Raw genomic sequence first — 54,017 nt, 5'->3', positions numbered from 1 at the left:
CCCCTCGACGAATTTGGTGCGCGCGCCGATCTCCGCGCCGCGCGACTTCACCAGCAGCGGGATGCGCGCGACGCCGGCGAAAAAGTCGTCGTCGCCCAGCGCCGTCGTCTCGTAGCGAATGACCGTTCCGCGCGCGTCGGTGGAATGGAAGCCCTCGCCATAATTGAAGAAAAGCTCGGTCTTGTAGAAAGGCCCGACGATGATCGACGCCTTGGGGCTCACGATGGAGGCGCCCTTCGTTCCCTGATTGAACGGCCCCGCCCAGACGAAAGCCGGCAGGCCGTTGCTGTCGAAGACCTTCGGCGCGTCGTAGAGCGACTGCACGTTCGAGACGTTGGCGTTGTAATAGTCGAAGCGGACGCCGCCCACCGTCTTCAGCCAGGGGGTCCAGGCGACGGTGGTGTCGGTCCAGACGCCGATGCTGCCCTCGCCGACGTAATTATTGTTGATGGTGCTGTACATCTGCCGGCGCACGCTTTCCTGCAGGCCGACGCGAATGTCGTCGTAGCGGCTCTGGAAGCCGACGCGGGTCGTGATCGGCAGGCCGAAGCTGTTCCAATTGATCCCGTGCTGGGCGTTGACGCCGAAATAGGTGCGATAGTCGAATTGCCGGAACTGATCGCCCAGATCCTGATGCGTCAGAAAATAAGTGAAGTTGTTGTAGAGTTCGAGCGTCTGCCGAACGGCGTAGCCCTCGACGCGCGAGAACTGATTGCCGTCCACCTGGCTCCATCGCCCGGAAAGCGAGAATCGCGAGGTGGCGCCGCCATCCGTAGCGTCCAGAGTTCCCCAGAGCGATTTCACGCCGCCATAGACGGCGCGCTCGGGAATCTGGTCCGTCGAATACCATTTATTGACGTAACCCATGAAGGTGACGGCCGCGCCGTCCTCTTCCGTGCCGCGCGACCAACGCAGCACGCTGTTGAACTTGCGCAGATTGTCGCCGCGCTCCCAGGGACCGTTATAGTAGTTGAGCTCGACCGCGCCATAGGCCGAGCCGCCGGCGAAATCCTTATAAGGCTGGATCGCGAAGGCGCGGCCATAGCCGAAGCTGCCGCCGGTCAGCCCGAAATAGCCCTTGTCGATCTTGTTGACATATTGAATGTAGACCGAGCCTGCGGAACCGAAGTCGCCGTCCTGCGCGTCATAGGGTCCCTTGCGGGCGAGGACGTATGAGAGCAGCTCCGGGATCAGCATATTGGTGTCCGCATAGCCCTGTCCGTGGCCATGCGTGCGCATGTTGAGCGGCATGCCGTCGAGATAGATCGCGAGATCGGTGCCGTGATCGAGATTGAAGCCGCGCAGGAAATACTGGTTCGCTTTGCCGTCGCCGGAATGCTGGGTGACGATCAGTCCGGGAACGATCTCAAGCGACTCGCTGGGGCGCGAATAGGGATAGGCGGTGACTTCCGCCCCCGTGAAGAATTTTTCGCTCGACGCGGTGATCGGCGGCGGCTTGGGTCCCGACGGCTGGACCGGTTGCGGCGCCGTCTGGAGGATGGGCGTGGATCGTGTCGGCGCGCGCGAAACGCGCGCGGGAGCGGATGCGGCGCGCGCCGGAGAAGGCGCGGCCGGCGCGGCCGTATGGCGTTGGGACTGTCCGCCCACGACGATCGTCGGCAGAGAGGTGAACTGCGCCAGCGCCTGCGAATTCCAGATGGCCACGCCGATCGCGCATAAGGATACGGTGGCGAGGTGACGACGGCTCATAGGGCGCTCCCGCAAGACTTGTGATGTTTTTTCAAATTTGTCTTACGCGTAAGCGGCGCTGTCAATCCGAGGTAAACGAATTGAGGTCGACGTAACTTTTTTGCAACAGAGCGTTAAAAGGCCGTTAACCGTGATGATGCGCGTGGCCGTGCAGGTCCTGGCCGAATTCCCTTCCCGCTTCCTCCGGCTCCGCCGGCACCACCACGAGCTGGCCATAGCGCACGCCGCGCTCGCCGATGAGGTGGCTCGCGAAATGCTCCACCTCCGATTTCGGGCCCTTGAGGAGCGAGACCTCGAGACAGGTCGCTTCGTCGAGATGCACATGCAGGGTCGCGATGGAGAGATCGGCGTGGCTGTGGTGATCGTGAACGAGCTTCTTGGAGAGCTGCCGCGTTTCGTGATCGTAGACATAGACGAGGGCGGCGACGCAATTGCGCGCGCCGTCGTCGGCCTTTGGCTGCTTGAGGAGCCCTGCGCGAACGAGGTCGCGCACGGCCTCGGACCGGTTCTGATGGCCGCCCGCCTCCATATAGCGGTCGAGCGCCGACATCAGCTCGTCGTCGATCGTCACCGTCACGCGCTGCAATGCTGTTGCTCCGGCTTCTGAACCCCAGAGCAACTAGCAGCGACGGCGTTATTTTACAATGCCCAGGCGAACCAGCAGCCAGTACGTCCCGAAGGCGGCGATGACGGCCGAGCAGGCATAGACGAGGCGCGGGCTGCGCTCGCCCTTGTTGAGCAGCCTGTCGGAGCCGATGAGCAAGGGCAGGACCACGAGAACCACGCCGATCTGGCCCGCTTCGACGCCGAGATTGAAGCTCGCGAGCGCCGGCGCGATGGCGCGCTGCGGAACGCCCAGTTCGATCAGACCGCTCGCAAAGCCGAATCCATGGATGAAGCCGAAGGCGAAAGTGTCGCGCCATCGGCCGTCCGTCTTGCGCGTGAAGAAATTCTCGACCGCGACATAGATGATCGACAGGGCTATGGCGATCTCGACTCAGAAGCTCGGCAGATTGACGAGCTGCAGGGCCGCGAGCGACAGCGTGATCGAATGCGAAATGGTGAAGGCGGTGACGATCTTCACGACGGGCCAGACGCGCGTCGCCCAAAGCACCACGGCGAGAAGGAAACACAGATGATCGTAGCCGGTCATGATGTGCTCGACGCCGGCGGCGAAGAATTTGGGCGCGAGCTCCCAGGGCGAGAGCAAGGGCTTGGACAGATCGACGGGATCGTCGCCGGGAAAAAGCATGACCTGACCCGGCGCGGGCTCGGCGCCGCGCTTTTGCGCCTCGGTAAGCTGCTCGTTCTCTTTCTTGTCGCCGACGCTGAAGAGATGCTTGCCGCGCGCGCCCTGCGCCTTCAGGAGCTTTTCGGGATGGTAGAAAATCCGCCCCGGCGCCTCCGCGCAGTCGAAATGCATGACGATCTTGGCGTCATATGGATTGGTCGGGTCTTCGCCGACGGACCCCACGCGGCTCTTGCAGGCGACGCCGGCTTCATTGCGCAGCTCGACGCGGCGCTGGATGAATTTCCCGATCTCCGCCTCCAGCGCGCCGGGCGGCGAGAGGTCGACGCCGTCGCGCTCGGATTGCGTCTCCTGAAACATGCGCTCGATATCCGTGCCGAGCACGCCGACGTCCACGCGATATCTGCCCTCGCCCTCGGGCGCGACGCGGGCGCTGGAAATGTCCGCGGTATGCGCGGCCGCCGGCGCCGAAAGGCTCAAAGCCGCGACGAGGCACGCTGAAAGAACCGCCAATCTCGAAAACATGAACGCGCGCTCCCTTAGACGCCGTGGGCCGGCGTTCGTGTGAAGCTTCGCGCAATACATCATACCCCCCGCAGCGACAAGCTCTCGCCAGAGAATCAGGCCTGCTTGATCTTGTCCGCCCTCCCGGCCTTTGGCATGGTGCGCGCCAACCAAAACAAAAGGAAACGCCGACGATGACCGGGTTGTGGAGGAGACTGGCCGCCTTTCTGACGTTCTGCGCGGGGCTCGCCCTCGCCGCGCCCGCACAGGCGCACACGCCCGACATTTCGACGGGCAAGATCGCGCCGCAGGCGAACCGAATCTATCTCGTGGACGTCGGCTTTCTGGCCACGGACCTCGAGCGCATGTTTCAGGAGACGATGGACGACCGCGCGGGCGTCGACCTCTCGCCCCCCGGCGTGCTGGAGGAAGAGATCGGCAAATTCGTCGCCAGGCGCGTCGCCATGCGCGACGAGACCGGCCGCGCCTGCATGGCCAAGGTCGAGAAGGCGGGCGAAGATCCGACGAACCAGGACAGCGCCCTGATCGTCATGCGCTTCGATTGCTCGGGCGCCGCCGGCAAGGTTTTCTACGACGCGACCAGGCTCCTCGCGGCGCAGGGCTCCAAGGGCAAGCATCTCGTCACCCTGCTCGGCGAGAACGCCGGCGAGACCATGCTCTATCCGCAAAACCCGCCGCTCGATCTCGCCCAGCCCATGGAGACGACGGCCCAGCTCATGGGGAAATTCTTCGAGGCGGGCGTCGAGCATATCGTCACGGGCTACGATCACCTCTGCTTCCTCTTCGCGCTCATCCTCTGGGCGACGCGCGTCTGGCCGGTGGTGAAGATCGTCACCGCCTTCACCATTTCGCATTCGATCACGCTGTCGCTCGCCGCGCTCAACATCTTCACCCTGCCCTCGACGCTGACCGAGGCGCTCATCGCGGCCTCAATCGTCTTCGTCGCGGTCGAGAACTATTTCTCCCGCAACGTCGACAATCGCTGGCGCAACACTTTCCTCTTCGGCTTCATCCACGGCTTCGGCTTCGCCTCGGCGTTGACCGAGATGGGCGTGCCGCAGGGCGGCGTCGTGCCGGCGCTCGCGGCCTTCAATATCGGCGTCGAAGCGGGCCAGATCGCCATCGTCTTCGCCGTGATGCCGATCCTCTTCGCGATCGACAGGGCGGCGGGCGGCGCGCGCAGCGAGAAGCTGGTCTATGTCCTCTCCGGGCTGATCGCGCTCGCCGGCTCATTCTGGTTCCTGCAGCGCATCGGAGTCATCCCCGGGGCGTGACGGGGCGCGCGCCGGCTCGCTCTCCCCGGGCCGCCGGGCGGGGGAGAGCCTATTCGCCCTTGAATTTCGGCGCGCGCTTTTCGAGGAACGCGGCCCGCCCCTCCAGATAGTCGGCGCTGTCGAAGCAGGCTTGGGCGAGCGCCTCGCATTCTTCCCGCGCCGGCGCGCCGGGGAGCTGCGCGGCGGCGCGGATCGCGGCCTTGGCGGCGCGCAGGGTGAGCGGCGCGTTGGCGGCGATGGTCTCGGCGAGGTCGTCGACGCCGCCCTCGAAGCTCTCCAGCTCGAAAATGCGGGAGAGGAAGCCGATCTCGAGCGCCTCCTTCGCGGTGACCCGGCGCGCCGTGTAGAACATCTCCATGGCCCGCTGCGCGCCGACCGCCGCCACGACGAAGCGCATGGCGGAAGGCGGGTAGCCGACGCCGAGCCGCGCGGCGGGTATGCCGAAGACCGCGCCCTCCTGCGCGACGCGCAGATCGCAGGCGGAAGCAATGCCCATTCCGCCGCCCATGCAGAAGCCGGAAATGGCCGCGATCGTCGGCTTGGAGCAGGCGGAGATGGCCTGGAAGGCCTCGACATTGGCCTCTTCATAAGCGCGTCCGCCCGCGCTCGTCGCGCGCACGGTGGAGAATTCCGAAATATCGGCGCCCGAACAGAAGGGCAGGCCCGGCGCGCCCGAGATGACGGCGACCCGGACCTCCGGGGCGGCGTCGATCGCCGCGAAAAGCGGCGGCAGCGCCCGCCACATGTCGAGATCGAAGGCGTTGCGCTTGGAGCCGTTGTCGATGAGGAGATTCGCGACGCCGAAACCGATTTCGACGCGGAGCTTCGCGGTGGGAGAGGCGATGACCATGCCGCCCTCTTAACATCTCGCGGGACGACGCGAAACGGGACGCGCCTGATTCGCTTGCGCTTCATGTGCATGCGCGGACGCCGCGCGCCCAAATTGCCGCGCGTCAGATTGACACGGCTTTTTCCGCCGCCCGCCGCCGTAACATGAGGCGTTTTCGTCCTATGGCGCCGCTGGTCCGGACCGCGCCGCGCCCTTGGCGAAAAACGGGTTCCACTTCTTTCGCCGCGCTCTCGCGCCGCGCCTCGGAGCAGAAATGGTCGCCGCCGACAAACTGGCCTCGCCGGGCGCGCTGAGAATGACTCTGGCCTTCGCGGTCTTCGCGCACCATACGACCATGTTCAATCTCGGCATGTCGGCCGTGCTAATCTTCTTCGTGCTCAGCGGCTACTGGGTCGCGACCATGTGGTCGAACACCTATTCGAAGACGACCGCCGCCTACGCCACCTTCCTGGTTTCGCGCTTCTGGCGCGTCGCGCCCGTCTTCGCGCTGTGCTCGGCGATCTCCTGGGCGTTGTTGTTCTGGCGCGGCGCCGCGCCCGAGGAGGTCGGCGGCCTGTTGCGCCAGCTTTTCTCGAACGTCATGATCCTGGGCTATAATTCCCTGCCCTTCCAGGCCAATGCGCCCGGCTGGTCGCTGGACATGGAGATGCAATTCTATCTTATCGCGCCGCTATTCGTCTTCCTCGTGTCGCGGAATGTTTACGTCCTGCTCGGCTGCGTGCTGATTTCGATCCTGTCTCAGGCGCTGGGCGGCGCGACGACGGTCGCGCCCTTTCTCCTCTTCTTCGGGCTGGGCGTCGCCGCCGCGAGCCATAAGCTCATTCCGAGCCGCCGCCTCGCCTATGGCTCGCTCTATGCGACATTGGCGCTGCTGTTTCTGTGGAGCCTTTTCTTCGTCAAGGACATGGCGCTGGGCGAGACGCAGGGGGCCCTGCTCGCCTTCGGCGCCAAGACCAATCTCCTGATCGCCATGCTGATGACGCCCTGGGCGATCTACACCACGCAACAGAGGACGGGCGCGACCGACCGCATGATCGGCGACATGTCCTACATCTTCTATTTGCTGCACTGGTCCGTCATCGGCGCGCTGCACACGGGCGACGGCGGCTATCTCGACCGCGTCCTTCTCTGCGCGGAAGCGCTCCTTCTGATCCTCGCCGCCTCTTACCTGATCTGGGTCCTGTTCGACCGGCCGATCGGGAGATTGCGCGCGGCCTGGGTTTCGAGCCGGCGCGTGGTCCGCGAGCCGTTCATGGAGCCGGCGATCGCCTGAGCGATCCCGAACGCCGCCGAGCCGCGGCATGGCCGCGGCGCCTCATTGCTGATAAGGAGACGGCCAGGCGCCGCCGCGGTGACGGCGCCAAAGAGGCAATCGGGCCGTCGCTTTGATTTCGCAAGGATTTGCAATCCTGCTGCCGCATATGCGGCGCGCCTTCTTCGTCCTCTTCGTGACGACGGGCCTGACGCTCCTTACCCTGAAACGCACGGACGAGCCCTCGATCGTCTGCTCGCAGATCAATAGCGGGCCGGACGATTTCCGGGTCCTCGTCATCGGCGAATCCTGGGCGTCCGACGGCAAGCTCTTTCCGGAATTGCCGAAGGCCGTGTCGGCGAGATTGGGGGGACGGGGCGTCCAAGCCTGCAGCATCGGCTTCAACGGCCGCAATTCGAGGCTGCTCTATACGGAGCTGCGCGAAAAATTCCCCAAATACAGGCTCTATTCCCTTTACGAGGGAAAGACGCCGAACAAGGTTCTCGTGATGAACGGCGTCAATGACGAGATCCAGCATGTCGGCGCTTCGGCCTATGTCGAATATACGAGGAAGCTCGTCGACTATTTCTCCGACGCCGACGATGTCGAGGTCGTCGCCATACCGCGCGTCAATGAGCGCTGGTTCAAGCCGCCCAATCTCTTCAGCCGCATGAAGCGCAACATCCTGCGGTGCTTCTATGACGGCTGCGATTTCCAGGTGAACGACGTCTATCGCGTCGCGCTGTGGCGCGACCATCCCGAGACGCACATCCTCGAATTCGACGATTTCATCGACAAGTTCGAGGGCCACGAGGAATATTACAGATTGGACGGCGTCCATTTGACGGACGAGCATCTGCACAAATACGGCGCCTTCGTCGGCGGCGCCCTTTCCCTCGCCTCGACCGCGAGCCGGCGCAAATAAGCTATAAGCGCCAGATGGACCTCCTTTCCCGCCTCCTCCATCGCGACGGGCTCATGCTCGTCATCGACAAGCCGGCGGGCGTTCCGGTGCATCGCGGCCCCAAGGGCGGCCCGAGCCTCGAGGACGCCTTCGACCAGCTCCGCTTCGGCCTGCCGCGCGCGCCGGCGCTGGCCCATCGGCTCGACAAGGACACCTCCGGCTGCCTCGTGCTCGGCCGTCACCGCAAGGCGCTGGAGCGGCTCGGCAAGCTCTTCAAGTCGGGGGACGTCTCCAAGACCTATTGGGCCGTGGTGGAAGGCGGCCCGGACGCCGAGGCGGGCGAGATCGACCTGGCGCTCGGCCGCCTCGACGCCGCGCGCGGCTGGTGGATGCGGCCCGATCCGATGGGTCTGCCCTCGCGCACGAGCTGGCGCGTGCTGGGCCGCTCGCCCGAGGCCGCGCTGAGCTTCATCGAATTCACGCCGCATACGGGCCGAACCCACCAGATTCGCGTCCATGCGCAAGCGATGGGATGGCCGATCCTGGGCGATCCCATTTACGGGAGCGGAAAGCGCGAGGATTCGCCGCCGCTGCATCTCCATGCGCGCGCAGTCGTCATTCCGATGCGGGAGAGCAAGGAGCCGGTGAAGGCCGAGGCCCCGGCGCCGGCCCATATGCTCGAGGCGCTGGCGGCCTGCGGATGGCGGGCGGAAAGCCTGGCCGCGACAACTTTGGCGCCCGATTTGCCAAACGGCTCCGAAGCGCTCAAATTGTCCGACGCGGCAAAATTAAGCGCGCCAATGGCGCCGCCCCTCTCCCCGCCTGCGGGGAGAGGGGGCGCTCGGCGGTCGATTCAGCTATTTCGCCGCTGACTCTAGGGAGAAGCTTCCGTGGCGCCTCATTTCGCGCCCCTTTTGGACTCGCCAGAACGCCTTGCCGCCGCCGCAACCGACGATCGCTTCGCGCTGGACCGCATCCTGCTCAACGACTTGGCCAGCCTTGCAATCGAGAAGGCGAAACGCGGCGGCGCGAGCTATGTCGACATTCGCCTCGGCGAGACGCTTCGAGAATATTCCTGCGCCAAGGATGAACGGCTCGAGCATTTCGATGAACGCTCGACGCGCGGCTTCGGCCTGCGCGTGCTGCTCGACGGCTCCTGGGGCTTCTACGGCGCGCGGCGCCTCGACGCGGCGAGCGTGCGCGCGGGCGTGGAGCGGGCGCTCGAAAACGCGCGCGCCGTTCGGCCGATCCAGGGGCGGCCCATCGCCCTGGAGCGGCTTCCCGCCCATGAGGCCGAATGGATCATGCCCATGGGCGTCGATCCTTTCGCGATTCCGGCGCGCGACAAGGCCGATCTTCTTCTCGCCATCGCGGCCGCCGCGCGCGACAACGGCGCGGATTTCTGCGCCGCCTCGCTGTCGCTTGCGCGGGAGGAGCGGCTTTTCGCGAATAGTTTCGGCGCCCGGATCCGGCAGACGCGCACGCGCGTGCATCCGAGCTTCACGGCGACGGCGATCGATCGCGCCGCCGGGCGCATGGCGTCGCGCGACAGCCTCACCCCCGCCCGCGGCGCCGGCTGGGAATATGTGACGGACGCCGGTCTTCTCGAGGAAGCCGCGCGCGCCGGACGGCAGGCGCGCGAAAAGCTCGCGGCGAAGCCCGTCGCCGCCGGCGATTACGACCTCGTCATCGATCCGACCAATCTCTGGCTGACGATTCACGAGACCGTCGGCCATTCGACCGAGCTCGACCGCGTGCTGGGCTGGGAGGCGAATTTCGCCGGCACCAGCTTCGTGAAGCCCGCCATGCTGAACAATTTGCGCTTCGGCTCGGAGCTGATGACCATCGTCGCCGACCGTTCGCAACCCGGCGCGCTGGCGACCATCGGCTTTGACGACGACGGGGCGCCGGCGGCCTCGGCGGAATTCAAGATCGTCGAGAGCGGCGTCCTCAAAAACTTCCAGATGGCGCTGGGACAGGCGCATTATATCGGCCTCTCCGCCTCGAATGGCTGCGCCTATGCGGACAGCCCGACCTCCTTCCCGATTCAGCGCATGCCGAACATCTCGCTCGCGCCCAACCCCGACAAATGCTCGCTCGACGACCTTGTGAGCGGCGTTGAAGACGGCGTCTACATCGTCGGCGCGGGGAGCTGGAGCATCGACCAGCAGCGCGACAATTTCCAGTTCGGCGGCCAGCTCTTCTACGAGATCAAGAAGGGCAGGCTCGGCGAGATGCTGCGCGACGGCGCCTATCAGGGCCGCACGATTCCTTTCTGGAATTCGCTCGACGGGCTGGGCGACGCGAGCACATATCATCTGGACGGCACCTTCACCTGCGGCAAGGCGGAGCCGGTGCAGGTCGCGCCCGTCTCGCACGGCGCCCCGCCGGCGCGCTTCCGCAAGGCGCGCGTGCTGAACACGGGCGGCGGCGCATAGAATGTTCTTCTCCTCCGACGACGCCAAATCCATCGCCGACAGGATCATCGCGCGATCCGGCGCCGACGCCTGCGTGGTGAAGATCGAGGGCGGCGACGATTACGGCCTGCGCTTCGCGCGCGGCGGCGCGACGACGAATATCGCCACGTCGGAAGCGACGGCGCGCGTCTCGTCCCATATCGGCGGACGCGTCGGCTCGGCGACGACGACGAGCCTCGACGAAGCCGCGCTCGACGCGGCGCGGGCGCGTTCGGAGGAGATCGCGCGCATGCTGCCGGTCGATCCCGACTATGTCGCGCCGCTCGGGCCCCAGCAATATGACGCCTCCGCGCGCTATGACGACAACGCCGCCTCGCTGAGGCTTGAGGCGCTCGCGGCGCAAGCGGCGCGCGTGATCGCGGAGGGCGCGCGCAGAGGCGTCGATACCTTCGGCTGCGCGTCGAGCGCGCGGCGCTTCGAGACGCTCGCGACCAGCAACGGCCTTTTCTCCTATGAGCGTCGAAGCGAGATCGACCTCTCCGCCACGGCGCGCAACAGGACCGACACATGGTCCGGCTGGGCCGGCGCGCATGAATATTTCGGCGCGCGGCTCGACGCCGACGCCATTGCGCGGCGCGCCTGCGAGAAGGCGGCCCATGACGTCGCGCCCATGGATCTCGAGCCCGGCGATTATACGGTCATCCTCGAACCCGTCGCCGTAGCGGAGCTCGCCTTCTGGGCGCTGAGAGCCATGGACGCGCGCGCCGCCGACGAGGGACGCAGTTTCTATGCGCGGCCGGGCGGCGGCGCGATGGTCGGCGAGAAGCTCTTCGACGAGAAGCTGACCATCCGCGTCGATCCCGCCGATCCGCTGGCGCCCGAAAGCGGCGTCGGCTGGGAAGGCGTACCGCATCGCGCGCGCGCCTTCATCGACAAAGGCGTCGTCTCGACGCTCTACCGGTCGCGCTCATGGGCGCGGAAGACCGACGCCGAGCCGATCCCCTTCGCGCGCAATTTCATCATGGAGGGTGGCGACGCCTCGCTCGAAGACATGATCCGGTCGGTGAAGCGCGGCGTGCTCGTCACGCGCATCTGGTACGAGAATATGGTGGAGCCGAAGAGCTTGCTGCTCACCGGCCTCACGCGCGACGGCAACTTTCTGATCGAAAACGGCCGCGTGACGGCGCCCGTGCGCAATATGCGCTTCAACCAGCGCCTCGGCGAGCTTTTCGGCCGCGTCGTCGCCTTCGGGAAGACGGAGCGCACCTGGCGCGCGATCGGCGGCGGCGCGCCGGCGGCGCCCCCGATGCTGGCGGAGAAGTTTCACTTCTCTTCGAAATCGAGCGGCATCTAGCCCGGAATTTCGTGTATGCTGCGCGCGCCTGAAGGGAGCGCGCGCTGCATGTTTCTTCGTGTTCTTATCGCTTTCCTCACCCTCGCCGCCGCCCTGCCCGCATACGCGCTGGACAAGGCGACCTTCGCGACGAACTGGCGCGCGCAGGCCGAGCATGGCGGCTTCTATCAGGCGGTCGCGGACGGCACATACGCCCGCTACGGGCTCGACGTGACGATCCTGCAGGGCGGCCCGCAAATCAACGCCCGACTGCTGCTCGCCGCCGGGCGCGTGGATTTCGCCATGGGCGCGAACACGCTCCAGATGTTCGAGTCCGTGCGGGCGAACGTGCCCATCGTCGCCGTCGCGAGCATGTTCCAGATCGAGCCGGCGATCTTCATGTCCCATCCCGGCGAAGGGCTCGACCGTTTCGAGGATTTGCCGAAGGCCACCGTTTTCATCGCCAGCGACTTTCGCGCCTCTGTCTGGCAATGGCTGAAGCAGGCCTATGGCTTCAAGGACGAGAAGGCGAAGCCCTACGGCTTCAACGCCGCGCCTTTCCTTGCAGATAAGAAATCCGTGCAGGAAGGCATTCTGACCTCCGAGCCCTACGCGATCGAGACGAAAGGCGGCTTCTCGCCGAATGTCTTTTTGCTCGCCGATTATGGCTATGACAGCTATTCGACGACGATCGAAACGCGGGCGGAGACGATCGAGCGGAGAGCCGATTTCGTGCAACGCTTCGTCGACGCCTCGATCATCGGCTGGTACAATTACGTCTATGGCGACAACGCCGCCGCCAACGCCGCGATCAAACGCGACAATCCGGAAATGACGGACGGCCAGATCGCTTTTTCGATCGCGAAGATGAAAGAGCGCGGCGTCGTCGATTCCGGCGACTCGCTCATGCTGGGCGTCGGCGCGATGACCGATGCGCGCATGAAGAGCTTCTTCGACAAGATGGCGAAAGCGGGACTCGCGCCCTCGGACCTCGATTACAAGAAGGGCTATACGCTGCGCTTCATCGGCAGGAAGGTGGGAATGGAGCTGCGCCGGTGATCGACGCCGTCATTGCGAGGAACGCGGCGACGCAGCAATCCGGAGCCGTAATGGGGCTCTGGATTGCTTCGCTTCGCTCGCAATGACGAGGAGAGCGACGCATGGCCGCCCTCGTCTCTCTCCACGGCGTCTCCAAGACCTTCCCCAATGGCGTCACCGCGCTCTCAAGCCTCGATCTCGACGTGCGCGAGGGCGAGACGCTGACGCTCCTCGGGCCGTCGGGTTGCGGCAAATCCACCGTGCTGCGGCTCATTGCGGGCCTCGCGAGGCCGAGCGTCGGCGCCATCACATGGGCCGATCCGCTGGCGCGGAAGAATCTCGGCGTCGTCATGCAGGATGCGACGCTGCTTCCCTGGGCGAGCGTCTTCGACAATGTCTATCTGCCGCTGCGCCTCGCGGGCGCGAGCCGCGCCGAGGCCGGCCCGCGCGTCATGGAGGCGCTGGCGCGCGTCGGCCTCGCGGATTTCGCGGCCGCCCTGCCCCGCGAGCTGTCGGGCGGCATGAAGATGCGCTGTTCCATCGCCCGCGCGCTCGTCACCAGGCCGTCGCTCATTCTGATGGACGAGCCCTTCGCCGCGCTCGACGAAGTGACGCGCTTCAAGCTCAATGACGACCTCGTGGCGCTGAAACGCGATCTCGGCGCGACCATCGTCTTCGTCACGCATTCCATCTTCGAGAGCGCCTTTCTCTCGACGCGCATTGTCGTCATGTCGAGGCCGCGCGGCCGAATCGTCGAAGAAATCGAGACCGACTCCGGGCTTCCGCGCGACGCGGATTTCCGCATGAGCGCCGCCTTCTCCGACATTTGCCGCCGCGCCTCGCTCGCATTGCGCAAAGCGACGGGAGAAGCCGCGTGACGAAGCTGCGCGACGCCGCAATCCCCCTCGCCGTCTTCGCCGCCGCGCTCGGGGCATGGGAATGGATCGTCGCCTGGAAGGCGATCCCGCCTTATGTGCTTCCGGCGCCCAGCGTGATTTTTGCGAAGCTGATCGAGGATCGCGCGCTTCTCTTCTCTTCCCTCCTCGTCACGCTTGGCGTGACGCTGAAAGCGCTCGCGATTGCGACCGTCTGCGGCGTCGCGCTCGCTCTGCTGCTCGCGCAATCGAAATGGCTGGAGCGGGCGTTGCTGCCTTTCGCCGTGATTTTGCAGGTGACGCCGGTCATCGCCATCGCGCCGCTGCTGCTCGTTTACATGCAGCCCGACAATGCGGTGCTCGTCTGCGCCTTCCTCGTCGCCTTCTTTCCGATCTTGTCCAACGCCGCGCTCGGCCTCGCCTCTGTCGACCATGCGCTGCGCGATCTCTTCGATCTCTATCGCGCCTCGGCCTGGCAGAAGCTGATCTATCTGCGCCTGCCGGCGGCGCTGCCGCAGTTTTTGGCCGGCTTGCGCATCGGCGGCGGCCTGTCGCTCATCGGCGCGATCGTCGCGGAACTGGCGGCGGGCGCCTCGGGCCAGGGAGCCGGCCTCGCCTATCGCATCGTGGAGGCGGGCTTCCGGCTGGACATTCCCCGCATGTTCGCGGCGCTGGCGCTGATCTCGATGGCGGGGCTTGCGATTTACGGCGCGCTCGCGGCGCTGTCGCATGTCTTGCTGCGAAGATGGCACGAAAGCGCGAGAGAGCGGAGCGATTAGTCATTGCCCGCGTCGCAGGCGGAAGCCCGCCGCCCTTGCGAGGAGGCGCGGTCGACGAAGCAATCCGGAGCCGCCGCGCGCCGGCCCCGGGCTGCGCGAAGTCGGGCTCATCCGGCTTCGAGAAACATGCCCTCAACTGTGGCTCAAATGCGAAGGCGTCTATTGCCCCGCATCTCCTCCCACCTCGTCGAGATGATAGACGTCGTCCCGGAAATGCACCGTCCCGTCCGCCGACGCCCAGCCGGTCATATAGACCCACACGACCGGCACGGGGCGCGCGAGCTTCACCTCCTCGCGCTCCCCCGACGCGATCTTGGCGTTGATCTGCTCCTTCGCGACCGACGGCCCGCTGGCGCCGTCGAGGATCCAGGCGGCGAGATCGACCACGCCCTGCACGCGCACGCAGCCATGCGAGAGAAAGCGGTAATCGTTCGCGAACAGATTTCGCGACGGCGTGTCGTGCATATAGACCGAATGAGGATTGGGCATGGAGATGCGGATCGAGCCGAGCGAATTGCCCGCGCCGGAATCCTGGCGCAGCGTGTAGTTCGCCGCCTTCTCGCTCGCCCAGTTGATCGAGCGCGGATCGACCTCCTCGCCCTTGTTGTTCAGCACGCGAATGCGCTGACGCGCGAGATAGCCGGCGTCCTTCAGCATATGCGGCGCGATCTCGTTCTTGATGATCGAGATCGGCACGGTCCAGGTGGGGTTGATGTTCACCGCCACGACCTTCGCCTGCACCTCCGGCGAATGATGCTCGGGGTCGCCGACGATCGCGACATAGCGGCGCACGACGCGGTCGTTCTCCACGGCGTCGACCGCCGTCGAGGGAATGTTGACGACGATGTAGCGGTCGCCGAAAGGGAAATCGAGGCCAGCGAGGCGCTGCGCGCTGGAGGCGAGCTGCTGGAAGCGCACATTCGCCGGCACGTCGAGCGCGCGCAGCGTGGCGCCGGCGACGACGCCGGTCTGTTTAAGGCCCATGCGGAACTGAAAGCGCTTTACGGCGGCGGCGAGCTCGGGGTCCCAGCTCTGCTTGCGCGTGTCGGAAAGCGCGTCGTCCTCCGCCGCGAGACGGCGCCGCAGCGCCGCGACCGCAGGCCCTTTCGCGCCGGGACGCAGCGAGACGCCCACCGTCGGCCAGCCGCCGAGATCGACGATCTGCGCATAGCGCTCCGAGGCCTTGGAGGTGGTGAAGAAAGTCTCGGGCTGCAGCACCGGCGTCGGATCGTCGGAGAGCGCCGTCTCGCGCGGCGGCGCCGGCGGGCGGGGCTTGGGTTTCGGCTTCGGCGCGGGAACGCCGGCGTCGGCCGCGGGCGCCGACGGTTCCGGGGATGCGGGCGCCGCGGGAGCCGGGACCGCCGGAGCTGGGGCGGCGGGCGCCGGCGCGTTCTGGGCCAGCGATGAGCCGGCGCCTATCAGCGCGCTCGCAATCAATCCCGCGCCGAGAAAGCGCGCGGTCTTCGTCATTCTTTCAATCGCCATTTTCCAGCCGCCTCTGAAGCCGCCGCCGTTCGCGCGCTTGCGTCTTTCCTCCGCTTTTCGACCGCGTCGCGGCGAGAATCAACTTAAAATTCGATCGATCGCCAATGCGCAAACAATGGCGCGACGCCGCTTAACTCCAATTGCGGTCGATGCTTTCTTGTGATCTCTTACAGCGGCATATTCGCGATTCATTGGGAGAGAACGCCATGTTGAAAAATAAAAGCGTCATCATGTCGGCATGCGCCTGGCTCGGCGCGGTTTCGCTGATCGCGCTGGGAGCGGCCGCTCCAGCCGCCGCGCAAGTGAAATTCGCCGATCAGGGATGGACGCTCGCGGAGCGGAACGATTTCTACAGCCTCGACCAGGGAGCCCGCATCGTCCCGCTGGATTGGATCAAGGCGCTGAAGCGCGCCGACGGGTCGGGCTTTCTCGACGACGGCTTCGGGCGTTACGGCTACCTGCCCAATCCCGCCAGCCCCACGCCGGGCCTCCCCGTCGGGTTTCTGTCCGCGCCCTATGGCGACAAACCCTATCTGAGCATGACCTGCTCGGCCTGCCATACGCGACAGATCGAGATCGACGGCGCGCCGATGCGCATTGACGGCGGGCCGGCGCTCGTCGATTTCCAGCGCCTCTTCGACGATATGGACGCCGCCTTCGACAAGGTCGCGACGGACGAGGCGGCCTTCGCCGCATTTTCCTCCGGCGTGCTCGGGGCCGGCGCCTCGCAGGCGGATCGGGACAGGCTGCGGGGGGAGTTCAAGGCGTGGTTCGAACCCTTCCATACGATCTTCCGGCTCGCGCTGCATCCGAAGGACAAGCCGCGGCCGCTGGGCCTGGAATGGGGGCCGGGCCGCGCCGACGCCGTTTCGATGATCTTCAACCGCGTCGCCGGCCTCGATATTGGCGGCGCCGGGAAACGCATCATCGAGGAGAACATCCAGGCGGCGGACGCGCCGGTGCGCTATCCCTTCGTCTGGAATGCGGCCCGGCAGTACATGACCCAATGGCCGGGCTTCGCGAAGAATGGTGACGACATTCTCGGCCTGGCGCGCAATGTCGGCGAGGTCTATGGCGTCTTCGGCGTGTTCAAGCCCGACAAGCTGCCCATTATCGGCGGCGTCCGCTATCTCGAAGGCTCGTCGCTCAATTTCCCCGGCCTTATGCGGCTCGAGACTTTGATCACAAAGCTCGAGCCGCCGAAATGGCCCGGCAAGCTCGACCCCGATCTGGTGAAGCAAGGCGCCGAGATTTTCAACTGGTCCGAGCAGAAGGGCGGCTGCGGACCGAATTGCCATGAGGTGAACACGAAAGTCGATCCGCCGCGCCTCTGCGCGAAGCCCGGGGAGACATGGGCCACGCCCATTCAGGACGTGAAGACGGACGGCGCGGAATATCAAGTGCTCGGGCGCCGCGCCAAGACCGGCGTCCTCGAGGGAGAACTCATCCCGCTGCCGCCTTTCACCAACAAGCTGAAGGACGAAGACGCGATCTTCAATATTCTGAGCACGGCGGTCTTTCAGTCGATCATCCGCGCCCCGATTCAGTTCAGGAATCTGCTTCTGTTCGATCCGATCGTGCAGGAATGTCTGAAAAACCGGGCGGGCCAGGATTCGGCTGAAACGCTCGACGTGCTCAAGGGAAATTTCATCAGCGTGATGGAGGAGAGCCTGAAGGCCCTCTACCGGAAGGACACGCCGCCTTCGCCCGCCTATGAGTCGCGCGTGCTGAAGGGCGTCTGGGCGACCGCGCCCTATCTCCACAACGGCTCCGTCCCCACTTTGGCCGATCTGCTGAAGCCGCCGGCTCAGCGACCGGCGAGCTTCCAGGTCGGTCCGGCCTATGACATGGAAAATGTCGGCCTCGCCGCGGATCAGACGAAATTCAATTTCGTCTACAAGACCACCGCCGCCTGCGGCGGAAATGGGGACGCCTCGGCCAATAGCCGCTGCGGCCACAATTTCGGCGCGCAACTGACCGAGCCTCAGAAAAAGGCGCTGCTGGAATATCTGAAGAGCCTCTGACGGCCGCCCGGACCAAAGAGAAAATGCGGGGGCGCCTCGGCGCCCCTTGCCTTTTGCGCCGCCGCCCCGCATACCCCGCGCCAACGGAAAACTCTCCAGACAAGCGGGACGGATATGGGCTTCAAATGCGGCATTGTCGGTCTGCCGAATGTCGGCAAATCGACCCTCTTCAACGCGCTCACGCAGACCGCGGCGGCGCAGGCCGCAAATTATCCCTTCTGCACCATCGAGCCCAATGTCGGCGCCGTGGCCGTGCCGGATCCGCGCCTCGATAAATTGTCCGAGATCGCCGGCTCCAAGCAGATCATCCCGACGCAGCTCACCTTCGTGGACATTGCCGGCCTCGTGCGCGGCGCTTCCAAGGGCGAGGGCCTCGGCAACCAGTTTCTGGCCAATATCCGCGAATGCGACGCCATCGCCCATGTCGTGCGCTGCTTCGAGGATGGCGACGTGACCCATGTCGAGTGCGGCGTCGATCCGATCCGAGACATCGAGACGATCGAAACCGAGCTGATGCTCGCCGACCTCGAAAGCCTGGAAAAGCGCGTCGTCGCGCTCGAAAAGAAGGCCAAGGGCGGCGACAAGGAAGCCAAGGAACAGGTCGACCTCATGAACCGCTGCCTCGCGCCGCTACGCGAAGGCAAGCCCGCCCGCATGGCGAAGGTCTCTGAGGAGGAGCGCAAGGCCTTCGAAGGGCTGGGGCTCCTGTCGTCCAAGCCGGTTCTCTATGTCTGCAATGTGGAGGAGGAGTCGGCGGCCGAAGGCAATGGCAATTCGGCCAAGGTCGCGGCGCGGGCCAGGGAAGAGGGCGCGGCCGCCGTCGTGGTGTCGGCGAAGATCGAGAGCGAGATCGCCGTGATGCCGCCCGAGGAGCAGAAGGATTTTCTGGAGGCCGTGGGCCTGACCGAGCCCGGCCTCAACCGCGTCATCCGCGCCGGCTACGACCTGCTGCGCCTCATCACCTATTTCACCGTCGGACCGAAGGAGGCCCGCGCCTGGACGATCGAGAAGGGCACCCGCGCCCCGGCGGCGGCAGGCGTGATCCATACGGATTTCGAGAAGGGATTCATCCGCGCCGAAACGATCGCCTATGACGACTACGTCGCCAATAAGGGCGAAGCGGGCGCGCGCGACGCCGGACGGCTAAGGCTGGAAGGGAAGGAGTATGTGGTCGCGGACGGCGACGTGATGCATTTCAGGTTCAATACGTGATGGGAGATTGACGGACTAAAGCCGCAGGGGAATATTGTTCCCGAGGAATGCGCCCCGATGACTTCTTACACAGTCCAACTGCCCGATGAGACCCTGAGCAAGCTCGACCTTCTAGCCAGGAAGCTCGACCGCTCGCCAGCCTCTGTTGCGGCGCAGGCGATTGAAGACTTCGTTAGGCTTGAAGAGTGGCGCATTCGCGAAATTGAGGCGGGGGTCGCAGAGGCCGAAGCCGGCGATTTTGCGACGCCTGAGGAGATCAAACGCGTTTTCGATAAGTTCGCCGCGCGCAAATCATGAGCTTGCGGGCCGTTCGTTGGACTAGGCGCGCCCTTAGACGACTCGAGCAGATTGGCGAATATATCTCGAAGGACAATCCTCAGGCGGCGTCCCGCGTGGCGGCTCGGATCACTTCTGCGGGGGCGGCGCTCGCAGACTATCCCGAGATGGGCCGGACAGGCCGAGTGAAAGGCACGCGCGAACTTCCGCTCGTGGACCTCCCCTATATTGTCGCCTATCGGGTGAAAAAGAGCGACGTGGAAATTTTGACGATCATCCACACCGCTCAAAAATGGCCGGACGACTTATAAACGACGACTGACCGCTTACTCTCACCCCTGCTTCGACAAATTATCGATCCGCTTGTTCAGCTCATCCAACTGTCGCTTCAGCTCGGCCACGTCGCCGCCCTCCTTGGCGGGCGCCGCGCCCTCATGCTCGTCCAGCGACGGCCCGGTCGTGCCCGTCACGCCCTCGGTCGGCAGGCCGAAAGGGTTGAACATGGTGAGCGCCTGGCGGAACACGGCCATGTTCTTGCGGGCCTGCTCCTCCATCGCCTGGAAGGCGGCGCGGGTCGGTTCGGCAAAGGGGCCCGCGGGGAGCGCCGAGGTGAACTGGTCCCGGAACTTCTGCTGTTCCTTGGTGAGCTTGTCGATCGAGAACTCCAGATAGCTCGGCACGAGCATCTGCATCGAGTCGCCATAGAAGCGGATGAGCTGTCGCAGGAAGGCGATGGGCAGCAGGCTCTGGCCGTCCTTGCCCTCCTGCTCGAAGATGATCTGGGTGAGCACGGGGCGGGTGATGTCCTCACCCGTCTTGGCGTCGCAGACGACGAAATCCTCGCCCCGCTTCACCATGGCGGCGAGGTCTTCGAGGGTCACGTAAGTGCTTGTTCCCGTGTCGTACAAGCGACGGTTGGCGTATTTCTTGATGGTGGTCGGTTTCTTCTCGGTCGCCATACGCCTGACAATGCTCCCCTCGCCGCATGGGCAGCCTAAAAAAAGGTCAAGCCCAGCCGATTGACGATAGACGCATTTTGGCGCCTGCGGCAATATTTTCCTTGGCGAAGCCTTTCGCTCCCCCTCAATTCCGTGCAAAACGGGCCGCGGCTTGACGAACGCAAGCGCGAAGTGCTCAACCACATCCGCCCCGGCCGGGCGCTATGCGGGGCTTGAGGGCCCGACCAATCTTAAAGGGAGACAGATATGACGACCGATATCGTGATCGTTTCCGCGGCGCGCACCGCCGTCGGATCGTTCAACGGAGCCTTTGCCACGGTTCCGGCCCACGAGCTCGGCGCTGCTGCTGTCAAGGCCGCCCTCGAGCGCGCCAAGGTCGATTCCAAGGAAGTCTGCGAAGTCATTCTCGGCCAGGTGCTCGGCGCCGCCCAGGGCCAGAACCCCGCCCGCCAGGCCGCGATCAAGGCGGGCGTGCCGGACAGCGCCACCGCTTTCGGGGTCAACCAGGTCTGCGGCTCGGGCCTGCGCGCCGTGGCGCTCGCCGCTCAGCAGATCCAGGCCGGAGACGCCCAGATCGTCGTCGCGGGCGGCCAGGAGTCCATGTCGCTTTCGACCCACGCCTCGCATATGCGCGCCGGCACCAAGATGGGCGACGTCAAGTTCATCGACACGATGATCATGGACGGCCTCACCGACGCCTTCAACAACTATCACATGGGCATTACGGCCGAGAACGTCGCCAAGAAGTGGCAGATCACCCGCGAGGAGCAGGACGCCTTCGCCGTCGCCTCGCAGAACAAGGCCGAGGCCGCGCAGAAGGCCGGCAGGTTCAAGGACGAGATCGTCCCCTACACCATCTCGACCCGCAAGGGCGACGTGGTCGTCGACGCCGACGAATATATCAAGCATGGCGTCACCCTAGACGGCGTGGCGAAGCTGAAGCCCGCCTTCAGCAAGGACGGCACGGTGACGGCCGCCAACGCTTCCGGCATCAATGACGGCGCCGCGGCGCTCGTCGTCATGTCCGCCGCGGAAGCGGCCAAGCGCGGCCTGACGCCTCTCGCCCGCATCGCCTCCTGGGCGACGGCCGGCGTCGATCCGACCGTGATGGGCTCGGGTCCGATCCCGGCCTCGCGCAAGGCGCTGGAAAAGGCGGGCTGGAAGGTTTCCGACCTCGACCTCGTCGAGGCGAACGAGGCCTTCGCGGCCCAGGCCATCGCCGTCAACAAGGAACTGGGCTGGAACACCGACATTGTGAACGTGAATGGCGGCGCCATCGCCATCGGCCATCCGATCGGCGCCTCGGGGGCGCGCGTGCTCACCACGCTGCTCCACGAGATGGCCCGCCGCGACGCCAAGAAGGGCCTCGCCACGCTCTGCATCGGCGGCGGCATGGGCATCGCGCTGACCGTCGAGCGGTAATCGCTCCCCCTCTCCCCGTGAAACGGGGAGAGGGTTGGGGTGAGGGGCAAGGCGGCGTTCGCCGCGCTGATCGCATTCGCCGACGGACGATCCGGCGCCGTCATGGCGGCCCGCCCCTCGCCCTGGCCCTCTCCCCGCGAGCGGGAGAAGGGACGCCCCGCCCATTCACACAGATCTTTAAGGAGAACACCAAATGGCAAGAGTTGCAGTCGTCACGGGCGGCACCCGCGGCATCGGCGAGGCGATTTCCAAGGCGCTGAAGGCCGCCGGCTACAATGTCGCCGCGACCTATGCCGGCAATGACGAGGCCGCCAACAAGTTCAAGGCCGAGACCGGCATTCCGGTCTATAAGTTCGACGTTTCGGATTACGACGCCTGCGCCGCCGGCGTCGCGGCCATCGAGAAGGATCTCGGCCCGGTCGAGGTGCTCGTCAACAATGCCGGCATCACCAAGGACCGCCTGTTCCACAAGATGGAGCTGGCGCAGTGGCAGGCGGTGATCAACACCAATTTGAACTCGCTCTTTAACGTCACGCGTCCGGTCATCAACGGCATGCGCGATCGCGGGTTTGGGCGCATCATCGTCATCTCGTCGATCAACGGCCAGAAGGGCCAGGCCGGCCAGACCAACTACTCCGCCTCCAAGGCCGGCGACATCGGCTTCGTGAAGGCGCTGGCGCAGGAGTCGGCCTCCAAGGGCATCACCGTCAACGCCATCGCGCCGGGCTATATCGCCACGGAAATGGTGAAGGCCGTTCCGCAGGACGTGCTCGATAAGCACATCCTCCCCTATATCGCCGTCGGCCGCCTCGGCGAACCGGAGGAGATCGCGCGCGCCGTCGTGTTCCTGGCGGCGGACGACGCCGGCTTCATCACCGGCTCGACGCTGACCATCAATGGCGGCCAGTATCTGGTTTAAGTCGGCGCCTTACGGCGTTCGGAATGCTGAGACGGCCGGCCTCGCGCCGGCCGTCTTGTTTTCTGTTGGGCCGATTTTCGCATTCATGGCGTAAGCATTACTCTTGCTAATAGTTTCCGTCTCTCGAATTGCTGGCCTTTTTGTTGATGTTTTCCGCCGTCATTGCGAGCGAAGCGAAGCAATGAGGGCCGCGAATGAACGTCCTCCAAAAAGTCCGTCAATTCGAGTGACTGCTTCCGCATACCCGGGTTGATTTCATGTTTGGCGGAGCGGCGGTTTGCATCGTCAAAGCTCAAGGCGGACACGGCAACGTCGCCGTGATAACTGACGCCATCATGGCGCTGACGCGCAATTCATGACGGCGACGCCGGTTGACAGCCGCGCGGCTTTCCACGACTGGACATCGTTGCGTCGGGCTTAATGAAAGGCCGCCCTATGACCAAGACCGATTTCAAGAAAGCCCTTTCCGAATTTTACAGCGCATCGCGCAGGGACTTCACGCTCGTCGAGGTTCCGGCGATGCAATTCGTCATGGTCGACGGCGCGGGCGATCCCAATGCCGCGCCGGCCTATAAAAACGCGATCGAGTGGCTGTTCTCCGTCAGCTACGCGATGAAATTCGCCGCGAAAGAGACGCTGCAAAAAGACTATGTCGTACCGCCGCTCGAAGGTCTGTGGTGGGCCGACGAGCCGCAAGATTTCGTCGCACGCCGCAAGGAGAGCTGGCGCTGGACGATGATGATCATGGCGCCGGATTTCGTCGATCGGGTCATGTTCAAAACAGCCGTCGAAAAGACCAAAAAGAAGCTCGGCGCGCCGCCCGACAGCTTGCGCCTCGAAACATATGACGAAGGCCCGTCATTGCAGATCCTGCACATCGGCAGTTACGACGATGAAGGGCCGACGCTGGCGCATTTGCATGACGACGTCATGCCGTCGCGGAAGCTGACATTCGCCGGCAGGCATCACGAGATTTATTTGAGCGACGCGCGCAAGACCGCGCCGGCGAAACTCAGGACCATCCTTCGCCAGCCCGTCAGGCCAGCCGCATGAGGCCGCTTGGACCGACCGAAGAACGCCTGCTCAATTTTCTCCCGTGCGCCGTCACACGGAACTGGGAGCCGGACTTTCCTAAAACGCGCTCAACGAAACATCGAATATCGGAGCGCAACAATGAAACGCCCTGCTTTCACCGCCAAGAAACTCGGCTCCATCTTCTTCGCCGCCGCCCTTGCCGGCGCGGTCCTTGCCCCGCAAGCCGCCGCCGCGCGCGCCTTCGTGCATTACCATTCCGATCTGGCGCCGGGCTCCATCCTCGTCAGCGAGCATGAGCGCCGGCTCTACCTGATCGTCGATCAGGACGACGCCATCGAATACAAGGTGGCGGTCCCGAAGGCCGGCAAGGAATGGTCCGGCGTCGTCCGGATCGACGCCAAATATGTCTTGCCCGACTGGACGCCCCCGGAAGACGTCAAGCACGATCATCCGGAACTGCCCGAGGTGATCCCCGGCGGCGCGCCGAACAATCCGATGGGCGCCCGCGCCATGACGCTGAGCCAGGGCCAGGTGGCCATTCATGGCACCACGCAAAAGATGCGCGCCTCGATCGGCTCCGCCGCGTCCTATGGCTGCATCCGCATGCTGAACGAAGACATTGTCGATCTCTATGATCGGGTCGCCGTCGGCGCCACCGTCGTCGTGACCCCGTGAGGGCTGTTCGCCACGCGTCGGCGGACGAAGCGGGCCTCGACAAAGGCGCCGGGATAGCCTAGAACAAAGTTCATGAATAACGTTCATAGAGCTGGAGGCGTCCCTTGTCCCGCAGCGTCCCCTTGCCGCTCAAGCTTGCCTACACCGTCTTCATGGCGGTCCTGATCCCCGTCTACTGGGCGAATTACGGGCCGACCAACTTCCTTTATTTCTGCGACATGGCGCTGCTCCTGACGCTTGTCGGCTTATGGCTGGAGAGTCCGCTCTTCGTCTCCATGCCGACCGTCGGCATTCTCGCGCCGCAAATCCTCTGGGTCGCGGATTTCGGGTTGAATCTCGCGGGCGTCCGTCTCACCGGCATGACCGACTACATGTTCAACGAGGCGACGCCGCTTCTGTTGCGCGGGCTGTCGCTCTTCCACGGCTGGCTGCCCTTCCTGCTCGTCTATCTCGTCTGGCGGCTCGGCTACGACCGCCGCGCGCTCCCTTCATGGACCGTGCTGGCCTGGGGGCTGATGCTCATCTCCTATTTTTTCCTGCCCGGCCCGAGGCCCGATGCGGGACTCACGCCTGTGAACGTCGATTACGTCTTCGGGCCGAGCGACGCGGCGCCGCAGACATGGATGCCCGGCTGGGCATGGCTCGCGCTGATGATGATTGGACTGCCGCTCGCTCTGTTCACGCCCGTCCACGTCGCCATGAAAAAGTGGCGCGGCGCGGCGTGTGAATGACGACACTCCTCGCCCTCATGCTGAGGAGGCTCCGCAGAAGCCGTCTCTCGAAGCGCGAGGGCGAGCTCGAGATTGCGGAAAAGGAAGGCTTCCTCATCCTTCGAGGCGCCGCCTCCGGCGGCTCTTCAGCACGAGGAAGCCTTCATGCGATCGCCCCGCGTAAAATCATGCCCGGCCCTTGCGCTTCTGCATCAGGCAGGCCGTCTCGTTTCCGATCGCGATTCTCTTGGCGCAGCGGGAAACGCCCGCCTCCTGCTGCGCCGTCCCGTCGAGCGAAAGACCGCGCGAATTATCGGCGCTTGAGTAGAAGCTCAATGAAGTGGCGAAAAGGACAGCCACGAGAAATACGAACATGCGCATTTTCCGCTCCGACAATTTGAGACGGCTCCAAGATCAACCAGATCACATCGATTAGCCGGCGCGCGCAAAAAGCGCTGTGACAGCCCGCACATTTGACGACGGCGATTAAGGGGCATATACATCTTTTATGGCTGAACTCAACCCCGCCGACGTCAAAGCCTGCGCGCGGAATTGCGCCGCCGCCAATGTGCGGCGCGCGAGCCGCGCGGTGACGAAGCTATACGGGCAGTTCATGGCGGCGACGGGGCTCGAGCCCACGCAATATTCGCTGCTCGTCGCCTGTTCGCTCACCGGCGGCGCGACAGTTAGCAAGCTGGCCGACGCCTTCGTCATGGATCGCAGCGCGCTGGCCCGCAATCTCGCCATCATGCAGAAACGCGGGCTCGTGAAGGTGAAACCCGGCGAAGACCGGCGCACCCGCAAGGTGACGCTGACGCCTTTCGGCGAATCGACGCTCGCCAACGCGATGCCGCTTTGGCGCGAGGCGCAAGAGGCCGTCGAAACGCAATTCGGCGCCGAGCGGCTGCAAAGGCTTCTCTCCGAGTTGCGGGAACTGATGAAGGCGACCGCCAAAGCCGGAGAGAATGGATGACGCATGTCTGCTCGTCAAAAAAGGGGTATATGCAATGATTGCACTTGCGAGCGCGGCTTCCGCGCGATTGGACGAACAAGGCCTGCGCGACATTGCTCTTGCCGCCGGCGCCGACGATATGGGTTTCGTCGCGATCGACAATCCGGCGCTCGACGATCAGCGCGCCGACATTCTCAAAGCCTTCCCCTTCGCGCGCACGCTCATCGCCTTCGTGGCGAAGATGAACCGCGAGAATATCCGCAGCCCGGCGCGCTCCTTCGCCAATCTCGAATTTCATCACGCGCATGATGATTGCGGCGAAATCGCGCGCGCCATTGTAAGCGCGCTCGAGGCGCGCGGCGTTCGCGCGGGCTATCCGCCGGTCGGCTTCCCGATGGAGGCCGACAATTGGCCGGGCAAGATGTGGATCATCTCGCACAAGCCCGTCGCCGTCGCGGCGGGCCTTGGCCATATCGGCCTTCACCGCAATGTGATCCATCCCAAATTCGGCAATTTCATCCTTCTCGGGACGATCGCCGTCGATCTCGACATTGCGAATGAAAGCGCGCCGCTGGACGTCAATCCCTGCCTCGAATGCAAGCTCTGCGTCGCCGCCTGCCCCACAGGCGCCATCGCGCCGGACGGCTATTTCGATTTCGGCGCCTGCTATACGCATAATTATCGGGAGTTCATGGGCGGATTCGCCGATTTCATCGAGACCGTCGCGGACGCGAGGGATGCGCGCGCCTATCGCAAGAAATTCTCCGATTCCGAAACCATTTCCATGTGGCAGAGCCTTTCCTTCGGCCCGAACTACAAGGCCGCCTATTGCATGGCGGTCTGTCCCGCCGGCGAGGACGTGATCGGCGCCTATGCGAGCGACAAGAAGAATTTCCTGCGCGCCGTCGTCGATCCGCTTCAGAAGAAGACGGAGACGATCTATGTGACGAAGGGCTCGGACGCGGCGGAATATGTCGCGCGCCGCTTTCCGCACAAGCGGATCAAATATGTCGGCGCGGCGCGGCGGCCGACCAATGTCGACAATTTCCTCGGCGCGCTGCGCAATTTTTTCCAGCGCAACCAGTCGGCCGGCCTCCGCGCCGTCTATCATTTCACCTTCACAGGCGCGCGCCGCCGGCAGGCGACGGTCGTCATCGCCGATGGAAAACTCAGTATGAATGAGGGGCTCGTCGGCGAATCCGATCTCGCCGTCACGGCGGACGGCGAGACCTGGATACGATTCCTGCGCAAGGAAACAAGCCTGCCCTGGGCGCTCCTCAGCCGCCGCATAAAGCTGCGCGGCGATCCGAGGCTTCTCCTCGCCTTCGGCAGATGCTTCCCCGCATAATAAGCCTATACCGCGAGTCTCGCAGGCTGGCCCGCATGCGCCGCGACAATGTCGCGCGCCTGCTTGCCGGCGACCTCGGCGAGATGATCGAAGCGCGCCTGGAAGAAGCCCGCGCCCGCCGTCGCCGAGCGCAGCTCGACGATGAGATTGTCCATCTCGGCTTCCGGAATCAGCGCCTCGAGCTTGTCCCAGCCTTCCCAGCCTTCGCGCGGACCAAAGCCCATGATCTGCCCGCGTCGGCCCGAGACGAGCCCCGTCGCGCGCGACATCGCTTCGCTCGGCACGAAGATGTCGACGGCGAGCACGGGCTCGAGCAGGATCGGCTCCGCTTTGCCCAGCGCCTCGCTCATGCCGATGCGCGCGGCCGTGCGGAAGGCCATGTCGGAAGAGTCGACCGTATGATAGGAGCCGTCGGTGAGCACGGCCTCGACGTCCACCACGGGGAAGCCGAGCGGTCCGTGCGTCATCGCATCCTGGCAGCCGGCCTCGACGGATGAGAAATATTGCTTGGGCACCGCGCCGCCATGCACGCGCTCGGCGAAGGCGAAGCCCTCGCCGCGGCCGCGCGGCGCGACCTCCAGCACCACATCGCCGAACTGGCCGTGCCCGCCCGACTGCTTCTTATGGCGCCCGCGCACGGTCACCTTGCGCCGGATCGTTTCGCGATAGGCGACGGTCGGCCTGGATATGTCGACCGCGACGCCGAAGCGCGACTGCAGCCGCTCCAGGGCGACGCGCAAATGCATCTCGCCCTGGCCGTAAAGCTTGATCTGCGACATCTCCTGATCATGCACGAAGACGAGCGAAGGGTCCTCGTCGACCAGTTTCGCCATGGCCGCCGCAAGCCGCATCTCATCCTTGCGGTCCTTCACGGCGAGCGCCAGCGCATGGACAGGATCGGGAATGGGCGCGCGCGTGACGAGCTTGCCGCCGTCGGCCTTGCCGTCGGCGACGACCGTGTCGCCCGTATGCGCATGTTCAAGCCGGCCGAGCGCGACAACGTCGCCTTCCTTGGCCTCGCTCGCCTTGGAGACGCTCGCGCCCATCAGGCGCGACAGGCCGGAGACGCGATCCTCGCCATGCGCCGAGACGACCGTCTGCCCGTCGGCGACGGCGCCGCGCAGGACGCGCGCGACGGAGAGCTTGCCGCCATGCGAGGTGTGGATGGTGCGCAGAATGCGCGCCAATGGCGGCCCGCTTTCGGAAAGGCCGAGACGCGCCCGCGTCTCGGCGACGCCCGGCCCCTCATGACGCAACGCCTTCAAGAGACGCGTGACGCCGGCGCCGCGCTCCGCCGAGCCGATGAAGACCGGCGCGACGAGCCCCGCGCGCAGCTCTTTCGTGAGATCATCGAAGACCTGATCGCGCGGCGGTTCAATGTCCGAGATCAGCTCTTCCATCAAACCGTCGTCGTAATCGGCGAGGCGCTCCAGCATGGAGTAGCGGGCCTCCTTTTCCAGCGCCGCCTCGCCCTGCGGAATCTCGATCACCTCGGAAGGCGCGTGCTCGCGATAGACGAAGGCGCGCTCCAGCGCGAGATCGATGAAGCCGACCGCGACGCCGTTGTTCCAGATCGGTATCTGGCGCAGGAGAAGCGGCGTGCGCGACGCAGGCTGCAGAATGCTCAGCGCATGGCGCACGTCGATGGTCGTCGCGTCGATCTTGTTCAGGAACAGAAGATGCGGAACGCCGAGCTCCTCGAGCTGGCGCAGCGTCAATTGCAGCGCGGGAATCTTGCGCTCGTCGGCCTCGCAGACCACCACCGCCGCGTCGACGGCGGGAAGAATGTTCCTGGCCTCATGGGCGAATTCGACGGAGCCGGGAAGATCGATGAAGGTGTAGCGATCGCCCATATAATCGACGGTCGCGACATTCGCCTCGACGCTCATCTTGTGAGCGCGCGCCTCGGGGCTGGCGTCGCCGACGCTCGCGCCGTCGACGACCGAGCTCTGTTTCGGGATGGCGCCCGCATGCGCCAGGATCGCTTCGAGAAGAGTGGTCTTTCCGCATTGGAAGGGACCGGCAAGCGCGATCAGGCGCGGCCCGCGCGCTCTCGCTTCGTGGGAGAAGGTCGTTTCGCCCATTCTATCCTCCCTATGTAGCGGAGCCTTATGCGCGGCCCCGTCAGGTCATGCTCCCACCATGTTCTTCATTGCGCAAGACGCATGGATAAAGACGGCCCGCCGCCGTTAGCCAGAGCGATTAATGCGTCCTTGGCCGTCGCCGCCCTGGCCTGCGCGATCGCACGGCAAGAAGCGGCAATGGTAAAACGCGGGAGCCATAGATCAAACAGATCGGCTCGAGGCTTTCCCGCACCCGCAAACCACGCTAGAAGCGCATTCGTCTTCCGCAGGAGCCAAGAGAATGCGTCCCAGCAAGCGTACGCCCGACGAGATGCGCCCGGTCAGCTTCGAGCGCGGCGTCGCCCGCTACGCCGAAGGCTCGTGCCTCGTGAAATTCGGCAATACGCATGTCTTGTGCGCCGCATCGCTCGAAGACAAGCCGCCGCCATGGCTGCGCGGCCAGGGACGGGGTTGGGTGACGGCGGAATATTCCATGCTGCCGCGCGCGACGCATACGCGAACGCGCCGGGAGTCCTCGGCGGGCAAGCTCTCCGGCCGCACGCAGGAAATCCAGCGCCTCATCGGCCGCTCGCTGCGCGCCGTGACGAATCTGCCGGCGATCGGCGAGCGGCAGATCGTGCTCGACTGCGACGTGATCCAGGCGGATGGCGGCACGCGCACGGCGTCGATCACCGGCGCCTGGCTCGCGCTGCGCGATTGTTTCGAATGGATGCGCTCGCGCTCGATCATCAAGGAGAATCCGCTGCGCGACCATGTGGCGGCCGTCTCCTGCGGCATTTTCAACGGAACCCCGGTGATCGACCTCGACTACGCCGAGGACTCCACCGCGCAGACGGACGCCAATTTCGTCATCACCGGCGCGGGCGGTCTCGTCGAGATCCAGGCGACGGCGGAAGTCGCGGTCTTCTCTCCCGACGAACTTTCCGCGATGCTCGCGCTCGCGCAAAAAGGCGTCGCCGATCTCGTTGCGCTGCAAAGGGCGGCGCTGGCCTGAGCGCAGGCGCCGCGGGCTAACCCTTCTCCCGCTCCCGCGCGACCTCGCGCCAGCCGATGTCGCGGCGGCAGAAGCCCCCCGGCCAATCGATCGCGTCGACCGCCGCATAGGCTTTCGTCTGCGCCTCGGCGACGCTGTCCGCAATCGCGGTGACGTTCAGAACGCGGCCGCCGGCCGCCAGCAGGCGCGAACCGTCCGCGCGCGTGCCGGCATGGGTGACGGCGACATCCGCCATCGCCTCGGCCTTCTCGACGCCCTTGATCTCCGAACCCGTGAGCGGCGCGCCGGGATAGCCCTTGGCGGCGAGCACCACCGTCAGCGCCTTGCGGTTTGAGAAGCGGGGCCGCGCCTCGGCGAGCGCGCCGCGCGCGGCCCCGAGCATGACGGCCAGCAGATCGTCTTCGAGACGCGGCAGGATGGCCTGCGCTTCCGGATCGCCGAAGCGGTTATTGTATTCGATGAGCTTGGGCCCGTCCCTCGTGAGCATCAGCCCGGCATAGAGAACGCCCTTGAAGGGCGTCCCCTTCTCCCGCATGGCCCGCATGGTCGGCTCGATGATCTCCGCCATCACGCGAGACTCGATCGCAGGCGTTACGACGGAGGCCGGCGAATAGGCGCCCATGCCGCCGGTATTCGGTCCCGCATCGCCGTCGCCGACCCGCTTATGGTCCTGCGCCGTCGCGAAGGGAACGGCGCGGGTTCCGTCGCAGATCGCGAAGAAGGACGCCTCCTCTCCTTCGAGAAATTCTTCGATCACCACCTCGGCGCCGGACTGACCGAAGAGGCCGGCGAACATGGCCTGGACCGCGCGCTCGGCCTCCTCCAGCGTGGCGGCGACGACGACGCCCTTGCCCGCCGCGAGTCCGTCGGCCTTCACGACGATCGGCGCGCCCTTCTCCCGCAGATAGGCGAGCGCGCCGTCCTTGTCCGAAAAGCGCCCATAGGCGGCGGTGGGGACGCCATATTCGCGGCAGAGATCCTTGGTGAAGCCCTTTGAGCCTTCGAGCTGGGCGGCCGCCCGCGACGGGCCGAAGGCGAGGATCTCCGCGCGCGCCAGCGCGTCCACCAGGCCGCCGATGAGCGGTTGCTCCGGCCCCACCGCCACGAGCGCAATTCCCATATCGCGGCAGAAGCGCAAGACGGCGCCGTGATCGCCGGCGTCGAGATCGACATTCTCGCCGACGCGCGCGGTCCCCGGATTGCCGGGCGCGATATAGAGCCGGGTCAGGAGCGGGCTTTTCGCCAGCGCATTGGCCATGGCGTGCTCGCGCCCGCCCGATCCGATGAGAAGCACGTTCATTTCCTGATGGCCCCGCTTTCAAATGCTCGCCCCGCGGAATTAGCGCGTATCGCGGCAAAAAGGAAAGCGGCCGCGGGAACACGCGATCGCCGCGCGGAAGCGTTTAGGTTTTTTTTCACTTGATGTCGGAATTAATTCCTTGACAGCCGCACGCTGCTCCGGTAGACAAGGCGCATGCTCCACAATTGCGTTTGGACGGCGGAGCTCGTTTCACCTCAATGATCAGGCGCGCCGCCTTTTCCTCCTCACGCGCAGGAAAAGGACGGAGCGGCAAGCCATGCAGAAAAAATCATCTCCGCCGACGCGCGCGACCATCGCGCAGGCGAAACTGCTTTACGACGGGGGCGCGCGGATCGCGGAGATCGCGGCCCTGCTTCGAATGACCGAACGCGAGTTCCGGACCTTTCGCGACATTAATGGCTGGCCGATTCGCGCTCCTGCCTGCAAGCGCAAGCAGAACGAAGAGCCCGCGCCGTCGGTCAAGAAGCCTCTGGACGCCGGCCCGCTCATCGCGCGGCTCGAAGACGCGGTCGAGCGTGAATTCGCCCGCGCCGAGGCGGCGCTGAGCAAGCAGGCGCCGAAGACGATCGAGGCGAGCGCCCGCACCTTGGCGACGCTGGTGAAGACGCTCGCCGAACTGAAGCGCATGCGGCGCGAAGCCGACGAAACCAAAGAGGACGCGACGGGCGCCGATGACGACGGAAGCGACGAGCCGCCCCGCGAACTGGCCGAACTCCGCGCGGAGCTTGCTTGACGGCTCGAGCGGCTGCGCGGCGGCGGGGCGGCTGGATGAGCTGATCGAGGGCTTTTCGGCGCGGGAGCTGGCGCGGCTTCTCGCCGATTGGGAATTTATCGCGCGCAAGGATCAATGGCCGCCGGGCATGGCGGCGAACGGCCTGCCCTGGCGGCAATGGCTTATTCTCGGCGGGCGCGGCGCCGGCAAGACCCGCGCCGGCGCCGAATGGGTGAAGGGCCTCGCGCTCGGCCGCCCACAATTCACCGCAAGCCCGATCGGGCGCATCGCGCTTGTCGGCGAGACGGCCGCGGATGTGCGCGAGGTGATGATCGAAGGCGTCTCCGGCCTGCTGGCCGCGCACGGCCGGCGCGATCGTCCGCGCTGGGAAAGCTCGCGCCGCCGCCTTTTGTGGGACACGGGCGCCGTCGCGCAAGCCTTCTCGGCGGAGGACCCCGAGAGTCTGCGCGGTCCGCAATTTCACGCCGCCTGGTGCGACGAGCTCGCCAAATGGCGCTACGCCAGGGAGACATGGGACATGCTGCAATTCGGCCTGCGCCTCGGCGACTGGCCGCGACAGCTCGTGACCACGACGCCGCGGCCCACGCCGCTGCTGAAGGAGCTGATCGCGCATCCGGCGACGGCGCTGACGCGCGCCCTGACCCGCGAAAACGCCGCCAATCTCGCGCCCTCCTTCCTCGAAAGCGTGATCGCTCAATATGCCGGCACGCGGCTCGGGCGCCAGGAGCTCGACGGCGAGATGATCGAGGAGCGCAAGGACGCGCTATGGACGCGCGACATGATCGAGGCGCAGCGCGCGACGCAGGCGCCGCCGCTCGCGCGCATCGTCGTCGCCGTCGATCCGCCGGCGAGCTCGGGCAGACGCGCGGATAATTGTGGGATCGTCGCGGCGGGCATGGCGGAAGCGGGGATCGTCTACGTGCTCGACGATGCGACGCTCGAAGCGGCGCGTCCCGCCCAATGGGCGCGAACGGCGATCGCGCTCTATCACAAGCTTTCCGCCGACGCGCTCGTCGCCGAGGTGAACCAGGGCGGCGAGATGGTGCGCTCCGTTCTGAACGAAGCGGATCCGTCCGCGCCCGTCGCCATGGTTCGAGCGACGCGCGGCAAATATCTTCGCGCGGCGCCGGTCGCCCAGCTCTATGAGCAGGGCCGTGTGAAACATTTGGGAGCCTTGCCCGCGCTCGAAGACGAGATGTGCGATTTCGGACTCGACGGATTGTCGTCGGGACGCTCGCCGGATCGTCTCGACGCGATGGTTTGGGCGATCACGGCGCTGGCCTTGACCCCGAGGCCAGCGGAGCCGCGCATGCGACGGGTGTAGCCGCGTCATTGCGAGGCGGCGAAGCCGACGAATCGATCCGGCGTCCGCTAGGGCCGCCCTGGATTGCTTCGCTTCGCTCGCAATGACGACGCGCGCCGCATCCGCGTCATTGCGAGGGGCGCAAGCGACGAAGCAATCCAGGGGCCGCGATTGGCTCTCGACTGCTTCACACTCATCCCAGACCGGGCGCGCCCGACTTCGAAACATGCCGCAAATCGCCGACTGAAGCGCAGCCTCCCCCGCGAGCGGCGGCGGGAAGCGCGCGAGCCCTTTTCAGAGACAGATCATGCCCTCATTTTTCTCGCGCCTTCTCGGCGCGCATGCGCCCGCGCGCGAAGCAAAGGCCTCGCGGGCGGCGAAACTCCTCGCCATGCATTCGCTCCGCGGCGCGCATTGGACGTCGCGCAACAGCGTCGCCCTGACGCGCGAAGGCTATGAGCGCAACGCCGTCTGCCATCGCTGCGTGCGCATGGTCGCGGAGGCCGCCGCTTCCGTTCCCTGGCTCGTCTATGAGGGCGGCGAGGAGACGCCCGACCATCCGCTGCTCGCGCTGATCGAGCGCCCCAATCCGCTCGACACGAGCGTCTCCTTCATCGAAGCGCTCTGCGCCAATCTGCTGCTTTACGGCAACGCCTATGTCGAGTCGGTTTCGCTCGAGGGCGAGCCGCGCGAGCTCTACGCGCTGCGCCCCGACCGCATGAGCGTGGAGCCCGGCCGCAACGGCTGGCCCGCCGCCTTCGTCTATCGCGCCATGGGCGAAGAGGCGCGCTACGAGATGCGCGGCGAAAAGATCGAGCCGATCCTGCATATCAAGCTCTTCAATCCTCTCGACGATTACTATGGCTTCGCGCCGCTCGCCGCCGCGCAGGTGGCGCTCGACACGCACAACGCCGCGAGCTTCTGGAATAAGGCGCTGCTCGACAATTCCGCGCGGCCTTCCGGCGCGCTGGTCTATGCGGGGCCGGAGGGCGCGCATCTCACGGACGCGCAATTCGACCGCCTGAAGCAGGAGCTCGAAGAGAATTTTTCCGGCGCGGAGAACGCCGGCCGCCCTCTGCTGCTCGAAGGCGGGCTCGACTGGAAGGCGCTGTCGCTTTCGCCGAAAGACATGGATTTCGCGGAATCGAAAGCCGGCGCCGCGCGCGAGATCGCCCTCGCCTTCGGCGTGCCGCCGCTTCTTCTTGGCCTGCCGGGCGACAATACATTCGCCAATTACGGCGAAGCCAATCGCGCCTTCTGGCGCCAGACCGTGCTGCCGCTCGTCGCCCGCCTGCAGAAGAGCTTCCAGGCCTGGCTGCGGCCGGGCTTCGGCGAGTTCCGTTTCGACTACAACGCCGATCGCCTCGAAGCGCTCGCGGCCGAGCGCGCCAGCGAATGGGAGCGCGTCGGCAAAGCGAGCTTCCTCACGCTCGACGAGCGGCGCGAGGCCGTGGGCTACGGCCCGGCGCCAAAGGACGCGACTTTCGGCAAAGGCGGCGCGAGGGACAACAATTACGGCGTGGCTCCGCCTCCCTGACGGCCGCGCGTCGACCGCTTCGATGGACGAGTAAATGACCGACATTCTCAACGCCATTCTCGAGCGCGGCGATCTCGCCCATCTCGCGCTCTTTCTTTGGGCCTGCGTCGCGACGGCGCAGGCGCATCTCGCCATGCGCGAGGTCAGCGAGGCGACCCGGCGTCTCGACGCCTTCGTTCGCGAACTCGCGCGATTTAACCGCCGCTGTGGGAGCGATCCATGACGCACAGAAAATTCCGCCTGCCCTTTCAGAAGCGCGGCCGCCGGCGCCCGTCCCGGCGGCCAGACGATCACGCCGAAATCTTCAAGACCTTCGTTCATGTGCTCGCGCGGATGCATGCGCGAAGTGCGGTCTCCCCGGAGAAAGCCTGATGGCGCCGCGTGAAACCAAGCGCGCGGAGCTGCCGCTGTCGCGCGTGAGCCCGGCGGGGATCATCGAAGGCTACGCCTCTCTTTTCGGCGTCGCGGATGGCGGCGGCGACATTGTGATCGCAGGCGCCTTCGCGCGATCTCTCGCCAGACGCCGCGCCTCCGGCGTGAAGATGCTTTGGCAGCACGACGCCGCCGAGCCAATCGGAATCTGGACGTCGATCGTCGAAGACGCGAAGGGCCTGAAAGTCGCGGGCCAGCTCGATCTCTCCGTCGCGCGCGGGCGCGAGGCGCTGTCGCTGCTTGGCTCCGGCGCCGTCGACGGCCTGTCCATCGGCTTTCGCACGAAGCGCGCGACGACCGAGAAGGCAAGCGGGCTTCGCCGCCTTCTCGAAATCGATCTCTGGGAGATTTCCATCGTGACTTTTCCCATGCTGGCCGACGCCCGCGTCTCGGCCGTCAAGCGCGACCGGGCGCCGCGCATGCGCGAATCCCGCCTTTTGCGCCGGAAGGCGCAGGAAGCCGCGCTGCGCTTCCAGCTCAAACTCCAAAGCTTGCGCGCGCGAGCGACTTTGTAACGTCCGCCCAGCGCCCTTTCGTCACGCGAATTGATCGCATTCTCCGCCGTCATTGCGAGCGAAGCGAAGCAATCCAGGGGCCGCTCCCGGTTCTGGATTGCTTCGGCGGCCGCGCCGCCTCGCAATGACGGCGGAGCATGAACGCGCTCAAAAGGCGATCCGCGATCCACGCCGCGCCGTCCGGCGTGGAGAAGTATTTCCGACGGCTTTCCCTCAGCGCAAAAACCTCCCGCGCCGGCAATCGGCGCGGATGGGGACGCGCCCTTACGAGGCCCCTGATGTCATCGCTTGAAATGAAATCCGCCGGCGACGAAATCGTCGCCGACCTCAACCGCGCCTTTTCCGCCTTCAAGGAGGCGAACGACGAACGCCTCGCTCAGCTCGAGACGCGCATGGGCGCCGACGCCGTCACGGAGGAAAAGCTCGCGCGCATCGACCAGACGCTGGACGAAACGAAGAACCGGCTCGACAGGCTGGCGCTCGACCTCTCCCGCCCGCGCATCGGCGGAAACGCTCAGGCGGAGGATCGGAGCGTCCGCGAGCACAAATCCGCGTTCGACCATTATATGCGTTCCGGCGAGGCGGGCGGCCTGAAGGCGCTCGAAGCCAAGGCGATGTCGCGCGGCTCTGGCCCCGACGGCGGCTATCTCGTGCCGGTTCCGGCGGAGCGGGAAATCCTGCGGCGCCTTGCGAAATTCTCGCCGATACGCGCCGTCGCCAGCGTGCGCGAAATTTCGACGCAGTCGCTGCGCCGCGCCTTTTCGACGAACGGTCCAGCCGCCGGCTGGGTCGCTGAAACCGATCCGCGTCCGCAGACCGCCAATCAGCAGATCGTCGACATGACCTTTCCCGCCATGGAGCTCTACGCCATGCCGGCGGCGACGCAGGCGCTACTCGACGACGCGGTCGTCGACATCGAGCAGTGGGTCGCCGACGAAGTGCAGGTCGCCTTCGCCGAACAGGAAGGCGCGGCCTTCGTCAATGGCGACGGCGCCAACAAGCCCAAGGGCTTTCTCGCCTATCCGACCGTCGCGGACGCAAGCTGGACATGGGGCGATATCGGCTATGTGGCGACCGGCGTCTCCGGCGCCTTCGCGGCGACCAATCCGTCCGACGCGCTCTTCAATCTCGTCTACGCGCTACGCGCCGGCTATCGCCAGAACGGCAAATTCGTGATGGGACGCCGCGCGCAATCTCTGGTGCGGCAGTTCAAGACGACGACGGGCGATTATATCTGGGCGCCGCCCGTCACGGTCGACGGTTCGGCGTCGTTGATGAATTTCCCGGTGGTCGAGGTGGAGGACATGCCCGACCCCGGCGCCGACAGCTTCTCCATCGCCTTCGGCGATTTCGAGCGCGGCTATGTCGTCGTCGACCGCGTCGGCATTCGCATTCTGCGCGACCCCTATTCCGCCAAACCCTATGTGCTCTTCTACACCACGAAGCGCGTCGGCGGCGGCGTGCAGAATTTCGAGGCGATCAAGCTGCTGAAATTCGGCGTCTCCTGACCGCCGCCTGGTCCGAGGCGGCGACGCCGCGGACTTCTCTTTCCTCTCGAACAGGAGCCGGCATGCGACCCATGCTCATCGGCGCGCCCGCCATCGAGCCCGTCTCGCTCGCGGAAGCGAAAACATGGCTGCGCGAGGATGGCGGAGACGAAGACCAGCTCATTCAGGCGCTGATCGTCTCGGCGCGCCTGACGCTCGAAGCCCATACCCGCCGCTTCTTCGTCACGCAGAGCTGGCGACTGGTTCTCGACGCGTGGCCGGGAGCCGTCTTTACGGGAATGTCGTTCGCGATTCCCTTCGCCCCGTTTCAGACGGTTTCCGCCATCCGCCGCTATGACGCAAACGACGTCCCGCAGATCGTACCGGCCGCAACCTATCGCGCGCCCGCCGGGAATGAATGCGGACGCGTGATCTTCAAGACCGCGCCGCAGGCTCCCGGAAGGAGCGCGGACGGAATCGAAATCGATTTCATCGCCGGCTATGGCTCGCTCGCGAGCCAGACGCCCGAGCCGCTGCGCCGCGCCATCCTCATCCTTGCCGCGCATTGGCGCGAAAGACGAGGCGACGATGCGGATGACGCGCTGCCCAAATCCGTCGCGCAGCTCGCCGCGCCTTTTCGTCGGGAGCGGCTCATATGAGCCCGCATCCGACGATCGGCGCGCTGCGACAGCGCGTGACGATCGAGGCGCCGGTCGACGCGCCGGACAACATTGGCGGCGCCGATCGAAGCTACGCGCCGCTCGCGCAAGCCTGGGCGCGGATCGAAACGCTCGGCTCGGGCGAGCAATTTGTCGAACAGCGTCTCGAACAAGCGCGACGCTTCGCCGTAACGATCCGCTGGCGCGCCGACGTCGCAAGCCAGATGCGCATCCTCTTTCGCGGACGAACGCTCCTTATAAGAAGCGTCGAGGATCGGGACGAGACGCGCCGCTTCCTTCGCTGCCTGTGCGAGGAAATCTCATGAGAAGCTCCTTATGAGCGCGTCCCCGGTCATCTCGCTTCGCAAGGCGATTCGGTCGCATCTCCTCGCGGATCCGACGCTTGTCGCCGCGCTCGGCGGCGCCAAGGTCTTTGACGAAGCGCCGCGCGGCGCCGAGCCGCCTTATGCGCTTTTCGCCGAGACGCAAATGCGGGACTGGTCCACGCAAGCGTCGCGCGGCGCCGAGCAGTTCCTGACGCTCGCCATCGTCGCCACGCAACGCGGCCTCGGCGCCGCGCTCGCCATCGCGCAGCGCGTCGTCGACCGTCTCGACGAGGCGCCGCTGGCGCTCGACGGCCATGCGCTGATCGATCTTCGCTTCGTCTCCCTGGAGACGCGGCGCGACCAAAGCGGGCGCTTCGCCCGCGTCGCGATTCTTTTTCGCGCGACAACCGAGCTTCTGTAGAGGAAGACGCAAATGCCCGCCCAAAAAGGCAAGGACCTCCTGCTCAAGATCAGCGACGGCGCGAGCGCCTTCGTCACCATTGGCGGCCTGCGCACGCGCCGCATCGCGCTCAACGCCGATACGGTCGACGTGACGGACGCCGAATCCGCTGGACGCTGGCGCGAGCTGCTCGGCGGCGCCGGCGTGCGGCGCGCCAGCGTCTCGGGAACCGGCATTTTCAAGGATCAGGCCTCCGACGCGCTGCTGCGCCAGATCTTTTTCGACGGACTTCTCCGCGATTGGCAGATCGTCATTCCGGGCCTCGGCGTTCTTCAAGGCCCGTTTCAGATTTCCAATCTCGACTATCGCGGCGAGCACGCCGCCGAAGTCACCTTCGACATCTCGCTCGACTCCGCGGGCGCGCTCTCATTCACGGCGATCTGACATGGCGAACGGAAGACGCGGGGAAGTCGAGGCGCTGCTCGACGGCAAGACCTACACGCTCTGCCTCACGCTCGGGGCGCTCGCGGAGCTCGAAAGCGGCATGGGCGCCGCCGATCTCGTGGCGTTGACCGAGCGTTTCGAGGCGAACCGGCTCTCGGCGCGCGACATTCTACGCATTATCGGCTGCGGATTGCGCGGCGCCGGACATGCGCTCACGGATGAAGACGTTTCACGCATGAAAGCATCGGGAGGCCTTGCAGGCTATGTGCGGATCGCGGCGAACCTCCTCGCCGCGACCTTCGGCGACGCGCCGGAGACGCAGGCCGCAAACCCTCCGACGCCGCAGGACGCCTGAAAGCGAAAAGCGAAGCAGAGGCGCGCCCGCCCTCCCCGCGCGCGCCCTTTCCCTTTTCGCGCGCCATGGCCTTTGGCCTGGGCGTCCTGCGGCTGGCCCCAGGAGATTTCTGGTCGATGACGCCGCGCGAGCTGCAAGCGGCGGCGGAAGGCGTCTATGGGCGCGCTTGCGGCGCCCCGTCTCGCGCGGCGCTCGATGCGCTGATGCGCGATTTCCCGGATAGAGGGCAAGATGGATAATTCCCCGGACATATTCGGCCCGCCGAGCGCGTCGGCGACGCTCGCCATGCACGATCTCGCATCGATGAAGCAGCTTCTCGACCAGATCAGCGCATCCGGCGAGAAGGCGACGCGCACGCTGCTGAACGGCTTCGGCGCGGCGTCGTCGAGCGGGAAAGGCTTCAACGAGACGCTCGCGGCCTTGTCGCAGTCCCTTGCGCGTCTCGCCTTGCGCGACGCGACCCGCAGCTTGACCGAGGGCCTCGTCTCGGGATTGGGCGGCGTTTTTGCGAACGCCTTCGGCGCCAATCAACCCGTCACGCCTTTCGCCGATGGCGGAGTCATCGCGAGTCCCGCTTATTTCGCCAATGGCGGCGCCGTTGGCCTGATGGGCGAACGCGGCGCGGAAGCGGTGATGCCGCTCGCGCGCGGGCCGGACGGGCGTCTCGGAGTGGTCTCGCAGGGCGCCGAAGCGCGGCCTGTGGCCGTCACCGTCAATATCGCGGCTCAAGATCTCGACAGCTTCCGGCGATCGGAGGCGCAGATCGCCGCCGCCCTGGCGCGCGTCGTCGTGCGCGGCCAGCGAAATCTTTGAGGCCGCCATGAGCGACTTCCACGAAATTCGCTTTCCCCTCGACGTTTCGCTTCACGGACGCGGGGGTCCGGAGCGGCGCACGGAGATCGTGACGCTCGGCTCAAACCGCGAGTCGCGCAACGCCCGCTGGGCGCATTCGCGCCGGCGCTACGAGGCCGGCTATGGCGTGAAGACACTTGCGCAGCTCGCGCAGGCGATCGACTTCTTCGAGGAGCGTCGCGGAAGGCTTTACGGGTTTCGCTGGCGCGACCGCGCCGATTTCGCCTCCTGCGCGCCAGGAGCTTCACCAGCGCCGACGGATCAGACGCTCGGAACGGCGGACGGCGCGCGCGCGGCCTTTCAGCTTACGAAAACCTATGGCGGCGCCTTTTCCGCCTATGCGCGGACAATCGCAAAGCCGGTCGCCGGCAGCGTTCGCGTGGCGGTGAACGGCGCGGAGAAGACGGCGGCGCAATTCCATGTCGATACGACGACGGGCGTCGTCACTTTCGCGACCGGCCACATCCCGCCGGCGGGCGCCTCTGTCACGGCCGGCTATCACTTCGACGTGCCGGTGCGCTTCGACACGGATTTTCTCGAAATCGACATGCAGGCCTTCGAGGCCGGCGCGATCCCGAGAATTCCTTTGATAGAAATCGTTCTTTGAGGAGAGTCGATGCGAAAATTCTCCGCAGCCATGCAGGCGAAGCTCGACGCCCGGGCGACGACCTTTTGCCAATGCTGGCGATTGGCCCGGCGGGACGGCGTCGTCATGGGCTTTACGGATCATGACCGCGATCTCGCCTTCAACGACGTCATCTTCCGCGCCAATACGGGCCTCTCCGCCTCGCAGATCGAATCGGCGCTCGGCCTCTCCATCGGCGGCGCCGAGGCGTCGGGCGCCTTCGCCGACGAGGGGCTGCTCGAGAGCGACTTGCTCAACGGCCTCTATGACGGCGCCGCCGTCGAAACCTGGCTCGTCGATTGGAGCCATGTGGAGGATCGCGCTTTGCTCGATGTCGCCAATATCGGCGAAATCAGGCGCGGCGAGACTGTCTTCAAGGCGGAGCTGCGCTCCAGCGCCCATGTCTTCGACCAGCAGCAGGGCCGCGCCTTCCAGCGCGGCTGCGCCGCCGATCTTGGCGATGCGCGCTGCGGCGTCGATCTCCGCGACCCGGCTTTTCATGCGGCGGGCGCCGTCATCGCCTTTGCGGGCGGCCTGCTGACGCTCGATCTCGCGGCTCCTTTCGAGACGGGCTTCTTCGCGGGCGGCGCGCTCGCCTTCCTGAGCGGCGCCAATGACGGCGCGCGCCTGACGATCAAGACGCACCGGCAGGAAGGCCTTCGCGCCACGATCGCCTTCTGGACGCCGCCGGCCAGAGCCGTCGCGGCGGCCGACATGGCCTTGCTGACCGCCGGCTGCGACAAGTCGCCTTCAACCTGCCGGAACAAGTTCGACAATATCGTCAACTTCCGCGGCTTTCCGCACATGCCCGGCAATGACCGCGTCGTCGCCTATCCGAATTCGCTGGCGAGCGCGATGGACGGCGGAAGCTTCTTCCGATGATCCGGCGAGCGGAAATCGTCTCGTCGGCGCGCCGCTGGATCGGCACGCCCTATCTGCATCAAGCCTCGCTCCTTCATGTCGGCTGCGATTGCCTCGGCCTGGTGCGCGGCGTCTGGCGCGACCTGATCGGCGAGGAGCCCGAAGCGGCGCCGCCCTATACGCCGGACTGGTGCGAGACGCTGGGCCGGGAGATCCTTCTCGACGCCGCGCAAAGGCATTTCGAACCCGTTCCCATCATGGATTTTCGCGAAGGCGACGTGCTGGCCTTTCGCTTTCGCGATCACTCGCCCGCAAAGCATCTCGGCGTCGCGACCTCGCGCACGCATATGGTTCACGCCCATAGCGGCGCTTGCGTGGCGGAAGTTCCCATCGGCGCGCATTGGCGCAAGCGCATCGTCGCCGCCTTCATCTTTCCCGGCGTCATCGACTGACGCTATCCCGCAATAGAAGAGACTCTGCATGGCGACGCTCGTTCTTCAGACCGTCGGTTCCGTCGTCGGCGGCGCGATCGGCGGCCCGATCGGCGGAGTCGTCGGCCGACTACTCGGCGGATTGGGCGGCGGGCTGATCGACCAGGCGCTGCAGCCGCATGCCTCGCCGCGTTATGGCGTCGGCCCGCGCCTCAAATCCATGGACGGCGTCATGTCGACCGAAGGCGCCGGCGTTCCGCGCGTCTATGGGCGCGCGCGTCTCGGCGGACAGATGATCTGGGCGACCCGCTTTCTCGAACGCGTCAATGTCGCTTTCGAGGCGGCGCCCCGCAACGGCAAGGGCAATGGCGGCGGCGACCAGCAAAGGGTCAATTTCACCTATGTCTATTCCGCCAATTTCGCGATCGGCCTTTGCGAGGGACCGATCGCCTTCGTGAGGCGCATCTGGGCCGACGGCGCGGAGCTCGACATGACGACGCTGCCGATCCACATCTATAAGGGAACGCAGGATCAGGAAGCCGATCCGCTCATCATCGCCAAGGAGGGCGCGGAAAATGTCCCCGCCTATCGCGGCCTCGCCTATATCGTGTTCGACGATCTGGCGCTCGCGCCATTCGGAAATCGCATTCCGCAATTCACTTTCGAGGTGGTGAAGCCGGTCGCGGGGCTTGGCGAAATGATCCGCGCCATCGGTCTTGCGGCCGCAATTGGAGCCCGGCGCATTCGAGACCGCTTTCGAGCGGCGGCCGCCCGGCGTCGAGCTGTCCCTTTGCAAACGCTATTATGCCGCGGGGAAAATCTACTTGTTTACGCCGGGCAGCTATATCGGCGGCTCCGTAAATCTCCCATCCCCCATGCGGGCGGTTCCGACCGTGTCCTTTGCGTCCTATTACACGGGCTCTCCGAACAAGTTCTCGACATCCGCCAATATGGGCGGAGACGAGAACATCCTGGCAGGGACAGTATTATGCATTGACGAGCAAACGCTGCAGATCGACGTCATCCTGTCCGCTAACGCGCTCAATTGGGCGGCGCTGCGATACGTCGCGACCGCGGAGATCTGAAATGACCGGATATTCACTCTTGAGGGGCGCGACGTCGGGGCGGATCGTGGAAAGCCATGTGCGGCGCGACGCCGACGGCGCCATTATTCCGGCGGACCCCGCCAACGCCGACTGGCGCGAATACCAGGAATGGCTCGCCGACGGCAACGCGCCGTCGCCCGCTCTTGCGCACGGCCAGAGTCCCATCCCCGTTGAGACCAACGCGCGGCGCTAACCCGCCGACGCGGCCGTCTTCGCCTCGTCCAATCAAGCCTTGTCTTCAACCGACGCACGCGCTTTTGCGCGGGCGAGGGCGCATACGCGCCCGAAAGGAAACCTTCCATGCAATGGCCCAATGAACACAAACCCGCCGAGCTGATCAATTTCTATGGCGATCCCGTGCTGCACAGCTCGATCAATCCAATTTGGGAGCGCGAACACATCGTGGATCTCATTCCGCCATACGAGATGCGCTACTCCTGGGGCCCGCCCGCGACCAGGCTGCGCTTTCACAGGAAATGCCGCGACGCCTTCGGCGAAGCGCTGCTCTCGATCAAAAAGCTCTACGGAACGCAGAAAGATATCGAAGCGCACCGTCTGCATTTGACCGGCGGGTCGCTGACGGTGCGGCTCAAGCGCGGTTCAAGCAGGTCCTGGTCGACGCATAGTTTCGGCGCCGCCATCGACATCGACCCGCAACACAATCCCTTCCGCTCCAAGTGGCGGCCGGGCTTCATCCCGCGCGAAGCGGCGAAATGCTTCCAGGATTGCGGTCTCGTCTGGCGCGGCGCCAATGGCGACATCGACCCGATGCATTTCCAGGCCGTCGCGCGCCGCTGATCGGCATTCATCACAAGCTAAGGAGAAAAAATGTCAGCAATCGACAATCTCGCCGCCGCCTTCAACGACGTGCGCGCGACCGTGGTCGCCGCCGTCGAGCGTATTCAATATCTGACCCATGACCTCGCTTACGCCCGCGTCGAAGCCGCCGATGCGGCGGCGGTGGAGCAGATCGCCGCCGAACTCCACGCCACCGCCGACCAGCTAAGAGGCGCGCTCGCCGCCTCCGATCCGACGCAGCCGCAGGCCTGAGGCAATTCGGGAGCCCTCAATGAACGGATATCGAACCTATCTTGCCGCCGCTCTCATGGCGATCTTCGGCGCGCTCGCCTCGACCGACTGGATCGCCTTTCTCGACGATCCCAAAGCCGGCGCGGTCGCCGTCGCCGCAGCGGCGCTGATGGCGCTGATGCGTGTCTTCACGACGACGCCTCCGGGCGAAATCTCGAAGCTCATGCGCCTCTCCCGATAGATTTGCCTCGGCCTCGGAAGGCGGCCATGATCGCGCCCGGACGCTCGCGGGCGCGTTCAGGCGCCGTTCATGGCCCCAGGGGAAGGATGAAGCAGGAGAATAAATGACGATCGTCCTCAGGATTCGCAGCGCTCTGGCCGCCGCCGCGATCACGGCGGCGTTCGGCTGCGCGCGCGCGGAAGAGGCGGTCGAACGAATGGCGGAACGCGGGCCGCCTCATCGCCAATGTTTCTCCACCGCTCAAACCCGCGAAAAAATCGAAGCGCACAAGCTCACCGATCCCTTCGCCTGCATGCAGGCGGCGGCGCGCGAACATGGCGGAGAGGCGCTGGGCGCCCGGCTCTGCCGCCTTGACGAATCATATATCTACGAGATCACCTTGCTGCGGCCCGACGGTCGTATCGTCAAACTTATGTTCGACGCGGCGACCGGCAGGCCGCATTCTGGCCGCAAGGATAATTGAGAGACAAAGCTGCGTTTCGCTTAGGAGGGAATGAGGTGCGGCTGCTCGTCGTCGAGGACGATAAGGATTTGAACCGCCAGATCGCACAGGCGCTCGAACAATCGGGCTACGCGGTGGACCGCGCCTTCGACGGCGAAGAGGGACATTTTCTGGGAGAGACCGAGGCCTATGACGCTGTCGTGCTCGACATCGGCCTGCCCAAAAAGGACGGCATCACGATTCTGGAGGAGTGGCGCGCGAACGGACGCGTCATGCCGGTCCTGATTCTCACCGCGCGGGACCGCTGGAGCGAGAAGGTGCAGGGCTTCGACGCCGGCGCCGACGATTATGTGTCCAAACCCTTTCACATGGAGGAAGTTCTCGCGCGCATCCGCGCGCTGCTGCGCCGCGCCGCGGGACATGCGACCAATGAGATCGTCTGCGGCCCCGTGCGGCTCGACACCAAGGCGGGCCGCGTCGTCGTCGACGGGGCTCCCGTGAAGCTGACGTCGCATGAATATCGCTTGCTCGCCTATCTGATGCATCATAGCGGCCGCGTCGTGTCGCGCGGCGAGATCATCGAGCACATCTACGACCAGGATTTCGACCGCGATTCGAATACGATCGAGGTTTTCGTCGGCCGTCTGCGCAAGAAGCTCGGCGTCGATCTGATCCACACCGTTCGCGGCCTCGGCTACATGGCCTCGCCTTCCGTGGAGGAGAGCGGCGGAAAGCGATAGATCATGCGCCTGCCGAGCTTCACGACCCGTTCGATCGCGACGCGCCTTTTTTTGACGGCGGCGGCGCTGAGCGCGATCGTCCTGCTCGTCGCGAGCGCGTTTTTCACCGCCTATTACCGCAAGGAAGCGGAAGAGATTTTCGAGCGGCGACTCGACGTCTATCTGCGCGCCATCGTCGCGGACGTTTCAGAATCAGGCCAGGAGGGCCGCACCGGACCGGGTCAGCTCGGCGATCCGCAATTCGAGCTGCCGGGCTCCGGCTGGTATTGGCAGATCACACGGATGGACGACGCCGCGCATGACATCAAGGCGTCGCGCTCACTCTTCGCCGAACGTCTTCCCAAGCTTTCGGATCTCGGCGTGCCGGCCGGGATCGGCGGCTCGCGGCGCGGCTACGCCGTCGGCCCCGACGGCCGCCGGCTGCGCATCGTGGAGCGGGTGATCGACGTCGGCGACACGGGGATTTATCTCGTTCAGGTCGCGGCGAGCACGGAGGAGATGGAAGAGCACATCGCGCGCTTCCGCTTCGAGCTGATCGTCGCCTTCGCGGCGCTCGCCATCGCGCTCGCCATCGTCGCCGCCTTCCAGGTGCGCTTCGGCCTGCGCCCCCTGCGGCAGCTCCAGGATGAGCTCGTGTCCATCCGTCGCGGCGCGCGCGATCGGATCGGCGGCGCCTATCCGAGCGAAATCGCGCCGCTCGCGGACGAACTCAATCTCCTGATCGGGGCCAATCGCGACATTCTGGAGCGCGCGCGCACGCAGGTCGGCAATCTCGCCCACGCGCTGAAGACGCCGCTGAGCGTCATGGTGAACGAAGCGGGCGCGGCGCCCTCGCCGCTCGCCGATAAGGTGAGCGAACAGGCGCGCATCATGCGCGACCAGATTTCCTTCTATCTCGACCGCGCCCGCGCGGCGGCGCGCGGCGGCGCGCTGGGGGCGGCGACGCCCGTCGCGCCCTGCGTCGAGGGATTGCTGCGCGCCTTCACCAAGATTTATGGCGACCGCGGCGTGGCCTTTTCGAGCGAAATGGGGCAAGAAGCCCGCTTCCTCGGCGAGAGGCAGGACCTCGAGGAGATGATCGGCAATCTCCTCGACAATGCCGGGAAATGGGCCAACGCCGGGGTTTCGATCGCCGTCCGCGTCGAATCGTCCGCCGGCGGCGCGGGCCGCAGCGCGCTCATCGTGATCATCGACGACGACGGCCCCGGCCTCGCGCCGCATCTGCGCGCGCAAGCGACGGAGCGCGGGCGCCGGCTGGACGAAACCAAGCCGGGCTCGGGACTTGGCCTCTCCATCGTCGCCGATCTCGCCGCAGCCTATGGCGGCGCGCTGGAACTGGACGACAGTCCCGCCGGCGGCCTGCGGGCCGCGTTGCGGCTGCCTGGATTTTGACAGCCGCGCCCCGATCCTGCATGAGGGGGCCGATTGGGAGATTTCGGGAGAAAGGATTTGTCGACGATGCGCGCGAAAGCGACCTTAGCGATGAGCCTCCTTTTTTCGGCTTCCGGCCTCGGCGCCTGCAGCTCGACCTCCGAGCCGCCGGCAGCGGCCGCCGCGCCGGCCGTCGTGGCCCCGCCGCCGCCCGCGCCCGGCGTGATCGGCGGCGCCTTCGGCCTGTCGCTCACCGAAAAGGACCGCGCCGCGGCGATCGCCGCGCAGCAGGAGGCCGTCTCCTCCGGCGCGCGCAAAAGCTGGCGCGGCGAGAAGGGCTCCTACGGCTTCGTGACGCCCAGCGCGGAGAACGGCCCATGCCGCGATTATACGCATAAGATCTTCGTCAACGGCCGCCCCCAGGAAGCGAAGGGTCAGGCCTGCCGCGAGAATGGCGAGTGGCGGATCGCAAGTTGAAGCGACAGGCGACGGCGGGACGCCCGGGATGAAGCCGCTCATCGCCTTCGCCTTGCTGGCGACGATCCTCGCCGCCGGAACAGCTTTTCTCTTCGTGGCGCGGGACGAAGCGCCCGAGGCCCTGGTTCGGGCTGAACTGGCGGGAGCCAAATTCGCGTATGCGCGCGCTTATGCGCGGGACGACGCGACCGGCGCCGGCGGCTTGGCCGACCGGCTGAGCTTCATCGTCTCCTATCCGGGCTTCAAGCCGATCGCGGCGAAAGACCGCGCCGCGTTTCCCGCCGTCGCGATGACCCTCACTCCCAAGGACGAGGGGCTCGATCCGAGAGAGCGTCCGGCGAAGCTCTATGCGCGCTTTCTGACTCCCGAAACGCTCGAAGGTCCAAGCGGTCTGGTCCTGCGGCGCTTCGAGCAGGGCTCGCCCTATGATTTGGAGGACCTGCTTGTCGCGCCGCCGGACGGCCGGGACTTTTTCGCGCGCTGCCCGAAGTCGGAAGCCGGCGCGACCGGCGAGGCTTGCATATCGATGTTTCGCGAAGGCGGACTCGATGTCGAATTGCGCTATCCGCCCGCGCTGCTCGAGCATTGGGAAACGCTTTACGCCGGCGCGCATGCGCTGATCGCGAAAATGACGGCGACGCGCGCGCTCAGGAAGAAGCGCTGATCACTCTTCTTCGAGATCGAAATCCAGGATCGCGATCTGCAAGGTGAAGCTCGAGAGCTTGGCGTCGTCGGCGGAAATGACACCGAGAAACTCGCCGTCGGCGTTGAGCTCGACAGAGTCGACCTTGCGGCCGCGCGCGACGATCGTCAGCTTGTCGTTCTCGAAGAGCTTGCGCAAATAGGATTGCAGCACCTCGCGCCCGACCGGAATCTTCATCTCGAAGGCGAATGAGCGATCCCCGTCCTCGTCGTCGACAGAGATCGTCGCGATCTTGCGCTCGCCAAGATGCACCGAGGCGTTCTCGACATTCTTCGGATCGAGAGCGACGCGAATGTCGTCATTGCCGAAGGAGCGGCGCAGGAACGCCTGCAGCTTTCGCAATTCGCCTTTATCCACGCCCACCTCCGAGAGACGCCTATTTTTGCAGTCCTGTGACACGAAGCCAAGCGACGGGCAAGATGGATGCGCTTAAAAAGAAGCGTCCGGCGAGGCTTCGCCGGACGCACGCAAATCTGATCAATTCCGGCTTATTCGCCGGCTTCCTTGAGGCGCTTGTTGCAGGCGCTCCAATATTTCGGCCAGGTCAGCTTCTTGTCGGCCTTGAGCAGCTCGGCCTTCTTCTCCTTCCACTCGGCGGCGCATTTTTTCTGACGCGCCTGAGTGAGGGCCTTCGAGTCGGCGGCGGGCTTGGCGGCCTCGGCGGGCTTCGCCGGCTCGGCGGGCTTGGCGGTTTCCGCGGGCTTGGCGGGCTCCGGCGCGGCGGTCTCGGCGGGCTTTGCCGATTCGGCGGGCTCGGCGGGCTTGGCCGTCTCGGCGGGGGCCGGGGCTGCTTCGGCCGGCTTCGCCGGCTCGGCGAGGCTCGCGCGGCAATCCTTCAAAAAGTCCTGCCAGCTCTGGCCGGCGAGTTCATTGGCGGCCTTCTTGGCCTGATAACGAGATCCGCATTCCTTCAGCACATTGGCCTGGGCGAAGGCTTCGCCCGAAACGGCCACGCCGAGGCCCATGACGACAAGGCCTGCCGCAGCGCGGGAAACAACGAGACGGATCACCATATAAATCTCCCCTTATGGAAGCCGCGTGGACTTTCGGCAGCGACTTTCGACGGCGCATAAGCACAGGGCGCGCCATATGGCTGCGGCAACGTGTCTGCGGCGGCGCAACGATAGTCCCAACGAGGTTGTGAACGCAATCTGAACGCGCGATAAGGCCCAAACGTCATCGCCGCGCCGCAACCATGGAGAAGCACCGCTTGCCGCCCGCCCGCGAACAACCCAAGAGCTGGGGGGATTGCGTTATCGAGCGCGAGGACGGCCTTCCGCGCTGCCCCTGGCCGGGGCGCGACCCGCTCTACGTCGCCTATCACGATACGGAATGGGGAAGGCCGGAGCGCGATTCGCGCGCGCTGTTCGAGAAACTAATCCTCGACGGCTTCCAGGCCGGCCTGTCCTGGATCACCATTCTCCGCAAAAGGGAAGCGTTCCGGGCCGCCTTCGCCGGCTTCGATCCGGCCGAGATGGCCTGTTTCGACGATCGGCGCTTGCACGAATTGATGCAAAACGGCGGCATCGTGCGCAACCGCGCCAAAATCGAAGGCGCCGTCTTCTCCGCGCGGGCCTGGCTGGAGATCGAGGCGGCGCAAGGCTTCTCCAATTATCTATGGGGCTTCGTCGACGGGGAGCCGATCGACAACCTGCCGAGGCGGATCGCCGACATTCCGACGCAGTCCGCCATTTCCGAACGCCTTTCCAAGGATTTGAAGGCGAAGGGCTTCAAATTCTGCGGCCCGACCATTGTTTACGCCTTCATGCAGGCGGTCGGGATGGTGAACGACCATCTGATCGATTGCCATGTGCGGACGAAGGTCTGAGAGCCGAGAACCGAGATGGCCGACGCTCCCGCCGAAAAGCCCGCCGCCAGGAAGCGCGCCGCCAAGGACGCCCCGCCCCGGGCGTGGCAAAGGATGTTGTCCGGCCGGCGGCTCGACCTCCTCGATCCCTCTCCGCTCGACATAGAGATAGAAGACATCGCCCACGGCCTCGCCCGCGTCGCCCGCTGGAACGGCCAGACGATCGGGCCGCACATCTTCTCCGTCGCCCAGCACAGCCTGCTCGTCGAGAGGATCGCGGCGGAGATGGAGCCTGCGATCGGCCGGGCGGAGCGGCTCTTCATGCTGCTGCACGACGCCCCGGAATATGTGATCGGAGACATGATCTCCCCCTTCAAGGCGGTGATTGGCGACGCCTATAAAGCCGTGGAAAGCCGTATCCTGGGAGCCATATTGCTACGTTTCTCCCTGCCGGCGACGCCCGCGCCCGCCATGGCCAGGCTGGCGAAACAGGCCGATCGGGCGGCGGCTTTTTTCGAGGCCGTGTCGCTTGCCGGCTTTACACGGAGCGAGGCGGAGCGCATCTTCGGCCGTCCTGCGATCTCGCCGCAGGCGCTGACGGACGAGATCGCGCCCGCCGCCGTCGAGGAGACACAGGCGCGGTTCCTGGCCCGCTTTCATGAGATCGACCGCTTTTAGCGGAAGACCGAGAGGGTTCCGATGTCGAACGGGCGACTTTACGTCTGTTCCATGACGAAGGTGGTGGACACCGTGCGAGCGAGCGGCGCGCGCTCGCTCGTTACGATTCTGACCGCCGGAGCCTCGCTGGTGCGTCCCTGCGAGATCGCCCGCGAGCGTCATTTGCGCATCGCCGTATCCGACATAGAGGCGCCGACGGACGGTCACGTCCTGCCGGGCGAGGAGCATGTCGACCGGCTGCTCTCCTTCATCGAGGAATGGGACCAGGCGGATCCCCTGGTCATTCATTGTTATGCGGGCGTGAGCCGCTCGCCCGCCGCGGCCTATGTCGCGGCCTGCGCGCTCGCGCCGCATCGCTGCGAATTCGAGCTCGCCCAGGAATTGCGCCGCATCTCGCCGACCGCCACTCCCAACCGGCGCCTTGTCGCGCTGGCGGACCGACGCCTCGGCCGGGAGGGCCGGATGGTCGCGGCCATCGCCGCCATCGGCCGCGGAACCGACTGCTTCGAGGGGGCGCCCTTCGCGCTCGAACTCGCCTGACCGCGACGCTCGTGGAGCCAGCCAGTCAGACGATGTCGCCGCCGGTCGAGATCGGCCTTACCGCGGCGATCGTCGCCGTCCGCGAGGACGAGCCGCTGATCCTGACGACGCGCGCCGACGACGCCGTCGCCGCCCTGCCCTCGGGCCCGTTCGACCCGGTCCGCCACCGCACTTTCGAGATCGGCCTGCGCGCCTGGGTCTCGGAGCAGACCGGCGCGCCGCTCGGCTATGTCGAGCAGCTCTACACATTCGGCGATCGGGGCCGCCACGCCCGCGCCGGCGACCGTGATCCACATGTGGTCTCGGTCGGCTATCTCGCCCTGACGCGCATCGGCGACGAAAGCCACCGCCCCGCCATCGGCGCATGGCGCAGTTGGCATGATTTCTTCCCCTGGGAGGATTGGCGCAAGGGCCGGCCCGACATCATCGAGACGACGATCGCGCCGGGACTCGCCGCCTGGGTGCAGGAAGCGCCCGACGCCGTTTCCTCCGCAGGACTTTCGCGCCGGCAGCGCGTGGACCTCCTTTTCGGGGCGCGTGGCTTCAATGAGGAAAACGTCCTCGAAAAATACGAGCTTCTTTACGAAGCCGGCCTTCTGGAGGAGGCGCTGCGCGACGGCAGGGAGGCGGCGGCGAAGCGCGGCCGGCTCGATCCGCTGGGCGTCCCCATGCGGCACGACCACCGCCGCATATTGGCCACGGCCATGGGCCGGCTGCGCGCCAAAATGAAGTATCGGCCGGTGATCTTCGAGTTGATGCCGGCGGCCTTCACCCTTACGGAACTTCAACGGACAGTCGAGGCGATCGCCGGCCGCCACCTCCACAAGCAGAACTTCCGCCGTTTGGTCGAAACTTCTGCGATTGTGGAGCCGACCGGCGAGATGTCGTTGAGGACAGGCGGACGCCCGGCCGCCTTATTCCATTTTCGCCGCAATGTTCTGCAAGAACGGCCTTCGCCGGGCCTCCGCGTGGGCATAAAGAGCTGATTCCGCTCTTTAAGATTTGTTCACCACGACATGGTGAAACATTCGTTCACCGCGCGTTGCGTCCGAATAGCGTAGAGGTGCGTCTTGGGCTATCTTTCGCCGCCGCCGGCTCCGGCGCCCGTCATCGTCTATAAGGACGTGGGCGGGCTGGTCACCGACTATGAAGCCGCGACCGAACAATATCGCCGCGAAAATCGCGAGGTCCGCCTGCATGAATGCCGCTCGGCCTGCACGCTCGCGCTGAGCCTGCCCAATGTCTGCGTCTATCCCGACGCGCAGGTGAAGTTTCATCAAGCGTATAACGCCGTCACCAGGGAGGTCGACCTCGGGATCTCGACCAAGCTCTTCGCCTCCTATCCGGCGGCCGTGCAGGCGAGGCTCGGCTATCTGACGCGCGAATATCGGATTTTGAGCGGCCGCGAATTGATCGCGCTCGGCATGCGCAATTGCGATGGCGACAATCCGGTGCTGATCGCGAGCCACAAGCAACGGCAGGCGCCGCCGACGGCGATCGCCAGCGCCAGCCCGCCCCCCGCCGCGGCCGCCGCTTCCGGCTCCTGGAGCGACATCGCCCGCAAGGTCCAGACCGCCGTCGCCGGCGCCTTTTCCAGCTCCGAGGAGCAGCCGAGAGGCTCGATCCGCGTGGCCGTGGCGGACCGCTCGCGCCTTTCGGACCCGCGCGTCACCTCGGACGCCGTTGCGCGCTCCGAACCGACGATCGGCCTGCCGCGCGCGAACGTGGCGGACGTGCCCCTCCCGCCCCGACGCCCGCCCTCCGAGGCGTTTTCCGCGAGCGACGCGGCGCCGGGTATCGCGATGATCCCGGGCGCGCAGCCGATCCTGAGCGCGAGATTCGTCCACGCCGAAACGCGCTGACGGCTCCCGCCCGGTCAGGCCCAGGGCTATTTTTCGCCACGATGTTACCCTAACCCTCAGGGCGCGAGGGGAAGTTCAGGCTGGCGGGCCAGCCTTTGGAGGTCAGCGGACATAAATCTGTCGCAGATTGCTTCTTCCCTGCGCCGACGCAACGGCTGACGCCGCAAAATATCGTGCTTCCCGCGCAAGGGGGGCGTCCCCGAGCGGGTTCTCCGCCGGCTCGAGGGCAAGGGATGGAGCAAAGTCTCGGACTCGCCTCGTAAGACGGCTCCGAGCCAGACGGGGAAGCGATCCTCTTGACGACGCCTCGCGACAGCGACCAACGCAAATCCGCCTCGCCGCTCTCGCTCGCATCGGGCTTTTTCGCCATCTGCTTAGCGTTCCTGACGCCCAGCGTCACGGAAACCGCCATCGCCAATGGCGACACGCGCACCATCTA

At 65.6% G+C, this 54,017-nt stretch carries 63 protein-coding genes and 3 pseudogenes (2 of these 66 only partly in view); 54 read left to right on the top strand and 12 right to left on the bottom strand.

What is annotated here, in order from left to right; translation table 11 throughout:
- The 4 genes and pseudogenes from ACV7JP_RS11255 to ACV7JP_RS11240 form a co-directional block, all read right to left on the bottom strand.
- A protein-coding gene (locus ACV7JP_RS11255; RefSeq protein WP_457795770.1) for a TonB-dependent receptor crosses the window boundary here: on the bottom strand, window positions 1-1,710 show its 5' portion. It extends 741 nt beyond the left edge of the window; 1,710 of the gene's 2,451 nt are visible here — the first part of the coding sequence; the start codon lies at window positions 1,708-1,710; its stop codon lies off the left edge, out of view.
- 124 nt (window positions 1,711-1,834) lie between these two features.
- Complete coding sequence (gene nikR / locus ACV7JP_RS11250; protein WP_457795769.1) at window positions 1,835-2,296, bottom strand: nickel-responsive transcriptional regulator NikR; 462 nt, start codon at window positions 2,294-2,296, stop codon at window positions 1,835-1,837.
- A 48-nt stretch (window positions 2,297-2,344) separates the two neighbouring features.
- Window positions 2,345-2,494: a hypothetical protein gene (locus tag ACV7JP_RS11245; RefSeq protein WP_457799131.1), complete on the bottom strand. Its 150-nt coding sequence runs from the start codon at window positions 2,492-2,494 to the stop codon at window positions 2,345-2,347.
- A gap of 30 nt (window positions 2,495-2,524) precedes the next feature.
- Window positions 2,525-3,319: pseudogene (locus ACV7JP_RS11240) on the bottom strand (HupE/UreJ family protein); the annotation flags it as partial.
- A gap of 338 nt (window positions 3,320-3,657) precedes the next feature.
- Here ACV7JP_RS11240 and ACV7JP_RS11235 point away from each other — a divergent pair.
- A complete protein-coding gene (locus ACV7JP_RS11235) occupies window positions 3,658-4,758 on the top strand; it encodes a HupE/UreJ family protein (RefSeq protein WP_457795768.1) in 1,101 nt (366 codons plus the stop codon).
- A 49-nt stretch (window positions 4,759-4,807) separates the two neighbouring features.
- Here the strand turns inward: ACV7JP_RS11235 and ACV7JP_RS11230 are convergent, their stop codons facing one another.
- On the bottom strand, window positions 4,808-5,608 hold the full coding sequence (locus ACV7JP_RS11230; protein ID WP_457795767.1) for an enoyl-CoA hydratase: 801 nt from the start codon (window positions 5,606-5,608) through the stop codon (window positions 4,808-4,810).
- A 253-nt stretch (window positions 5,609-5,861) separates the two neighbouring features.
- On the opposite strand from ACV7JP_RS11230, the gene ACV7JP_RS11225 reads away from it, so the two are divergent.
- From ACV7JP_RS11225 to ACV7JP_RS11190, 8 genes and pseudogenes are all read left to right on the top strand, one after another.
- Entirely contained in the window at window positions 5,862-6,881 is a 1,020-nt protein-coding gene (locus tag ACV7JP_RS11225) for an acyltransferase family protein (protein WP_457795766.1), read from the top strand.
- Window positions 6,882-6,993: 112 nt separating this feature from the next.
- Window positions 6,994-7,785: an SGNH/GDSL hydrolase family protein gene (locus ACV7JP_RS11220; protein WP_457795765.1), complete on the top strand. Its 792-nt coding sequence runs from the start codon at window positions 6,994-6,996 to the stop codon at window positions 7,783-7,785.
- A 14-nt stretch (window positions 7,786-7,799) separates the two neighbouring features.
- Window positions 7,800-8,483, top strand: a pseudogene (locus ACV7JP_RS11215) (RluA family pseudouridine synthase); the annotation flags it as partial.
- A gap of 171 nt (window positions 8,484-8,654) precedes the next feature.
- A complete protein-coding gene (locus ACV7JP_RS11210; protein ID WP_457795764.1) occupies window positions 8,655-10,202 on the top strand; it encodes a TldD/PmbA family protein in 1,548 nt (515 codons plus the stop codon).
- Between the two features lies 1 nt (window position 10,203).
- A complete protein-coding gene (locus ACV7JP_RS11205) occupies window positions 10,204-11,535 on the top strand; it encodes a TldD/PmbA family protein (RefSeq protein WP_457795763.1) in 1,332 nt (443 codons plus the stop codon).
- A 48-nt stretch (window positions 11,536-11,583) separates the two neighbouring features.
- Window positions 11,584-12,573, top strand: coding sequence for an ABC transporter substrate-binding protein (locus ACV7JP_RS11200; protein WP_457795762.1), 990 nt, complete (start codon window positions 11,584-11,586; stop codon window positions 12,571-12,573).
- Between the two features lie 101 nt (window positions 12,574-12,674).
- Window positions 12,675-13,430, top strand: coding sequence for an ABC transporter ATP-binding protein (locus ACV7JP_RS11195; protein ID WP_457795761.1), 756 nt, complete (start codon window positions 12,675-12,677; stop codon window positions 13,428-13,430).
- Entirely contained in the window at window positions 13,427-14,206 is a 780-nt protein-coding gene (locus tag ACV7JP_RS11190) for an ABC transporter permease (RefSeq protein ID WP_457795760.1), read from the top strand. Before ACV7JP_RS11195 ends, ACV7JP_RS11190 begins: the two co-directional genes overlap by 4 nt.
- A gap of 159 nt (window positions 14,207-14,365) precedes the next feature.
- Here the strand turns inward: ACV7JP_RS11190 and ACV7JP_RS11185 are convergent, their stop codons facing one another.
- Window positions 14,366-15,691, bottom strand: coding sequence for a L,D-transpeptidase family protein (locus ACV7JP_RS11185; RefSeq protein ID WP_457795759.1), 1,326 nt, complete (start codon window positions 15,689-15,691; stop codon window positions 14,366-14,368).
- 206 nt (window positions 15,692-15,897) lie between these two features.
- Here ACV7JP_RS11185 and ACV7JP_RS11180 point away from each other — a divergent pair, with 206 nt between their 5' ends.
- The 4 genes from ACV7JP_RS11180 (at window position 15,898) to ACV7JP_RS11165 (ending at window position 19,514) form a co-directional block, all read left to right on the top strand.
- Window positions 15,898-17,715 carry a di-heme-cytochrome C peroxidase gene (locus ACV7JP_RS11180; RefSeq protein ID WP_457795758.1) on the top strand — a complete coding sequence of 606 codons (1,818 nt, stop codon included), beginning with the start codon at window positions 15,898-15,900 and terminating at the stop codon, window positions 17,713-17,715.
- Between the two features lie 114 nt (window positions 17,716-17,829).
- On the top strand, window positions 17,830-18,927 hold the full coding sequence (gene ychF, locus ACV7JP_RS11175; protein ID WP_457795757.1) for a redox-regulated ATPase YchF: 1,098 nt from the start codon (window positions 17,830-17,832) through the stop codon (window positions 18,925-18,927).
- 57 nt (window positions 18,928-18,984) lie between these two features.
- A complete protein-coding gene (locus ACV7JP_RS11170; protein ID WP_457795756.1) occupies window positions 18,985-19,224 on the top strand; it encodes a CopG family ribbon-helix-helix protein in 240 nt (79 codons plus the stop codon).
- Entirely contained in the window at window positions 19,221-19,514 is a 294-nt protein-coding gene (locus ACV7JP_RS11165) for a type II toxin-antitoxin system RelE/ParE family toxin (protein ID WP_457795755.1), read from the top strand. Before ACV7JP_RS11170 ends, ACV7JP_RS11165 begins: the two co-directional genes overlap by 4 nt.
- 21 nt (window positions 19,515-19,535) lie before the next feature.
- Here the strand turns inward: ACV7JP_RS11165 and phaR are convergent, their stop codons facing one another.
- Window positions 19,536-20,162, bottom strand: a complete 627-nt coding sequence (gene phaR, locus ACV7JP_RS11160; protein WP_457795754.1) for a polyhydroxyalkanoate synthesis repressor PhaR — start codon at window positions 20,160-20,162, stop codon at window positions 19,536-19,538.
- 246 nt (window positions 20,163-20,408) lie between these two features.
- Here phaR and ACV7JP_RS11155 point away from each other — a divergent pair, with 246 nt between their 5' ends.
- The 5 genes from ACV7JP_RS11155 to ACV7JP_RS11135 all read left to right on the top strand — a co-directional run bounded on the left by ACV7JP_RS11155 (window position 20,409) and on the right by ACV7JP_RS11135 (window position 24,944).
- A complete protein-coding gene (locus ACV7JP_RS11155; protein WP_457795753.1) occupies window positions 20,409-21,584 on the top strand; it encodes an acetyl-CoA C-acetyltransferase in 1,176 nt (391 codons plus the stop codon).
- A 193-nt stretch (window positions 21,585-21,777) separates the two neighbouring features.
- Window positions 21,778-22,503, top strand: coding sequence for an acetoacetyl-CoA reductase (gene phbB / locus ACV7JP_RS11150; protein WP_457795752.1), 726 nt, complete (start codon window positions 21,778-21,780; stop codon window positions 22,501-22,503).
- 435 nt (window positions 22,504-22,938) lie between these two features.
- Window positions 22,939-23,556, top strand: coding sequence for a GyrI-like domain-containing protein (locus tag ACV7JP_RS11145; protein WP_457795751.1), 618 nt, complete (start codon window positions 22,939-22,941; stop codon window positions 23,554-23,556).
- A gap of 120 nt (window positions 23,557-23,676) precedes the next feature.
- Window positions 23,677-24,213, top strand: coding sequence for a L,D-transpeptidase (locus ACV7JP_RS11140; protein WP_457795750.1), 537 nt, complete (start codon window positions 23,677-23,679; stop codon window positions 24,211-24,213).
- 152 nt (window positions 24,214-24,365) lie between these two features.
- Complete coding sequence (locus ACV7JP_RS11135) at window positions 24,366-24,944, top strand: hypothetical protein (RefSeq protein ID WP_457799072.1); 579 nt, start codon at window positions 24,366-24,368, stop codon at window positions 24,942-24,944.
- Window positions 24,945-25,109: 165 nt separating this feature from the next.
- Here the strand turns inward: ACV7JP_RS11135 and ACV7JP_RS11130 are convergent, their stop codons facing one another.
- Window positions 25,110-25,298: a hypothetical protein gene (locus tag ACV7JP_RS11130; protein ID WP_457795749.1), complete on the bottom strand. Its 189-nt coding sequence runs from the start codon at window positions 25,296-25,298 to the stop codon at window positions 25,110-25,112.
- 133 nt (window positions 25,299-25,431) lie between these two features.
- On the opposite strand from ACV7JP_RS11130, the gene ACV7JP_RS11125 reads away from it, so the two are divergent.
- Window positions 25,432-25,896: a MarR family winged helix-turn-helix transcriptional regulator gene (locus tag ACV7JP_RS11125; RefSeq protein ID WP_457795748.1), complete on the top strand. Its 465-nt coding sequence runs from the start codon at window positions 25,432-25,434 to the stop codon at window positions 25,894-25,896.
- A 34-nt stretch (window positions 25,897-25,930) separates the two neighbouring features.
- Window positions 25,931-27,223, top strand: a complete 1,293-nt coding sequence (locus ACV7JP_RS11120; RefSeq protein WP_457795747.1) for an SCP2 sterol-binding domain-containing protein — start codon at window positions 25,931-25,933, stop codon at window positions 27,221-27,223.
- Between the two features lie 5 nt (window positions 27,224-27,228).
- Here the strand turns inward: ACV7JP_RS11120 and ACV7JP_RS11115 are convergent, their stop codons facing one another.
- Window positions 27,229-29,307 carry an elongation factor G gene (locus ACV7JP_RS11115; protein ID WP_457795746.1) on the bottom strand — a complete coding sequence of 693 codons (2,079 nt, stop codon included), beginning with the start codon at window positions 29,305-29,307 and terminating at the stop codon, window positions 27,229-27,231.
- A 280-nt stretch (window positions 29,308-29,587) separates the two neighbouring features.
- On the opposite strand from ACV7JP_RS11115, the gene rph reads away from it, so the two are divergent.
- Window positions 29,588-30,301, top strand: coding sequence for a ribonuclease PH (gene rph / locus ACV7JP_RS11110; RefSeq protein ID WP_457795745.1), 714 nt, complete (start codon window positions 29,588-29,590; stop codon window positions 30,299-30,301).
- Between the two features lie 16 nt (window positions 30,302-30,317).
- Here the strand turns inward: rph and purD are convergent, their stop codons facing one another.
- Window positions 30,318-31,601: a phosphoribosylamine--glycine ligase gene (gene purD / locus ACV7JP_RS11105; RefSeq protein ID WP_457795744.1), complete on the bottom strand. Its 1,284-nt coding sequence runs from the start codon at window positions 31,599-31,601 to the stop codon at window positions 30,318-30,320.
- Window positions 31,602-31,878: 277 nt separating this feature from the next.
- On the opposite strand from purD, the gene ACV7JP_RS11100 reads away from it, so the two are divergent.
- From ACV7JP_RS11100 to ACV7JP_RS10970, 27 genes and pseudogenes are all read left to right on the top strand, one after another.
- Window positions 31,879-32,355, top strand: a complete 477-nt coding sequence (locus tag ACV7JP_RS11100; protein WP_457795743.1) for a hypothetical protein — start codon at window positions 31,879-31,881, stop codon at window positions 32,353-32,355.
- Entirely contained in the window at window positions 32,348-33,679 is a 1,332-nt protein-coding gene (locus ACV7JP_RS11095; protein WP_457799071.1) for a DNA-packaging protein, read from the top strand. The genes ACV7JP_RS11100 and ACV7JP_RS11095 overlap by 8 nt, the downstream gene beginning before the upstream one ends.
- A gap of 286 nt (window positions 33,680-33,965) precedes the next feature.
- Window positions 33,966-35,195, top strand: coding sequence for a phage portal protein (locus tag ACV7JP_RS11090; RefSeq protein ID WP_457795742.1), 1,230 nt, complete (start codon window positions 33,966-33,968; stop codon window positions 35,193-35,195).
- 34 nt (window positions 35,196-35,229) lie between these two features.
- Window positions 35,230-35,418 carry a hypothetical protein gene (locus ACV7JP_RS11085; RefSeq protein WP_457795741.1) on the top strand — a complete coding sequence of 63 codons (189 nt, stop codon included), beginning with the start codon at window positions 35,230-35,232 and terminating at the stop codon, window positions 35,416-35,418.
- Complete coding sequence (locus tag ACV7JP_RS11080) at window positions 35,415-35,567, top strand: histidine kinase (protein ID WP_457795740.1); 153 nt, start codon at window positions 35,415-35,417, stop codon at window positions 35,565-35,567. The genes ACV7JP_RS11085 and ACV7JP_RS11080 overlap by 4 nt, the downstream gene beginning before the upstream one ends.
- Entirely contained in the window at window positions 35,567-36,142 is a 576-nt protein-coding gene (locus ACV7JP_RS11075; RefSeq protein ID WP_457795739.1) for an HK97 family phage prohead protease, read from the top strand. Before ACV7JP_RS11080 ends, ACV7JP_RS11075 begins: the two co-directional genes overlap by 1 nt.
- A gap of 278 nt (window positions 36,143-36,420) precedes the next feature.
- Entirely contained in the window at window positions 36,421-37,650 is a 1,230-nt protein-coding gene (locus ACV7JP_RS11070) for a phage major capsid protein (RefSeq protein ID WP_457795738.1), read from the top strand.
- Window positions 37,651-37,712: 62 nt separating this feature from the next.
- Window positions 37,713-38,288: a head-tail connector protein gene (locus ACV7JP_RS11065; RefSeq protein ID WP_457795737.1), complete on the top strand. Its 576-nt coding sequence runs from the start codon at window positions 37,713-37,715 to the stop codon at window positions 38,286-38,288.
- Window positions 38,285-38,614: a phage head closure protein gene (locus ACV7JP_RS11060; protein ID WP_457795736.1), complete on the top strand. Its 330-nt coding sequence runs from the start codon at window positions 38,285-38,287 to the stop codon at window positions 38,612-38,614. The genes ACV7JP_RS11065 and ACV7JP_RS11060 overlap by 4 nt, the downstream gene beginning before the upstream one ends.
- A gap of 10 nt (window positions 38,615-38,624) precedes the next feature.
- Window positions 38,625-39,035: a DUF3168 domain-containing protein gene (locus ACV7JP_RS11055; RefSeq protein WP_457795735.1), complete on the top strand. Its 411-nt coding sequence runs from the start codon at window positions 38,625-38,627 to the stop codon at window positions 39,033-39,035.
- A 12-nt stretch (window positions 39,036-39,047) separates the two neighbouring features.
- Entirely contained in the window at window positions 39,048-39,458 is a 411-nt protein-coding gene (locus ACV7JP_RS11050) for a phage major tail protein, TP901-1 family (RefSeq protein ID WP_457795734.1), read from the top strand.
- Between the two features lies 1 nt (window position 39,459).
- Window positions 39,460-39,813, top strand: a complete 354-nt coding sequence (locus ACV7JP_RS11045; protein WP_457795733.1) for a gene transfer agent family protein — start codon at window positions 39,460-39,462, stop codon at window positions 39,811-39,813.
- 65 nt (window positions 39,814-39,878) lie between these two features.
- Entirely contained in the window at window positions 39,879-40,052 is a 174-nt protein-coding gene (locus tag ACV7JP_RS11040) for a rcc01693 family protein (protein ID WP_457795732.1), read from the top strand.
- On the top strand, window positions 40,045-40,626 hold the full coding sequence (locus tag ACV7JP_RS11035; RefSeq protein WP_457795731.1) for a phage tail tape measure protein: 582 nt from the start codon (window positions 40,045-40,047) through the stop codon (window positions 40,624-40,626). The genes ACV7JP_RS11040 and ACV7JP_RS11035 overlap by 8 nt, the downstream gene beginning before the upstream one ends.
- Window positions 40,627-40,633: 7 nt before the next feature.
- The gene (locus ACV7JP_RS11030; protein WP_457795730.1) at window positions 40,634-41,272 is read left to right on the top strand and encodes a phage distal tail protein, Rcc01695 family; all 639 of its coding nucleotides are present in this window, start codon (window positions 40,634-40,636) and stop codon (window positions 41,270-41,272) included.
- A 9-nt stretch (window positions 41,273-41,281) separates the two neighbouring features.
- Window positions 41,282-42,172, top strand: a complete 891-nt coding sequence (locus tag ACV7JP_RS11025; RefSeq protein ID WP_457795729.1) for a DUF2163 domain-containing protein — start codon at window positions 41,282-41,284, stop codon at window positions 42,170-42,172.
- Window positions 42,169-42,603 carry an NlpC/P60 family protein gene (locus ACV7JP_RS11020; RefSeq protein ID WP_457795728.1) on the top strand — a complete coding sequence of 145 codons (435 nt, stop codon included), beginning with the start codon at window positions 42,169-42,171 and terminating at the stop codon, window positions 42,601-42,603. Before ACV7JP_RS11025 ends, ACV7JP_RS11020 begins: the two co-directional genes overlap by 4 nt.
- 28 nt (window positions 42,604-42,631) lie before the next feature.
- Window positions 42,632-43,300 (top strand): annotated as a pseudogene (locus tag ACV7JP_RS11015) (baseplate multidomain protein megatron); the annotation flags it as partial.
- A gap of 368 nt (window positions 43,301-43,668) precedes the next feature.
- Window positions 43,669-43,881 (top strand): hypothetical protein, encoded by a 213-nt coding sequence (locus tag ACV7JP_RS11010; RefSeq protein ID WP_457795727.1) that lies wholly within the window; start codon window positions 43,669-43,671, stop codon window positions 43,879-43,881.
- A 107-nt stretch (window positions 43,882-43,988) separates the two neighbouring features.
- A complete protein-coding gene (locus ACV7JP_RS11005; RefSeq protein ID WP_457795726.1) occupies window positions 43,989-44,486 on the top strand; it encodes a M15 family metallopeptidase in 498 nt (165 codons plus the stop codon).
- Window positions 44,487-44,516: 30 nt separating this feature from the next.
- Window positions 44,517-44,738: a hypothetical protein gene (locus tag ACV7JP_RS11000; protein WP_457795725.1), complete on the top strand. Its 222-nt coding sequence runs from the start codon at window positions 44,517-44,519 to the stop codon at window positions 44,736-44,738.
- A 19-nt stretch (window positions 44,739-44,757) separates the two neighbouring features.
- Complete coding sequence (locus tag ACV7JP_RS10995; RefSeq protein WP_457795724.1) at window positions 44,758-44,958, top strand: hypothetical protein; 201 nt, start codon at window positions 44,758-44,760, stop codon at window positions 44,956-44,958.
- Between the two features lie 103 nt (window positions 44,959-45,061).
- A complete protein-coding gene (locus ACV7JP_RS10990) occupies window positions 45,062-45,421 on the top strand; it encodes a PepSY domain-containing protein (RefSeq protein ID WP_457795723.1) in 360 nt (119 codons plus the stop codon).
- A gap of 35 nt (window positions 45,422-45,456) precedes the next feature.
- Window positions 45,457-46,140 (top strand): response regulator transcription factor, encoded by a 684-nt coding sequence (locus ACV7JP_RS10985; protein ID WP_457795722.1) that lies wholly within the window; start codon window positions 45,457-45,459, stop codon window positions 46,138-46,140.
- A 3-nt stretch (window positions 46,141-46,143) separates the two neighbouring features.
- The gene (locus ACV7JP_RS10980; RefSeq protein ID WP_457795721.1) at window positions 46,144-47,532 is read left to right on the top strand and encodes an ATP-binding protein; all 1,389 of its coding nucleotides are present in this window, start codon (window positions 46,144-46,146) and stop codon (window positions 47,530-47,532) included.
- A 90-nt stretch (window positions 47,533-47,622) separates the two neighbouring features.
- Window positions 47,623-47,988, top strand: coding sequence for a hypothetical protein (locus ACV7JP_RS10975; RefSeq protein ID WP_457795720.1), 366 nt, complete (start codon window positions 47,623-47,625; stop codon window positions 47,986-47,988).
- Between the two features lie 28 nt (window positions 47,989-48,016).
- Window positions 48,017-48,652, top strand: a complete 636-nt coding sequence (locus tag ACV7JP_RS10970) for a hypothetical protein (protein WP_457795719.1) — start codon at window positions 48,017-48,019, stop codon at window positions 48,650-48,652.
- Here ACV7JP_RS10970 and ACV7JP_RS10965 read toward each other — a convergent pair whose 3' ends face one another.
- Both ACV7JP_RS10965 and ACV7JP_RS10960 read right to left on the bottom strand, forming a co-directional pair.
- Window positions 48,653-49,048 carry a DUF3126 family protein gene (locus ACV7JP_RS10965; protein ID WP_457795718.1) on the bottom strand — a complete coding sequence of 132 codons (396 nt, stop codon included), beginning with the start codon at window positions 49,046-49,048 and terminating at the stop codon, window positions 48,653-48,655.
- A gap of 131 nt (window positions 49,049-49,179) precedes the next feature.
- Window positions 49,180-49,704, bottom strand: coding sequence for a hypothetical protein (locus ACV7JP_RS10960; RefSeq protein ID WP_457795717.1), 525 nt, complete (start codon window positions 49,702-49,704; stop codon window positions 49,180-49,182).
- A 182-nt stretch (window positions 49,705-49,886) separates the two neighbouring features.
- Here ACV7JP_RS10960 and ACV7JP_RS10955 point away from each other — a divergent pair, with 182 nt between their 5' ends.
- From ACV7JP_RS10955 to ACV7JP_RS10930, 6 genes are all read left to right on the top strand, one after another.
- Window positions 49,887-50,519 carry a DNA-3-methyladenine glycosylase I gene (locus ACV7JP_RS10955; RefSeq protein ID WP_457795716.1) on the top strand — a complete coding sequence of 211 codons (633 nt, stop codon included), beginning with the start codon at window positions 49,887-49,889 and terminating at the stop codon, window positions 50,517-50,519.
- Window positions 50,520-50,534: 15 nt separating this feature from the next.
- Complete coding sequence (locus ACV7JP_RS10950) at window positions 50,535-51,176, top strand: hydrolase (protein WP_457795715.1); 642 nt, start codon at window positions 50,535-50,537, stop codon at window positions 51,174-51,176.
- Between the two features lie 21 nt (window positions 51,177-51,197).
- Window positions 51,198-51,716 carry a tyrosine phosphatase family protein gene (locus ACV7JP_RS10945; RefSeq protein WP_457795714.1) on the top strand — a complete coding sequence of 173 codons (519 nt, stop codon included), beginning with the start codon at window positions 51,198-51,200 and terminating at the stop codon, window positions 51,714-51,716.
- Window positions 51,717-51,748: 32 nt separating this feature from the next.
- The gene (locus ACV7JP_RS10940; RefSeq protein WP_457799070.1) at window positions 51,749-52,702 is read left to right on the top strand and encodes an NUDIX hydrolase; all 954 of its coding nucleotides are present in this window, start codon (window positions 51,749-51,751) and stop codon (window positions 52,700-52,702) included.
- Between the two features lie 84 nt (window positions 52,703-52,786).
- On the top strand, window positions 52,787-53,578 hold the full coding sequence (locus ACV7JP_RS10935; RefSeq protein ID WP_457795713.1) for a hypothetical protein: 792 nt from the start codon (window positions 52,787-52,789) through the stop codon (window positions 53,576-53,578).
- A 296-nt stretch (window positions 53,579-53,874) separates the two neighbouring features.
- On the top strand, window positions 53,875-54,017 hold the beginning of the coding sequence (locus ACV7JP_RS10930) for a DUF882 domain-containing protein (protein ID WP_457795712.1). The gene runs 1,648 nt beyond the window's last position; 143 of the gene's 1,791 nt are visible here — the first part of the coding sequence; its start codon is at window positions 53,875-53,877; its stop codon lies off the right edge, out of view.

Source organism: Methylocystis sp. S23, assembly GCF_054106005.1.
Note: the sequence above shows the minus strand (reverse complement) of the source record. Positions and strands in the feature narration are given on the sequence as shown.

Bases quoted from the DNA above. Each gene is read 5' to 3' on its own strand.
- ACV7JP_RS11235 (WP_457795768.1), top strand. From the start codon at position 3,658: ATGACCGGGTTGTGGAGGAGACTGGCCGCCTTTCTGACGTTCTGCGCG.
- ACV7JP_RS11230 (WP_457795767.1), bottom strand. From the start codon at position 5,608: ATGGTCATCGCCTCTCCCACCGCGAAGCTCCGCGTCGAAATCGGTTTC.
- ACV7JP_RS11225 (WP_457795766.1), top strand. From the start codon at position 5,862: ATGGTCGCCGCCGACAAACTGGCCTCGCCGGGCGCGCTGAGAATGACT.
- ACV7JP_RS11205 (WP_457795763.1), top strand. From the start codon at position 10,204: ATGTTCTTCTCCTCCGACGACGCCAAATCCATCGCCGACAGGATCATC.
- ACV7JP_RS11200 (WP_457795762.1), top strand. From the start codon at position 11,584: ATGTTTCTTCGTGTTCTTATCGCTTTCCTCACCCTCGCCGCCGCCCTG.
- ACV7JP_RS11195 (WP_457795761.1), top strand. From the start codon at position 12,675: ATGGCCGCCCTCGTCTCTCTCCACGGCGTCTCCAAGACCTTCCCCAAT.
- ACV7JP_RS11185 (WP_457795759.1), bottom strand. From the start codon at position 15,691: ATGGCGATTGAAAGAATGACGAAGACCGCGCGCTTTCTCGGCGCGGGA.
- ACV7JP_RS11180 (WP_457795758.1), top strand. From the start codon at position 15,898: ATGTTGAAAAATAAAAGCGTCATCATGTCGGCATGCGCCTGGCTCGGC.
- ychF (WP_457795757.1), top strand. From the start codon at position 17,830: ATGGGCTTCAAATGCGGCATTGTCGGTCTGCCGAATGTCGGCAAATCG.
- ACV7JP_RS11170 (WP_457795756.1), top strand. From the start codon at position 18,985: ATGACTTCTTACACAGTCCAACTGCCCGATGAGACCCTGAGCAAGCTC.
- ACV7JP_RS11165 (WP_457795755.1), top strand. From the start codon at position 19,221: ATGAGCTTGCGGGCCGTTCGTTGGACTAGGCGCGCCCTTAGACGACTC.
- phaR (WP_457795754.1), bottom strand. From the start codon at position 20,162: ATGGCGACCGAGAAGAAACCGACCACCATCAAGAAATACGCCAACCGT.
- ACV7JP_RS11155 (WP_457795753.1), top strand. From the start codon at position 20,409: ATGACGACCGATATCGTGATCGTTTCCGCGGCGCGCACCGCCGTCGGA.
- phbB (WP_457795752.1), top strand. From the start codon at position 21,778: ATGGCAAGAGTTGCAGTCGTCACGGGCGGCACCCGCGGCATCGGCGAG.
- ACV7JP_RS11145 (WP_457795751.1), top strand. From the start codon at position 22,939: ATGACCAAGACCGATTTCAAGAAAGCCCTTTCCGAATTTTACAGCGCA.
- ACV7JP_RS11140 (WP_457795750.1), top strand. From the start codon at position 23,677: ATGAAACGCCCTGCTTTCACCGCCAAGAAACTCGGCTCCATCTTCTTC.
- ACV7JP_RS11135 (WP_457799072.1), top strand. From the start codon at position 24,366: ATGGCGGTCCTGATCCCCGTCTACTGGGCGAATTACGGGCCGACCAAC.
- ACV7JP_RS11130 (WP_457795749.1), bottom strand. From the start codon at position 25,298: ATGTTCGTATTTCTCGTGGCTGTCCTTTTCGCCACTTCATTGAGCTTC.
- ACV7JP_RS11125 (WP_457795748.1), top strand. From the start codon at position 25,432: ATGGCTGAACTCAACCCCGCCGACGTCAAAGCCTGCGCGCGGAATTGC.
- ACV7JP_RS11120 (WP_457795747.1), top strand. From the start codon at position 25,931: ATGATTGCACTTGCGAGCGCGGCTTCCGCGCGATTGGACGAACAAGGC.
- ACV7JP_RS11115 (WP_457795746.1), bottom strand. From the start codon at position 29,307: ATGGGCGAAACGACCTTCTCCCACGAAGCGAGAGCGCGCGGGCCGCGC.
- rph (WP_457795745.1), top strand. From the start codon at position 29,588: ATGCGTCCCAGCAAGCGTACGCCCGACGAGATGCGCCCGGTCAGCTTC.
- purD (WP_457795744.1), bottom strand. From the start codon at position 31,601: ATGAACGTGCTTCTCATCGGATCGGGCGGGCGCGAGCACGCCATGGCC.
- ACV7JP_RS11100 (WP_457795743.1), top strand. From the start codon at position 31,879: ATGCAGAAAAAATCATCTCCGCCGACGCGCGCGACCATCGCGCAGGCG.
- ACV7JP_RS11090 (WP_457795742.1), top strand. From the start codon at position 33,966: ATGCCCTCATTTTTCTCGCGCCTTCTCGGCGCGCATGCGCCCGCGCGC.
- ACV7JP_RS11085 (WP_457795741.1), top strand. From the start codon at position 35,230: ATGACCGACATTCTCAACGCCATTCTCGAGCGCGGCGATCTCGCCCAT.
- ACV7JP_RS11080 (WP_457795740.1), top strand. From the start codon at position 35,415: ATGACGCACAGAAAATTCCGCCTGCCCTTTCAGAAGCGCGGCCGCCGG.
- ACV7JP_RS11075 (WP_457795739.1), top strand. From the start codon at position 35,567: ATGGCGCCGCGTGAAACCAAGCGCGCGGAGCTGCCGCTGTCGCGCGTG.
- ACV7JP_RS11070 (WP_457795738.1), top strand. From the start codon at position 36,421: ATGTCATCGCTTGAAATGAAATCCGCCGGCGACGAAATCGTCGCCGAC.
- ACV7JP_RS11065 (WP_457795737.1), top strand. From the start codon at position 37,713: ATGCGACCCATGCTCATCGGCGCGCCCGCCATCGAGCCCGTCTCGCTC.
- ACV7JP_RS11060 (WP_457795736.1), top strand. From the start codon at position 38,285: ATGAGCCCGCATCCGACGATCGGCGCGCTGCGACAGCGCGTGACGATC.
- ACV7JP_RS11055 (WP_457795735.1), top strand. From the start codon at position 38,625: ATGAGCGCGTCCCCGGTCATCTCGCTTCGCAAGGCGATTCGGTCGCAT.
- ACV7JP_RS11050 (WP_457795734.1), top strand. From the start codon at position 39,048: ATGCCCGCCCAAAAAGGCAAGGACCTCCTGCTCAAGATCAGCGACGGC.
- ACV7JP_RS11045 (WP_457795733.1), top strand. From the start codon at position 39,460: ATGGCGAACGGAAGACGCGGGGAAGTCGAGGCGCTGCTCGACGGCAAG.
- ACV7JP_RS11040 (WP_457795732.1), top strand. From the start codon at position 39,879: ATGGCCTTTGGCCTGGGCGTCCTGCGGCTGGCCCCAGGAGATTTCTGG.
- ACV7JP_RS11035 (WP_457795731.1), top strand. From the start codon at position 40,045: ATGGATAATTCCCCGGACATATTCGGCCCGCCGAGCGCGTCGGCGACG.
- ACV7JP_RS11030 (WP_457795730.1), top strand. From the start codon at position 40,634: ATGAGCGACTTCCACGAAATTCGCTTTCCCCTCGACGTTTCGCTTCAC.
- ACV7JP_RS11025 (WP_457795729.1), top strand. From the start codon at position 41,282: ATGCGAAAATTCTCCGCAGCCATGCAGGCGAAGCTCGACGCCCGGGCG.
- ACV7JP_RS11020 (WP_457795728.1), top strand. From the start codon at position 42,169: ATGATCCGGCGAGCGGAAATCGTCTCGTCGGCGCGCCGCTGGATCGGC.
- ACV7JP_RS11010 (WP_457795727.1), top strand. From the start codon at position 43,669: ATGACCGGATATTCACTCTTGAGGGGCGCGACGTCGGGGCGGATCGTG.
- ACV7JP_RS11005 (WP_457795726.1), top strand. From the start codon at position 43,989: ATGCAATGGCCCAATGAACACAAACCCGCCGAGCTGATCAATTTCTAT.
- ACV7JP_RS11000 (WP_457795725.1), top strand. From the start codon at position 44,517: ATGTCAGCAATCGACAATCTCGCCGCCGCCTTCAACGACGTGCGCGCG.
- ACV7JP_RS10995 (WP_457795724.1), top strand. From the start codon at position 44,758: ATGAACGGATATCGAACCTATCTTGCCGCCGCTCTCATGGCGATCTTC.
- ACV7JP_RS10990 (WP_457795723.1), top strand. From the start codon at position 45,062: ATGACGATCGTCCTCAGGATTCGCAGCGCTCTGGCCGCCGCCGCGATC.
- ACV7JP_RS10980 (WP_457795721.1), top strand. From the start codon at position 46,144: ATGCGCCTGCCGAGCTTCACGACCCGTTCGATCGCGACGCGCCTTTTT.
- ACV7JP_RS10975 (WP_457795720.1), top strand. From the start codon at position 47,623: ATGAGCCTCCTTTTTTCGGCTTCCGGCCTCGGCGCCTGCAGCTCGACC.
- ACV7JP_RS10970 (WP_457795719.1), top strand. From the start codon at position 48,017: ATGAAGCCGCTCATCGCCTTCGCCTTGCTGGCGACGATCCTCGCCGCC.
- ACV7JP_RS10960 (WP_457795717.1), bottom strand. From the start codon at position 49,704: ATGGTGATCCGTCTCGTTGTTTCCCGCGCTGCGGCAGGCCTTGTCGTC.
- ACV7JP_RS10955 (WP_457795716.1), top strand. From the start codon at position 49,887: ATGGAGAAGCACCGCTTGCCGCCCGCCCGCGAACAACCCAAGAGCTGG.
- ACV7JP_RS10950 (WP_457795715.1), top strand. From the start codon at position 50,535: ATGGCCGACGCTCCCGCCGAAAAGCCCGCCGCCAGGAAGCGCGCCGCC.
- ACV7JP_RS10945 (WP_457795714.1), top strand. From the start codon at position 51,198: ATGTCGAACGGGCGACTTTACGTCTGTTCCATGACGAAGGTGGTGGAC.
- ACV7JP_RS10940 (WP_457799070.1), top strand. From the start codon at position 51,749: ATGTCGCCGCCGGTCGAGATCGGCCTTACCGCGGCGATCGTCGCCGTC.